At 49.3% G+C, this 57,671-nt stretch carries 42 protein-coding genes and 2 pseudogenes (2 of these 44 cut by a window edge); 35 read left to right on the forward strand and 9 right to left on the reverse strand.

The window, feature by feature from the left end; translation table 11 throughout:
- Window positions 1–3,343 carry the 3' portion of a PAS domain S-box protein gene (locus ACH50O_RS23080; RefSeq protein WP_446812270.1) on the forward strand. 857 nt of this gene lie to the left of the window's left edge, so only the last 3,343 of its 4,200 coding nucleotides appear in the window; its start codon lies beyond the left edge, outside the window; its stop codon occupies window positions 3,341–3,343.
- Window positions 3,344–3,714: 371 nt separating this feature from the next.
- On the forward strand, window positions 3,715–4,626 hold the full coding sequence (locus ACH50O_RS23085) for a diguanylate cyclase domain-containing protein (protein WP_446812271.1): 912 nt from the start codon (window positions 3,715–3,717) through the stop codon (window positions 4,624–4,626).
- 36 nt (window positions 4,627–4,662) lie between these two features.
- Here the strand turns inward: ACH50O_RS23085 and ACH50O_RS23090 are convergent, their stop codons facing one another.
- From ACH50O_RS23090 to ACH50O_RS23100, 3 genes are all read right to left on the reverse strand, one after another.
- Window positions 4,663–6,294: a response regulator gene (locus tag ACH50O_RS23090; RefSeq protein WP_446812272.1), complete on the reverse strand. Its 1,632-nt coding sequence runs from the start codon at window positions 6,292–6,294 to the stop codon at window positions 4,663–4,665.
- A 22-nt stretch (window positions 6,295–6,316) separates the two neighbouring features.
- On the reverse strand, window positions 6,317–10,924 hold the full coding sequence (locus ACH50O_RS23095) for a PAS domain S-box protein (RefSeq protein ID WP_446812273.1): 4,608 nt from the start codon (window positions 10,922–10,924) through the stop codon (window positions 6,317–6,319).
- 351 nt (window positions 10,925–11,275) lie between these two features.
- Window positions 11,276–12,502 carry an IS256 family transposase gene (locus tag ACH50O_RS23100; RefSeq protein WP_446809007.1) on the reverse strand — a complete coding sequence of 409 codons (1,227 nt, stop codon included), beginning with the start codon at window positions 12,500–12,502 and terminating at the stop codon, window positions 11,276–11,278.
- 251 nt (window positions 12,503–12,753) lie between these two features.
- Here ACH50O_RS23100 and tnpA point away from each other — a divergent pair, with 251 nt between their 5' ends.
- Entirely contained in the window at window positions 12,754–13,020 is a 267-nt protein-coding gene (gene tnpA / locus ACH50O_RS23105; RefSeq protein ID WP_446812274.1) for an IS66 family insertion sequence element accessory protein TnpA, read from the forward strand.
- A gap of 80 nt (window positions 13,021–13,100) precedes the next feature.
- Window positions 13,101–13,205 carry an IS3 family transposase gene (locus tag ACH50O_RS23110; RefSeq protein ID WP_446812275.1) on the forward strand — a complete coding sequence of 35 codons (105 nt, stop codon included), beginning with the start codon at window positions 13,101–13,103 and terminating at the stop codon, window positions 13,203–13,205.
- Window positions 13,206–13,243: 38 nt separating this feature from the next.
- On the opposite strand, the gene ACH50O_RS23115 is transcribed toward ACH50O_RS23110, so the two are convergent.
- Window positions 13,244–14,326 carry a methyl-accepting chemotaxis protein gene (locus tag ACH50O_RS23115; RefSeq protein ID WP_446812276.1) on the reverse strand — a complete coding sequence of 361 codons (1,083 nt, stop codon included), beginning with the start codon at window positions 14,324–14,326 and terminating at the stop codon, window positions 13,244–13,246.
- 469 nt (window positions 14,327–14,795) lie between these two features.
- Window positions 14,796–15,503 carry a site-specific integrase gene (locus ACH50O_RS23120; RefSeq protein ID WP_446812277.1) on the reverse strand — a complete coding sequence of 236 codons (708 nt, stop codon included), beginning with the start codon at window positions 15,501–15,503 and terminating at the stop codon, window positions 14,796–14,798.
- Between the two features lie 701 nt (window positions 15,504–16,204).
- On the opposite strand from ACH50O_RS23120, the gene ACH50O_RS23125 reads away from it, so the two are divergent.
- The 14 genes and pseudogenes from ACH50O_RS23125 (at window position 16,205) to ACH50O_RS23190 (ending at window position 28,315) form a co-directional block, all read left to right on the forward strand.
- Window positions 16,205–16,786, forward strand: coding sequence for a hypothetical protein (locus ACH50O_RS23125; protein WP_256611976.1), 582 nt, complete (start codon window positions 16,205–16,207; stop codon window positions 16,784–16,786).
- Window positions 16,783–17,694, forward strand: coding sequence for a Kiwa anti-phage protein KwaB-like domain-containing protein (locus tag ACH50O_RS23130; protein ID WP_446812278.1), 912 nt, complete (start codon window positions 16,783–16,785; stop codon window positions 17,692–17,694). The genes ACH50O_RS23125 and ACH50O_RS23130 overlap by 4 nt, the downstream gene beginning before the upstream one ends.
- Before the next feature lie 98 nt (window positions 17,695–17,792).
- Complete coding sequence (locus ACH50O_RS23135; RefSeq protein WP_256611974.1) at window positions 17,793–18,065, forward strand: hypothetical protein; 273 nt, start codon at window positions 17,793–17,795, stop codon at window positions 18,063–18,065.
- Window positions 18,066–18,071: 6 nt separating this feature from the next.
- Window positions 18,072–18,353 (forward strand): hypothetical protein, encoded by a 282-nt coding sequence (locus tag ACH50O_RS23140; protein WP_256611973.1) that lies wholly within the window; start codon window positions 18,072–18,074, stop codon window positions 18,351–18,353.
- Between the two features lie 42 nt (window positions 18,354–18,395).
- Window positions 18,396–19,025: a hypothetical protein gene (locus tag ACH50O_RS23145; RefSeq protein ID WP_256611972.1), complete on the forward strand. Its 630-nt coding sequence runs from the start codon at window positions 18,396–18,398 to the stop codon at window positions 19,023–19,025.
- Between the two features lie 148 nt (window positions 19,026–19,173).
- On the forward strand, window positions 19,174–19,770 hold the full coding sequence (locus ACH50O_RS23150; protein ID WP_446812279.1) for a hypothetical protein: 597 nt from the start codon (window positions 19,174–19,176) through the stop codon (window positions 19,768–19,770).
- On the forward strand, window positions 19,767–20,894 hold the full coding sequence (locus ACH50O_RS23155) for an XRE family transcriptional regulator (protein WP_256611970.1): 1,128 nt from the start codon (window positions 19,767–19,769) through the stop codon (window positions 20,892–20,894). The genes ACH50O_RS23150 and ACH50O_RS23155 overlap by 4 nt, the downstream gene beginning before the upstream one ends.
- Window positions 20,895–21,442: 548 nt before the next feature.
- Window positions 21,443–21,682 (forward strand): hypothetical protein, encoded by a 240-nt coding sequence (locus ACH50O_RS23160; RefSeq protein WP_446812280.1) that lies wholly within the window; start codon window positions 21,443–21,445, stop codon window positions 21,680–21,682.
- A gap of 19 nt (window positions 21,683–21,701) precedes the next feature.
- Window positions 21,702–22,595 (forward strand): DNA-processing protein DprA, encoded by an 894-nt coding sequence (locus ACH50O_RS23165; RefSeq protein ID WP_446812283.1) that lies wholly within the window; start codon window positions 21,702–21,704, stop codon window positions 22,593–22,595.
- Complete coding sequence (locus ACH50O_RS23170) at window positions 22,558–23,229, forward strand: hypothetical protein (RefSeq protein WP_446812281.1); 672 nt, start codon at window positions 22,558–22,560, stop codon at window positions 23,227–23,229. Before ACH50O_RS23165 ends, ACH50O_RS23170 begins: the two co-directional genes overlap by 38 nt.
- A gap of 63 nt (window positions 23,230–23,292) precedes the next feature.
- A pseudogene (locus ACH50O_RS23175) lies at window positions 23,293–23,754 on the forward strand (DNA cytosine methyltransferase); the annotation flags it as partial.
- 122 nt (window positions 23,755–23,876) lie between these two features.
- On the forward strand, window positions 23,877–26,852 hold the full coding sequence (locus ACH50O_RS23180; protein WP_446812282.1) for a Tn3 family transposase: 2,976 nt from the start codon (window positions 23,877–23,879) through the stop codon (window positions 26,850–26,852).
- Window positions 26,853–27,007: 155 nt separating this feature from the next.
- On the forward strand, window positions 27,008–27,577 hold the full coding sequence (locus ACH50O_RS23185) for a recombinase family protein (RefSeq protein ID WP_446812183.1): 570 nt from the start codon (window positions 27,008–27,010) through the stop codon (window positions 27,575–27,577).
- A 24-nt stretch (window positions 27,578–27,601) separates the two neighbouring features.
- Window positions 27,602–28,315, forward strand: a complete 714-nt coding sequence (locus tag ACH50O_RS23190) for a hypothetical protein (RefSeq protein ID WP_446812184.1) — start codon at window positions 27,602–27,604, stop codon at window positions 28,313–28,315.
- A gap of 412 nt (window positions 28,316–28,727) precedes the next feature.
- Here ACH50O_RS23190 and ACH50O_RS23195 read toward each other — a convergent pair whose 3' ends face one another.
- The 3 genes and pseudogenes from ACH50O_RS23195 to ACH50O_RS23205 all read right to left on the reverse strand — a co-directional run.
- Window positions 28,728–30,245: a hypothetical protein gene (locus tag ACH50O_RS23195; RefSeq protein WP_446812185.1), complete on the reverse strand. Its 1,518-nt coding sequence runs from the start codon at window positions 30,243–30,245 to the stop codon at window positions 28,728–28,730.
- A 1-nt stretch (window position 30,246) separates the two neighbouring features.
- Entirely contained in the window at window positions 30,247–30,702 is a 456-nt protein-coding gene (locus ACH50O_RS23200) for a hypothetical protein (protein ID WP_446812186.1), read from the reverse strand.
- A 563-nt stretch (window positions 30,703–31,265) separates the two neighbouring features.
- Window positions 31,266–31,589: pseudogene (locus ACH50O_RS23205) on the reverse strand (zincin-like metallopeptidase domain-containing protein); the annotation flags it as partial.
- A gap of 212 nt (window positions 31,590–31,801) precedes the next feature.
- On the opposite strand from ACH50O_RS23205, the gene ACH50O_RS23210 reads away from it, so the two are divergent.
- From ACH50O_RS23210 to ACH50O_RS23250, 9 genes are all read left to right on the forward strand, one after another.
- The gene (locus tag ACH50O_RS23210) at window positions 31,802–32,629 is read left to right on the forward strand and encodes a competence protein CoiA family protein (RefSeq protein ID WP_446812187.1); all 828 of its coding nucleotides are present in this window, start codon (window positions 31,802–31,804) and stop codon (window positions 32,627–32,629) included.
- A 1,039-nt stretch (window positions 32,630–33,668) separates the two neighbouring features.
- Window positions 33,669–35,069: a putative Ig domain-containing protein gene (locus ACH50O_RS23215; RefSeq protein WP_446812188.1), complete on the forward strand. Its 1,401-nt coding sequence runs from the start codon at window positions 33,669–33,671 to the stop codon at window positions 35,067–35,069.
- 28 nt (window positions 35,070–35,097) lie between these two features.
- Entirely contained in the window at window positions 35,098–36,888 is a 1,791-nt protein-coding gene (locus ACH50O_RS23220; protein WP_446812189.1) for a transglutaminase domain-containing protein, read from the forward strand.
- Window positions 36,849–42,458, forward strand: a complete 5,610-nt coding sequence (locus ACH50O_RS23225; RefSeq protein WP_446812190.1) for an RHS repeat-associated core domain-containing protein — start codon at window positions 36,849–36,851, stop codon at window positions 42,456–42,458. The genes ACH50O_RS23220 and ACH50O_RS23225 overlap by 40 nt, the downstream gene beginning before the upstream one ends.
- Complete coding sequence (locus ACH50O_RS23230; protein ID WP_446812191.1) at window positions 42,448–42,861, forward strand: SMI1/KNR4 family protein; 414 nt, start codon at window positions 42,448–42,450, stop codon at window positions 42,859–42,861. The genes ACH50O_RS23225 and ACH50O_RS23230 overlap by 11 nt, the downstream gene beginning before the upstream one ends.
- A gap of 347 nt (window positions 42,862–43,208) precedes the next feature.
- Window positions 43,209–45,275 (forward strand): RHS repeat-associated core domain-containing protein, encoded by a 2,067-nt coding sequence (locus tag ACH50O_RS23235; RefSeq protein ID WP_446812192.1) that lies wholly within the window; start codon window positions 43,209–43,211, stop codon window positions 45,273–45,275.
- Window positions 45,272–45,616, forward strand: coding sequence for a DUF6572 domain-containing protein (locus ACH50O_RS23240; protein ID WP_446812193.1), 345 nt, complete (start codon window positions 45,272–45,274; stop codon window positions 45,614–45,616). The genes ACH50O_RS23235 and ACH50O_RS23240 overlap by 4 nt, the downstream gene beginning before the upstream one ends.
- 195 nt (window positions 45,617–45,811) lie before the next feature.
- Complete coding sequence (gene xrtM / locus ACH50O_RS23245) at window positions 45,812–46,342, forward strand: exosortase family protein XrtM (RefSeq protein ID WP_446812194.1); 531 nt, start codon at window positions 45,812–45,814, stop codon at window positions 46,340–46,342.
- Window positions 46,343–46,450: 108 nt separating this feature from the next.
- A complete protein-coding gene (locus ACH50O_RS23250) occupies window positions 46,451–46,939 on the forward strand; it encodes a hypothetical protein (protein WP_446812195.1) in 489 nt (162 codons plus the stop codon).
- Between the two features lie 194 nt (window positions 46,940–47,133).
- Here ACH50O_RS23250 and ACH50O_RS23255 read toward each other — a convergent pair whose 3' ends face one another.
- Window positions 47,134–48,069 (reverse strand): WYL domain-containing protein, encoded by a 936-nt coding sequence (locus tag ACH50O_RS23255; RefSeq protein WP_446812196.1) that lies wholly within the window; start codon window positions 48,067–48,069, stop codon window positions 47,134–47,136.
- A 198-nt stretch (window positions 48,070–48,267) separates the two neighbouring features.
- Between ACH50O_RS23255 and ACH50O_RS23260 the strand changes: the two genes are divergently transcribed.
- The 8 genes from ACH50O_RS23260 to recB form a co-directional block, all read left to right on the forward strand.
- A complete protein-coding gene (locus tag ACH50O_RS23260) occupies window positions 48,268–48,945 on the forward strand; it encodes a multiubiquitin domain-containing protein (protein ID WP_446812197.1) in 678 nt (225 codons plus the stop codon).
- A gap of 53 nt (window positions 48,946–48,998) precedes the next feature.
- Window positions 48,999–49,328, forward strand: coding sequence for an E2/UBC family protein (locus tag ACH50O_RS23265; RefSeq protein WP_367650902.1), 330 nt, complete (start codon window positions 48,999–49,001; stop codon window positions 49,326–49,328).
- Entirely contained in the window at window positions 49,325–50,641 is a 1,317-nt protein-coding gene (locus tag ACH50O_RS23270) for a HesA/MoeB/ThiF family protein (RefSeq protein ID WP_446812198.1), read from the forward strand. Before ACH50O_RS23265 ends, ACH50O_RS23270 begins: the two co-directional genes overlap by 4 nt.
- Window positions 50,642–50,650: 9 nt before the next feature.
- Window positions 50,651–52,165, forward strand: a complete 1,515-nt coding sequence (locus tag ACH50O_RS23275; RefSeq protein ID WP_446812199.1) for a hypothetical protein — start codon at window positions 50,651–50,653, stop codon at window positions 52,163–52,165.
- A complete protein-coding gene (locus ACH50O_RS23280; RefSeq protein WP_446812200.1) occupies window positions 52,162–52,686 on the forward strand; it encodes a DUF6527 family protein in 525 nt (174 codons plus the stop codon). Before ACH50O_RS23275 ends, ACH50O_RS23280 begins: the two co-directional genes overlap by 4 nt.
- Window positions 52,687–52,901: 215 nt before the next feature.
- A complete protein-coding gene (locus ACH50O_RS23285) occupies window positions 52,902–53,465 on the forward strand; it encodes a YkgJ family cysteine cluster protein (RefSeq protein WP_446812201.1) in 564 nt (187 codons plus the stop codon).
- 212 nt (window positions 53,466–53,677) lie between these two features.
- Window positions 53,678–57,238, forward strand: coding sequence for an exodeoxyribonuclease V subunit gamma (gene recC, locus ACH50O_RS23290; protein ID WP_446812202.1), 3,561 nt, complete (start codon window positions 53,678–53,680; stop codon window positions 57,236–57,238).
- Window positions 57,235–57,671: the start of an exodeoxyribonuclease V subunit beta gene (gene recB / locus ACH50O_RS23295; RefSeq protein WP_446812203.1), read on the forward strand. Its footprint extends 3,277 nt past the window's final position; only the first 437 of its 3,714 coding nucleotides appear in the window; its start codon is at window positions 57,235–57,237; the stop codon falls past the right edge of the window. The genes recC and recB overlap by 4 nt, the downstream gene beginning before the upstream one ends.

Raw genomic sequence — 57,671 nt, forward strand, 5'->3', positions numbered from 1 at the left:
CTCCGACGGACACAGAGAACTATTGAAAACCACCAAGATTCCGATGCGTGACGAAAAGGGCGAACTTATCGGCATTTTGGGGATTGGCAACGATGTCACCCAGCAAAATAAAGCTGAGCGCGCGCTGGAAAACGGCGAAAAGCAACTGCGCTTTGTGCTTGATGGTGCGGAACTCGGTTTCTGGGATTGGAACATCGCGTCTGATACGGTGTCGCGCAACGAGCGATGGGCCACCATGTTAGGCTATAGTCATGAGGACATCCAACAGACGACCCAGCAATGGACGGATTTTATCCATCCCGATGACCGTAACCGTGCTTGGGATTCTATAAATGCAGTTCTGGAGGGGCGTGCAAATGTCCATCGCCTTGAGTATCGGATGCTGCGTAAGGACGGCAGCATCATCTGGATTCTCGACCAAGCCAGCGTGATGCAGCGCGATGCAGCAGGCAAACCGCTTCGCATGTGTGGCACGCATTCCGATATTACCCCACGCAAGCAGAGTGAAGAAGTGCTCCGGAAGAGCGAAGTAAGGTTCCGTTCTCTGTATAACAACATGACCGAGGGGGTTGCGCTTCATCAAATTGTGCGCGATGAGTCAGGGCAACCGATTGACTATATCATCCTAGATGTTAATCCGGCATTTGAAGCACATACCGAATTGCGTATAAAAGACGTGCTCGGTAAAACTGCCACGCAAGTCTATGGCAGTGCACCCTATCTCGATCAATACGCGAAAGTCGCAACCTCAGGGCAGCCCTTGCAATTCGAGACTTATTTCTCACCTCTCGATAAGACTTTCTCTATTTCTACAGTCTCTACCATTCCGGATCAGTTTGCCACCATCTTCCGAAATATCAGCGAACGCGTCCGACTCGAAAAGGCTCTACGACAAGCCTCGGAACGGTTTCAGGCCATCATCGAGGCGTCACCTATCCCGATGGCGCTTAACGATGACGCATTGAATATCACCTATTTGAATGGCGCATTCATCCGCACGTTTGGCTATACGTTGAGCGACATTCCCTCTACAGCCGACTGGTGGCCTAAGGCCTATCCCGATCCCACTTATCGGGCACAGGTTCAACGGGACTGGCAAGAGCATATCGATGTCGTCTTGCAGCAGGGTGGTAAATTTGAGCCGCTGGAAGTGAAAGTTGTAACCAATTTGGGTGATACCCGTATTGCTTTGGTATCTGCCACTGCGTTACCGGAGGGACTCGATGCAATCCATCTGGTGACGCTAATCGATATTACTGACGTCAAACAATCTGAGAACGCTCTAAGAGTAAGCGAAGAGCGTTTTCGTAAACTCCACGAAAGCCTGAGTGATGCGTATGCTCAAGTAGACATGTCAGGCACGATTACAGATTGGAATCATGCCTTTCAGGAGATGCTCGGCTATTCGAACGAGGAAATGCTTTCTTTGACCTACCAGAAAATTACGCCTGATAAGTGGCATGTCTTTGAATCCAGGATTATTGAGGAACAAGTTATTATCAGTGGCGGATCGGAGGTCTATGAAAAAGAATACATCCGCAACGACGGAACGATCATTCCCGTGGAACTAAAGACTTACCTGCTTAAGGGAGCGAATGGCAATCCCGAGGCAATGTGGGCAATCATTCGGGATATTACAGATCGTAAAAAGATAGAAGAGAATCTTCGCATCGCTGCAGTTACTTTCCAGAGTCATGAGGGCATCATAATCACAGACGCCAATGCGCATATTATTCGCGTCAATAGAGCCTTCGAAGAAATCACGGGCTACGCCGAGGAAGAGGTCATTGGCCAAAATCCACGCATACTAAAGTCTGGTCAACAGGATACCGCCTTCTACCGAGGCCTGTGGGCAGATCTGTCCAAGAACAGTCGATGGTCTGGCGAGATATGGGACAGCCGCAAAAATGGTGAGATCTACCCCATATTTGTAACAATCTCGGCAATAAGGGACGATAATGGCAACATGTTGAATTATGTCAGCGTGTTTACCGACATTAGCCTTCGCAAACAGACTGAAGCGGAAATCCATCAACTCGCCTTCTTCGACCCCCTGACCTGCCTCCCCAATCGCCGTCTATTCCTGGACCGCTTGCGGCAGGCATTGGCGTCCAGCCAACGTAGCGAACGTCACGGGGCATTGCTGATGCTTGATTTAGATCACTTCAAGAAGATCAACGACAGCTTGGGACATGCCGTCGGCGATCAACTGTTGACTGAAGTGGGGCTGCGTCTGAGAGGTGTGGTACGGGAAGGCGATACTGTGGCCCGCTTGGGCGGCGACGAGTTTATTGTCGTTCTTGAGGGATTAGACAACCTGCCGGCGGAGGCTGCCAGCCAAGCCGAGCATTTAGCGAAAAAGATCTTAGCAACGCTGGCACGGCCATATCGACTGGGTCTGCGGGAATACCATAGCTCGGCGAGCATCGGTATCAGCCTATACCTCGGTCATGCCGAGACAGAGAATAATTTGGTCAAACATGCTGATGTGGCGTTATACGAGGCCAAGGCGGCCGGTCGTAACACCATTCGCTTTTATGATCCAAAAACCCAGGTGATATTGGATAATCGCAATGCACTTGAGGCAGATTTACGCCTTGCTCTTGGCAATCAGGAACTTGAGCTCCACTACCAGATGCAAGTTAACAGTCAACGGCACTGTTTGGGTGCGGAAGTGCTGCTGCGTTGGCAGCATCCCACCAGGGGATTTGTGTATCCAGATCAATTCATAGCGCTGGCTGAGGAAACAGGCTTGATTGTCCCCATTGGCTTATGGGTGTTGGAGAGTGCTTGCGCGCAATTGGTTGCTTGGCAGGGGGATCCTCTGACCCGTGACCTGACTTTGGCGGTGAACGTCAGCGTGCGTCAGTTTAGTCAACCTGACTTCGTCGTCCAGGTCCAACAAGTATTACAGGAAAGTGGGGTCAATCCAGCCCGAGTCAAGTTGGAATTGACCGAAAGCATCGTGCTCGATAATGTCGAAGACGCGATCGAAAAAATGCAGCTTTTGCAAGCGTTGGGCGTAGCGTTTTCACTCGATGACTTTGGCACCGGGCAATCGTCGTTATCCTACCTGAGGCGATTGCCACTAGCGCAGATCAAGATCGATAAATCCTTTGTGCGCGACATCGTCACGGACCCAAACGATGCTGCCATCGTCAACACCATTATTGCCATGAGCCAAACCCTGGGCCTGCAGGTCATTGCGGAAGGCGTGGAGACGGAGGCGCAGCTAGACTTCCTGAACAGTCACGGCTGTAATGCGTTCCAGGGTTACCTGTTTGGCAAGCCGATAGCGGTTGACCAGCTTGAGATTGTCTTAATGAATTGGTCCGCGCAATAAGATCAATAAAGGGTTATTTGCATCGTTACAGTGTCCAGAATGCTGTGCGAATTCGTGCATGAAATGTTGTTTAAGAAGCCGGCTCCAAAGGGAATGGCTCTATGCGTTAACGCACTTAGTGATAAATGAGCGCTGCATTGGCAGATTTGCTCGTAGGGTGCGGAAATTTTCATTATTAGTGGTGCATATTACACTCCAAACCAGCCACCCGTTCCAACCCAAAGTCGGCCATCGATTCTAATAAGACTGCGATAGTAAAGAGCTAGGTTATTAAGTCGATATACAAAAATGTACTATGTTTTAAACATCCTCAACCCAAGGGAAACTAGAGACCATTCAAAATGATGCCTATTAACACTCCATAAATCGCCATGCCCAGTACGACACTCTCAAAACCACGAGTTCTTATCATTGATGATATTCCCAACAATGTTGAAGTCTTGGGAGATGCACTAGCGACAGACAATCTGGTTCAATTTGCGACATCAGGGTTGGAAGGCTTGGCGTTGGCGGAATCCTATCTTCCCGATCTCATATTTTTAGACGTGATGATGCCGGGAATGGACGGGTTTGAGGTTTGCAGACGACTAAAATCCAACAATGTCACTCGCCACATCCCGGTTATTTTCGTGACCGCCAAGGATTCGGACGATGATGAGGGAGTTGGGCTAACACTAGGGGCCGTTGATTACATCAAAAAGCCTTTTAACCCAGCGCTGGTCCGGATGCGGGCGAAGAATCATATCGAATTTAAGCGTCGCGCGGACTTGCTCGAGTCCTTCGCGATGATAGATGCGCTAACACATCTATCAAACCGCCGCCGTTTTGACGAACAACTCAAACTCGAATGGAAGCGCAGCCAACGCGAGCGCATACCGCTTTCCGTGCTTATCATGGATATCGACTACTTTAAGCAATTCAATGATCACTATGGGCATGGCGGCGGCGATACCTGCTTGCAAAAAGTGGCTCGCGCGATGAGAAGTGCGTTAAACCGTCCTGCTGATTTACTTGCGCGATACGGCGGTGAAGAATTTATTGCAATCCTGCCCCAAACTGATCAATTGGGCGCCATAGCGACGGGTGAAAGGATGCGCGTTTCCGTTGAATTGTTAAAAATTCCGCATCAACATTCTCTGGTCGCCCCCATAGTGACGATCTCTGTGGGAGTTGCCACACACACGCCAAAAGGAGAAATGACGGATGCCTCGGCATTGTTGCAAGCGGCCGACCAGCAGCTCTATCAGGCAAAATCCAATGGTCGAAATTGTGTGGCGTCGTAATAATTAAATCCGGACCACGACTCAAACAGTTATTGATTACACTAGCCACTTGGCCAGCTCTGCGTGGAATGGATCGGGTAAAACGGGTTTGGCTAAAAACGCATTCATGCCGGCTTCAAAGCAGCGCGCTCGGTCTTCATCAAACGCATTGGCCGATATCGCCAGGATGGGGGTTAGCGCTTTCTCCGGAAGCTGTCGGATGGCTCTGGTAGCATCTAAACCGTTCATGATCGGCATCTGGACATCCATCAAGATCAGAGCATATGGATGTCTTTGGGCTTTGGAAACGGCTTCGGCACCATCACCGGCTGTATCAAATGGCAGTTCGGCATCATCCAGGTACATGCCAAAAATACTTCGATTGATGGAATCATCGTCCACCAACAAAACACGGGGCTTGGGCATTAAGCTCCGCAGCATTTGCACTGCCGGTAGACTCAGGAAATGATCGACGGGTGGTGTGCCTAACTTCAGCGTTAACGCTACCCAAAACGTACTGCCTTTACCCTCTTCGGAAGCCACACCCATTGTGCCACCGATCATTTCAATCAACTTGCGATTGATCGACAGTCCAAGCCCGACGCCGCCATATTGCCGGGTAAGACCGGTATCGGCTTGCTCGAAGGGGGTGAATATCTGCTCCAATTTAGCCGGCTCGATCCCAATACCTGTGTCCTGAACCAAAATTCGAATATCAACCGCCTGTTCAGACCGACTGACGAGCTTGGCCTCTATGGTGACTGACCCTTCGCGGGTAAATTTAATCGCATTGGCGATCAAATTGCGCAATACCTGTTCCAGTTTGAGCGGATCACCGATCAGATGTCGCGGAATGTTGGGATCAATCCGGCTCGAATACCTGAGATTTTTTGCCATCGCTTGATCTTCAGTACTATCATTGACATGCCGAAAAATATCCGCCAGATCAAAATCATCGCTTACCTTAGTCATTCCCCCTGATTCGATTTGCGTAAACTCCAGAATCTCGTTGATCGTATCGGACAGAAGATTGGCGGCCTTGCGAATGCTTGAAAGTTGGTTAACGGCGGCAGGATCTGTGATTTTTTGCAGTAATAAATGACTAAAACCAATGATGGCCGACATCGGGGTACGCAGCTCGTGACTCATCGCATTCAGAAACAGCGTTTTAGCTTTGCTGGCAGCTTCCGCTTGTTTAGCACGCTCTTCGAGTGCGCTATTCAGAGATTGAACTTGCTGGGTACGCTCCTGAACTCTGCTTTCAAGTAGCGTATTGAGTTGTTGAACATCGCGTTCGCGTTGGCGTAAGCTTAAGTGGGTATGAACACGGGCTCGGACTATTTCCGGAATGATAGGTTTGGAAATAAAATCCACCGCACCCACGCTCAACGCTTTCAGTTCATTCTCGATATCGTTATGGGAGGTAACAAAAATAACCGGGATTCTGGCGTTTTCCGGATTGCGGCTTAATTCGGCAAATACCGCATAGCCGTCCATCTCCGGCATCATCACGTCCAACAAGATTAAATCCGGCGCTTTTCTCTTAATTAGATCCAGCCCCTCCGGTCCCGAAGTCGCGAACTGAATGGCATACTCGGCGGATAATATTTCGCCGACCGCTTCGACGTTGTCGAGGATGTCGTCAATAATAAGAATGAGTGGTCGGGATTTAGCGGCAAATTCGCTCATGTGTCATCCTAATGGCTAAGGTTTAGTCCAGCTGGCGCTTAAACGCGTCCAATGCCGATAGCGCATCTTTAAAACGCATTTTTCTAACGAGATCGCTGACCGCAAAGAATGCGGTGGCTAGCGATGTGTTGTCTAACAGCGTATCTATCCGCTCCGCCACTTTCTTGGCGTCCAACATGTTTTCGCTGAGAAATCGCTCCAACGCCAGCAATAAAGGCTGAATTGCCGCCTGGTCTATTTTGACGAGCTTCGGTTGAACAATTGTAGATTCGGAATTCATATCCAACAGTGGCGCTGATTGATGCGCCCTGGGTTTTATCCACTTCAGCAAGCTCTTGGTCAACAGCTCAATATTAAAGGGCTTGGGCACATGGTCATTCATACCCGCTTCCAGGCAGGCTTGTTTGGCATCCGCCATCACCGATGCGGAGATAGCGATGATCGGTAGCTGCTGACCCTCCGGCAGTGCGCGAATCTGCCGAGTTGCTTCATAGCCGTCCATGATGGGCATCTGTACATCCATCAACACCGCATCAAAGGTTTTTCTGCTCACCCAATGGACCGCTTCCAGGCCATTTACCGCCAATGTCACGTTAAGTTGAATTTTTTCCAAAAACATCTGCGCAACCAGCTGATTGGTAGGGCTGTCTTCCACCAACAGAATTTCCGCCCCCCGGATGGTGCCGATCAGTGAGCTTGATTCCAACGTTCGGCTATCGGCCAAGCTATTGGCTTCGACTGTAGCAGCAAGCTGAGGACTAGCGGATTCGAAGCGGGCAGTAAAGGTGAAGGTGCTACCTTGGCCTTCGATACTACTGACGCCAATTTCTCCACCCATCAGTTCCACCAGGCGCCTGGAAATAGACAAGCCCAGACCAGTCCCGCCAAAACGGCGACTAATCGTCGTATCGGCCTGAGTAAACGGCGTAAATAATTGTGCCAGCTGTTCGTGTCGAATACCAATGCCGGTATCGCTAATGCTAAAGCGCAGGATTGCGACATTTGGACTTGCGTCGGGCAAGGGCAATGATTCCACCTTGAGGCTAATGCTGCCTTGTTCGGTGAACTTGATGGCATTGCCGAGCAAATTGTTCAGCACTTGCTCCAAGCGCATGCTGTCACCAATCAAGACTGATGGCAGGTCGGTCGCTAATTCGGCCGTAAACGTGAGGCTTTTTTCCTCCAGCCTGAGCGAGAACAAGAGTGTCGTGTTGTGGATGACGTCCTCTAGTCGAAATGGCGCTTTTTCAAAATGTAAATGGCCCGCTTCGATTTTGGAATAATCCAGAATGTCATTGATTAAACTTAGAAGAGATTTGCTGGCGGCTTGCACCTTACCGAGATAATCGCGTTGCTGCCGCGTCAGTTCGGTATCCAGCACTAACGAAGACAAGCCGATAATGGCATTCATTGGCGTACGGATTTCGTGACTCATATTGGCCAAGAAACTGCTTTTGGCCTGATTGGCTGCTTCCGCGGCTTGCCGGGCTTCGTGCAGGATGTCCTGTTGTTTGATCTCCTCGGAAATATCACGATTGATACCAATTAATCTAGTCTGCTTACCGTCGAAGTCGTATTCAAAGATGGAATCAGGCTTGATATAGCGAATCCGGCCATCAGGTAATACGATTCGAAATACACTTGCAAAGCTGGTTTCGTTAGAAACGGCTACTTTAAGCGCCGCTTCGGTTTCGAGTAAATCATCGGGATGTATGCGAGACCGCCATAGTTCATAACAGATAGCGCTACCGTCGTTGTCTATTCCGTAAAGCTCGTGCATACGATCATCCCACTCAATTTGACCGCTGCTGATATTCCAGGTCCAGACTCCTATCCCTGAGGCTTTGGTAGCCAACTGGAGATATTGCATCGCCTCACGGATTTGCAGCTCCGCTTGCTTGAGCGAGGTAATGTCCTGGACAATACCGATACCGCCAATCAAATTATTCGACGCATCGAAAGTCAATTCGGCCATCCCCTTGATCCACTTTAGTTGACCTTGGACTTCAATACGAAAAACCACTTCGAAAGGAACTCCCTGACAGGCCGCGTGCCACGCGCTTTCCACCACGGCTCGATCGTCGGGGTGGATGGGGGTAAACCAGTCGGCGTAAGCCACTAAACCTTCACCCTTAAAATTAAAAATCCTGCGAGTTTCATCGGAGACCGCAAAATAGTCTGTTGATCCAGCCAATTTCCAGCTGCCGACTTTAGCGACCTTTTGTGCTCGTGCGAGATTTTCCTGGCTTTCTCGAAGCGCCTGTTCGGCCTGCTTACGTTGGGAGATATCGTTTAACACGGCAATGACATACGGTACGCCCTCCAGCATGATCGGACCCAGGCCAATCTCAACCGGAATTTCGACGCCATCGTTTGCCAGCACCGAGACTTCCCGGTTCACGGACATCTGCCGATGTTGCGGGCTTTGGGCATAATCGGCGCGATGCTGCGCATGATTATGACGCTTAACCGAAGGAATCAAATCATCGACTGAGCAACCCAGCAAGGCTTCCGGTGCGCAACGAATCAATTCGCCGGCTTTCTTGTTGGCTTCTTGAATAATACCTTGTTTATCAACCAGTAGCACCGCGATCGGATGACTGGCCAAAATTTGTTTGGCTCGACTTTCACTCATCCGCAGCGCTTCAGTGCGCTCCGCCACCTTCCGTTCCAAACCGGCGTTCAATTCACGCATCGCGGTTTCCAGCGCATGCCGTTCCGAGATGTCGATGACCACACTATGGGTGCACATGAATTTGCCTTCCGCATCGCGCTGAATACGGCAGGCAACGATTACATCGATCAACTGGCCATCTCGTCGATACAGTTGAATTTCGCCATCGATGTTATGGATGGTTTTAAATTGATCATCCGTCGGGGTAAATCCTTCTCGCAATGCTTTGTGCCAGTAGTCGACAAAGTCCAAACCGAGCATTTGTTCCGGCGAGTCGAAGCCCAGTAAATCCGCCATTTTTTGGTTGCAATCTAGCCAACGTCCGTCGATATCCAGGGATTGGTAAGCAACGGGCAAATGTTCAAACAGCTTGCGAAAGCGTTGCTCGCTGTCGCGAAGCAAACTATCGGTTTGCTTGCGCTGGGTAACATCAACACATAGGCCGGCAAACCGTAGTGGCTCGCCGCCTGCGTTGTAACTGGCGTTGCCATAGGTGTCGATCCAGCGAATCGATGCGTCGGGCAGCACAATGCGATACGTCGTGACTAAGGGGTGGTGATCCCGGATGGCTAGGGTAATTTTATCTTCAACCTCTTCCCTATCATCGGGATGCAATACCGAATGCCACGTGTCAAAGCTGGCCGAGGCGGTTTCCGGAGATAAGCCGAACAGTATAAAAAGCGCGTCCGACCATTCCAGTTCGCCACTTTTTATATCCCAACTCCAGGCACCGGCAGTAGCGGATCGCTCGGCTAAGTGGAGAAGGTCCAGGGTTTGTTGCAGGCGTTTTTCTTGCTGTTTACGCTCGGTAATGTCCAATACCATGGCCGAGAAAGTGACTGGAAGCCCTGACTCATCGCGGATTGCCGAAACGGTATTCAAAGCCCAAGAAATTTCGCCATCGGCACGCACATAGCGTTTTTCGATGACAAAGCTTTTGCCGCTGGCCGCCATATGCGCAAACTGGTCCGCGTTATGCTCCCTATCGTCCGGATGCGTAATCGACAACACTTCCCTGCCGAGTAATTGCTCCCGCGTATGGCCGGTAATTGTGCAGTAGCGATCATTGACGAACGTGAGCCTACCGGCAAGATCTGCTTCGGCGATACCGACAATATCCTGATCAACCAAGGCAGCGTAGCGCTGTTCGCTATGAAATTTGGCGGCGATGGCTTGCGCTTCGGCGAGCTGTTTTTCTGTTTCCAGACGTTGGGTGATGTCTTTGATCAAGCACAAATGTCTTGGGCTTTCCCCATTGCTTACTTTGACAGGGGCAATCGTCATGCTGATCCAGACAATTGACTGATCGGGACGGATATAGCGTTTGTTCATCTGAAATCCGTCAATTTCTCCGGCGTTCAGGCGTGTCATATTGTCCAGGTCCGCTTGAATATCGTCTGGATGCGTGATTTGCATCCAATCAATGTCCGTGAGTTGTTCCAACGGCCTGCCGACGATGTCCGCATAGGTTTGGTTGACTTCATACAGATGTCCGGTATGAGAATCGATCAAGGCAGTTCCCAATGGAGACTGTTGAAACATAGCTTTGAAACGGGCTTCGGCAACATGCGTTTTTGCTAAAGCATGTTGCAAATTGCGCTGGGTTTCCAACAATGTGCTGGTGTTACGTTCTAATTGGTGGTGAACCAATGCCATCAAACAGCCGACGATGCAAAACACCGCAACGGCTGCAATATGTATCGATTTACTGAAAGCGAAACTATGTGTAGGTTCGATGAAAAACCAGTTTATCAACAACGCCGAAATGAGAGTCGCCAGCACGCCGCCAACTAAGCCGCCCAATCTGCCGCTAAAAAAAACCGCCGGATAGAATAATAAAAAAACGAATGGCTGGATGACATCCCAGAATAGGATCTGCAGAAAGCAGGCCGCAAACGGCAACAGAATCGAGAGGAATAGTTTTAGCCGCCTTGAGACATTTGGCAATGTGATCATAAGAATACTTCCTGACAGAAGACAGAGACCCGCTACAAACTATCAGTTAGCAACGCCTGGTTGGATGAGTTTAATCGATAGGCTGATTTTTTCAGCGATTCATGTTGGAGAACAGCATTCGCCGAGTGACCGAAATTGGCTAGTCGGCACCAGTGGTGGGTTTCAATTGGAATGCCTGGCCATATTTAAATTGGAATACGCAGACGTAATTGGCTATTTTTGCCGAACCCTCGAAAAGGTAAAAAATTAGCAATATCTAATAGGCTGGCATACAGGCGTATAACCACTGCGATGGCAGGCCAATACCTGACCTTCTGAGGGTGTCCTGAATTTTGTGTAAACGGGATTTAATTACCGATTGGGCATCCGGTCTTCAAACTGAATGCTAAACCGATTCAACGCGGCTTTCCAGTCATGCAATGGCATGGTCCATTTTTTACTGATATTCATCAGGGCCAAATAGAACAATTTCGACAAGGCTTCATCACTGGGAAATGAACCGCGATTCTTGGTGATTTTCCGCAAACTCATGTTGACCGACTCAATGGCATTGGTGGTGTAAATGATGCGGCGTATCTCCGGCGGATAGTCGAAAAAGGGGATGATCCGATCCCAATGACGTCGCCAAATTTGGGCAATGGGAGGGTAGGCCTCGTTCCACTGCACCTCGAACTCAGCCAGCTTCTGCTCCGCCTTGGCGACGGTGGCTGACTGGTAAATCTGCTTGAGATCGGCGGCGATCTGTTTGCGCATTTTCCAGCCGACATAGTTGAGGCTGTTGCGGACCAAATGCACGATGCACAGTTGAACGGCTGTGTGTGGATAGACGGTTTCAATCGCTTCGGGAAAGCCTTTCAAGCCATCGACACAGGCGATGAAGATGTCTTGGACGCCGCGATTTTTCAGGTCTGTCACCACCTGTAACCAGAACTTGGCACCTTCGGTTTGGGCAATCCATAAGCCCAGCACTTCCTTTTCCCCGCTTAGGTTAATTCCAATCGCCAGATAAACGGCCTTGACCCGCACCGCACCGGTATCGCGCACTTTGACGTGGATGCAATCGAGATAAACGATGGGGTAAACCGGGTCGAGCGGTCGCGTTTGCCAGGCTTTCACTTCCTCAATCACGGCGTCCGTCACTGAGGAAATCAAGCTAGACGACACTTCAGTGCCATACAGCTCTTCCAGATGGCTCTGGATTTCCCTGACCGTCAGCCCTCGGGCATAAAGCGAAATAATCTTGTCGTCAAAGCCCGTCCAACGGGATTGGTGTTTGCCAATGATTTGCGGCTCGAACTGACCATGACGATCACGTGGAATCTCAATCGGCAATGCGCCAAAATCACCTTTCAGCGTTTTACGGCTTTTGCCGTTGCGCGTATTCCCCGTAGCATTACTGACAGACTCATGCTTGCCATGCCCCAGATGTTCGGTCATTTCAGCTTCTAAAGCCCGCTCCACCAGCGCCTTGGTGAGTTGTTTCAGCAGGCCATTTTCGCCCAGCAGGTCTTCCGGTTTTTGATAGCCGGACAATAAGGTATCGATTAGGTCGGTTGGGATCGATTTGGGTAAGGTCATAGTTACTCCTCAAAGTAAGGGCAGTTTCCTGCCTAATGACCGTTTACACAAAAATTCTTACACCCTTGACCTTCTTGCTAGGTGGCGACAAACCGCGACGAATAAGCCTTATACGGTGAAGCCACAACAGCACAACACCAAGCCCCACGAAATTGAGCGCGCTCTGGCAAACGACCGTAAGCAACCATCCGTTCCACATTTAAAAAATATACGTCCTGCGGCATCCTGTGATTTTTTGACCAGGAGAAGTAATGGCGATCACATCGAAATGGCGTCATCATATTGAAGCGTGGCAATGCAGTGGTCTATCGCAAGCCGAGTATTGCGCTGAGCAGCAGATTAACGTCCGCACGTTCACGGCGCGGCTGAGCGACTATCGAAAATTATCGGCGACAGCATCGTCTTCACTGATAAAGGCTGCCGCTTCCGGATGGAGTCAGGGGCCTTTCGCACGGCCTTCGAACATGACGTCGCCGTCGGGCGGCACATTCCGCCCAGCAGCAGCCAGGTGGAAGTGACGGAACGCTTTTTCCGCAGTTTGAAGCATGAACAGCTCAACTAGGAGAAATTCAAAACCCAAGCGGCGGGAAAATTAAGCGTGATCGACTATTTGGCTTTTTACAATGGCCGCCGATCACACTCAACATTGGGCTATCAGTCCCCGATCGAATTTGAGCGGGAATTTACGAAAGACGCTGCCTAAACAGGTGTCCGTTTTTTGTTGACCATTACAGTTTGACGTTAATGGGGCTGGTGTGAATGGCATAAAAGATCGGCATTGGCTTCGGCGCTGTGCGCCATTTTTTCTAAATTGGCCAACACTTGAAGACTAGCATCTTCCATTCTTCCTACATCATTAAGCATGGCGTGAGTTTCGTTATTTGCATAAGCCTTTAACGCACTGACGGCCGACTGATGAACAATCTTATGGGGTTGCTCTATATCCCGATAGCCCGGTAGTTGAGAGAAGCAGGCCTGGCCTTCGCCGTTGTAATACCACTTACCCAGCCGACATTGGGTATGTTCAGCAAAATCATGAACCGTTTTCTGTGACAAGTGAAACAGCACTTTGTAAACTTCAAATTTGAAAATGAGATGGTCAATTTTTGCTAACTCACAAAAGCTTCGCAGTGCTGATGCTGCCACCACTTTTTCCATGTTAGATGAAAACTCTAATAACTCGCGCATGGTTTTGGTCGCACGTTGCCCATCCTCGCTGTAGTTTAGAGCTTGCTCAGCGAGATTGGTCATTTTATTACGAGTATTGCTGCTACTATCGCGAATCGATTCGGCCAGATCGGCAATTTTTTGGGTTGCGTCTGCCGTTCTTTTCGCCAATGTTCTCACTTCATCGGCGACTACGGCAAAGCCTCGACCTAAGTCGCCAGCACGCGCCGATTCAATGGACGCATTTAAAGCCAATAGATTAGTTTGATCGGCGATGTCATTAATAAGTTTGACGACACCGATAATTTCTCGAGAGCTTTGATCTAACGATCCAGCTTGATGCGCAGCTTGATTAGAAGTATCAGCCAAGTGGCCCAGATTCTTCGAAATCCGTTCGATGGCATTGCTGCTGGTCAGAGAGATGCCTTGCGCCTCAACAGCAGAATCCTTTTCTTCGCGTAGGCGATTGGCTAGCGACTGTAAACTGCTTTGGGTATTGACCAGAGATTGGCCGAAATTTTGTAAGTGGCCGATCGTTCCCTGTAAATGCTGCTGCTGAATTTCCAGTAAAGCGTTGGCAATTCCAGCATCAGCTAGTGCTTGCCGTAAACTGGCGCTTTCGTGCTCTTGTTGTTGAATCCGAAGATTGGCGTTCAAGAGTTCTTGCCTCGCCTCTTCCAATTGTTGCTTGTACTTGAATATCGAAAACATCTTTTGCCTTTTTTAGCTGTTATGGTAAGTATTTTACAGCAGAGCTATTACTTTCTGAGGCTACCCGAAGATTAATTAGATGAAGGCTAGACTTTTACACTTTAGTGCACCCAACAATATTGACATCCGCATAACGGATAATAATTATGTCACCCTGGTCTGAGTGGAATCGGAACTGGTTGCTGGAATACGCAAAATAGGGGGACGGTAAGGATTCCTTCGTAAATGAGTAACAGGAAGGACAAGAAAAGCAAAATCAAAGCATTGAACCTTGTTTTGATTTTCGCAATGAGTTTTCTTGTGCTATTTCCCGATCAAACGAGTGATTTTTTGACCGCAAGATAAACGCTCGTTTTTCTTGCGGTTGGCATTGCCAAGCCATTAATACCAAGGGTTACAGGGCGACTTTACGCATTTACGAAGAAATCCTTACGGTCGGCCAATAACGCGGAAGCGTCGACAGCCGCCACTCGGCAAGCTTGGGGATCGCAGCATCCAAACCAGTAGGACAGCGCCCGGTCGCAATCAGAAAGCGGAGAAACGCACGCGTGGCCTTTACCCGAATTTTTGCTGTTGCAAGACTACTGCGCTCTGCATACGTCAGGATGAAATTGCGTAACTGATCGGCATTAAACTGCTCAGGGACTTTACCCAAGTGAGTCAGCAAGTCGATCAAATGAGGTCGGTAGTTGGTCAGCGTCGATGGACGAACCCCTCGTTGAATCAGCATCCAGTGTTCAAAAGCATTTAGAAGTTCTGGCTGAGTGGCGACCGGTGGAGCTTCGGATGGCGCCACTAGCCGTTTTGCTTGAAGAAACTCAAGAAATATCTGTGCACCCAGCCAGACTATTGAAAACTGCCCGCCCGAGAGGTAGAGCCGGCTGTGATCTAAAAGGTAGTGGCGGAAGTCATTCAACGCTCTGGGGGATAATAACTGCAAGCTAATGCCATTTGTGTCTGCCCAGGTACCGAGTTGAGACGCCCCTTGAAGCCGATTGCGTATGGTTTCCTGTCGATAACCACGCTCCGCTAGCCAATCGGTGAACTCATCAAGATATGGTCCAGCAGGCCCTGCAAAGTAAGCTGTACAAGTTTTTTGACGTTTGAAATAGGTGGTAAGCATAGCGCCCTCCTTCGAATGGTGTTACAAAGGACGGCAGTAAGAATATGCAGAGACAAACAGAAAAAACGCTGCGACAAGTGACTGTTTTTACTGCGGTTACTGCCGTCTGAGGGCATCATACTCCGCATATTCCTTGACTCTGCATATCCTCGAATATGCCGTGCACAGCATATTCGAGGGGATGGGCAAAAATAGCCCATTAACATTTCGGAATTGGCTCGGGAATTCAAAACCACTCGGCAAACCATTATGCGTATCCGGGAAGCGGCTTTGAAATCACCGCAATCTGAAAATACGGTCCACTCGCCTGGGGAGTAAGTAATGAATCATGTGTATTTGGAACGGCATGATGACAAAGACAACCTGCATCGTTTTTATCAGATATTTGTGGCACCCGGTCTATTTGACGATTAGTCGCTGATCAATGAGTGGGGCGGGGTGGTTCTCCGGGTACGGTGAAGAAGAAATGGTTCGATACCTGTTATAACCTGCAATCATCCAAATCGACTCAGCAATATTGGTCGCGCGTTCTGACAAAGCAGCTTAAACTACACGCTTGACTGATTCACCTTCACAGGAGTCTCTAGATGTCTCTGCCCATGTATCGCTTGCTTAATAGCACATTTCGAATGTCTAGATTCTCCGCTTTTATAATCGGAGCTACTAGTTAACTTTGAACAGATGCCAGACAAGGAAATCCATTGCAATTTCGATTAATCCCTGCATTTCTTGTCTTTCTGGGCTCTTACTTTCCGCTGGCCATCATTCTTGGTTTGCAGGACATAAAGCAAGAGTTTTGGGAAAAAGAGCTTTGCCATAGCTGGCGTAACTGCGTTCTTCCCTCTAGCAATCACCCTTATTTGTCGTTATCGACTATTGCAGTAACACTGCTATGCCTTGCTCTTACGATCATGATATTGCGCCGTTTACGGTACAAGTATCCGCTTACCGTCATTGAATCCAAGCCTATTCCAAGTGAGCTTATAAGCTATAGCTTTCCTTACATTGTTTCCTTCATGGGTGTCGATTATGGATCGGCAGGAAAGATTGCAGGATTGGCGGTTTTTTTGATTTGGCTTTTTCTGATTACTTATCGGGCGGGCCAAATCATAATGAATCCTATCCTTTTGGTCATGGGGTGGAATTTATATGAAGCCAAAGTTTCGATTAATCATCACGAAAGGATAATAAAGCTGTTAAGCACGGAGTCTCCGACTCCAGGCACATATTTTTGTCAAGAGGTTCAGGGGAGTTACATAAGTATGGGGAAAAGAAAGGAATGACTGATTTTTTAGATTGGAAGCAGTTCGATTACGACAACTCGACCGTTCAGCTTTGGGTTTTTAAGAAAAGCTCGACAGCAGTGAAGTTTCGGGCTTGGCACGTAAGAACCGACGAGCAGGTTGAAGACCTTTTTCGTAGCGCGATTAAATCGGCAACTTCGAGAATTTCTGAAACCGTGACTTACACCCACTTATCGCAAAATAACGAAAACAGTTGCTTGACGCATGCACTAGAAGAAAGCGATGGATTAATCGCGTTACTGCAAGTTGTAGATGTTCCCGAAGCCGAAAACACCGACGCGGCACTTAAGCAACTGAAAGGAGCAGTTGGCTATTTGGTCAAATTCCAGAATGGTGATGATACAGTTTACGCCATTAGAAAAACTGCTCCGACATGGCGACCCCGTGTTCGCAACACGATGATTAACGCCATTTTTGTAAACGGCGAGCTGTCTATTGTACCCGAGGAAACTTTTACTTTCGATTCGTATTTTGACTTTTACTGTTTAAACGAGACGATTTTTGTAGCCTCAAAAAAAGCATATGAAAGCACCGTTTCAGATAAGGCTGTGTACAAAAAGAGCTTTGACGATCTAACTGTGGATCCACAATTTCTTTCACTGTTCAGCGACATTGAGCCCCTGAAACAATTTGTGGGTCAAAATGCGATACAACTCAGGAGAATGACGGTTATCCAACAAAAGGCACTGTATACTCGTCCAGATTTCCCTGAAAGCCTAAGGAGAGTAAACACAGGACGCAATTGGGGCATCAATTTCGATGGAAATGGAAAAATTGTTGTTTGCAATCAAACGGCAAGGGTTCTTATGCAAGTGCTGTTAGATCACCGTTTGTTAAGCGAAGTAACCGAAACCATTTATGATGTTCCTGATGCGGAAATTGTGTAGCCAGCATAGATGCATTAGGATCATAGAATGCGCTATCGCGTACCTTTTATGGTACTTGTAATATCAGAATTTAATTATCAGCAAAAAGAGAAAGAAAAATGCCACTTATAAATAAATCTGAACTCAATTACAGATATAGCTGGACTGCTATTCCTGGTGACAACCCTAAAGTTACTGGTGAACCTGACAGTACACGATTTAGCCGTAATGAGGGATACGAAGTACTTTATTTAATTAATAAACTTGCCGAAATATGGGACTTTAAAAAATTGGCTTCTGCACACAAAATCGAAAAAATGATTAAAAACGAACTTCCTTCTGATATTCAAACACAAAAAGGTGTTAAAGATTGGATCAAGGCAAATTGGTAAACAAGAATGGAACTGTGCATCACTGAAATTGTTGATGATGGATATTCTATCGATAAAGAGGTGGTATGGCTGAAATGCCGAACCTCTTCAAATAATATGGTCGCATTCTGGGGCGAGCTAGGCGGACCGAATCGAAACATAGGGTCGTTAAGGCATCAACAACTGCCAGTTTATTTGGAAATCTCGGCTCCGGAGGACTGTATTCCTACGCCATGGGAGAAGTCTGAATTTAATCTATCCCTGAGTGTCCCATCAAATGTCGGGATTTATATCGACCCCGAGCGCTAAACGCCCAGCCCGCGTGAGATGTCTGAATTTTAATTACATTTCATGAACCACTGGCTGGATGCATCGCAACGTAACCTCGTTCCGCTGAGTAAGTCTACGTCGTTTACTGAGGCGTTACGGGAGTGGCTCTTTACCGGAAACGTGTTTGACTACGATGACGAAGACATCGAGTGCGAGCTTTGCGAGCATCCCGATCTTTCACACCACTTCGAGATTCGTAATACTTTGAACGACAATCGTCTGCTTGTCGGTTCGAGCTGCATTCTCAAGTTTTCGGAAATCAATATTCACGACGCTCTTGGGCAAGAAGTTACGGACCCTGACGAACGTAAGTTCTATTTGGAGGATGCGCTTCGAAAAAAGTTGACGGAAATCATGCTTGAACCGCTGCGAGAGCTTTGGCTCAAGGATAAGGAGTACCGCGGGAATATTGAGTCGAAGGCAAGGTACCTGAAGGCCGGAAGCGGTATTTCGCCGCGAGAACTCCTGTTTCTCTTTCGGCGCATGGAGTTCTATAACATTCCTTACACAGCCAAGCGGTATAAAGTCTCCTTGCGTTCTTATTCTGAGCAAAGAGAGCTTCATCAAATGTCGCAGGAGGATCTGCATAAGATCAAACCAGCGTTATCGGCTACCCAAGTAAAGAAGTATGCGCATATCTTAGGGGCGTAGAACGCGTTGAGCGAAAGCGATAAGCATTAAACGAGAAAGATGCGATTCGTACCACATCTTATCCTTCGAAACACACCTAGTTGACAAAATCGCGATTTTGCACAATCATTAGGTTGACAAAATTGGAAATTTGCACAAAAGGTGCCCGATGAAACTTCCTATACACTATAAACCCGACTTAACCAACGAACGCCTTAATATCATTGCCGGCATTCTGTTAGAGGAATACAACAAAACGCTGGACGATCTTAATTCCGACTATGATGGTCCTTATACCTGGGGCTGCACTGCATTTGGCCGTCAGAGGAAGAGACTTATCGATTTAGTTATATCGCAGAAATATACTTGGTTGGAGCTTTCAAACAGCGCAAACGATCTGGTTTTTAAGATCGGCTCTGTTCCGTGCCGCTTTAGCACTGATAATCCTAATAATCCCAAAAAGAACGCAACGCTGATTCCTAACCGTTATCAACAATCGATGATTGATGAAACGGCAAACGACGAGCCGTGCCGGTTCTGTTTTATTTTAGACAAAGGTTATAACGACGACCAGGAACCCAGAGTGGTCTTTTTGGGTTTCGATGCGGCCGATGTCATTAAATGTGAATGGAAATCTGATATTGTCACTACGTTGCATAGCGTTGCTCCGGTTGTTACGCCGAATGCGGTTGAAATCGGTAAGCCTGCCGTTACGCCTAAACGTCCATCGACCGATGGCGATGTCGATCAGGCCGGGGAGAAATGAGCGCGGAGTTTTTGTCTCAAAACCTTCGGCTGGCTAGGCTATTCAATGAACTTTCGTTACAGGAATTGGCTGATGCGGTCGGTAAATCCCGACAATATTTGAGTCGGTTAGAGTCCGGAATTGAACAGCCGACTGAAGGTCTGGCACTGGGCTTAGCGGAAGCTTTGGATGTATTGCCGGGCTTTTTTACGGCGTTGGATGCAATGCCGATTGCCGACGAACAGTGCCATTTTCGTAAGCAACTGACAACGAAGGTGGCTTTACGGCAGGTTGCCCGTGCAAAAGGCGAGATGTTTAAGCGGCTGGTATCTGTCTTGGACCGGAATCTGGATTTTCCGACCTACGGCTTTCTGCATGAGGAGCCTGCTACTCCGGAAGACATCGAGAAAGTTGCCGATGCGTGCCGTGCCAAGTGGGGATTAGGGCTAGGGCCCATTGCTAATATGATCAGGGTGGCTGAGAATGCCGGCGCAGTGTTGATGCATATGGACGGGTTGTCCAACGAAATCGATGCGATTTCTTTTGCAACGCGAAGGCCGGTGATTACGCTGAATGCGGAAGGCAAATCGGCTTGCAGAATCCGGTTCGGCATCGCTCACGAGATTGGGCATTTAACGATGCATGTCGGTGTTCAAACCGGCGACCGTTTGACAGAAAGCCAAGCTAACCGGTTTGCGAGTGCTTTTTTAATGCCAAGAGCTTACTTCATTAAAGAATGTCAGCAGGCGTTTAGGGGCAGTCGTTTTAGCTGGTCTGCGATGTCCGATATCAAGCTAAAGTGGAAGGTTTCCAAAGCTGCCATTTTGTACCGAGGTCGGCAATTGGGTGTGTTTTCCGAAGATCAATACAGGTCTGGTGTTATTTATTTACGCCGGCACAGTCAGGCAATTAAGGAAGATGAAGATGATGCAATTGTTCCGGAGGTACCTGAGATTGTTTACGATGGTTTACTAGTGCTTGAACAGCAATGTGGTATGCCGCGTAGCGCCATTGCACGGGAAATGTTCATAAAACCGAAATTGCTTGATCAATTGTTAGGCGTACAGGAAACGGTGAGTGCGGAGAACGTTGTTAATCTTTTTGGCCAAATAGCTGGCAAAGCTAAACAACATTGTGAATCGTAAGTATCAAAATGTTAATTTTCTCGGCATCAATCGTGAGGCAGAAAATCTACATGCGGTAGCCAAGTAGGGTATGCAATTCGTAGCCTACTTTATTTAAATAACAATCATTCTGCAAAACGGCATAAAAAATTTACCATTAAAATCGGCCATGTTTGCCAGTGTTAGCATTGCGTATGAATAGCTGGCACGCATTATTCTGTATTGTGGCTGGCAAAACACAGGCTCACAGTGGAAAAGTTGTAAGCTGTTTTGCAAGCTCGGCATCAGACTCAGCTTTTTGTTCATTGGCGCATGACCCTTCAAGCTACGACCGAACGATAGGAGCGGTATGAGTCGAGAGATTCACATGTCGTTGCGTGAGAGCGTGTGATTCCCACGCTCTACTCGATCACCTAGGCGACCCTTAACCGAAGGCTTGCTTTGCTATAGCCTTTCAGAACAGAGAAATATCAAAGGACTCTGTTGATGGATTCCCGTAATTCCGCTATTCTATATTTCAGGATTTTTATAAATTGATGCGCCGCCATATCGAATACCAGGAGACGACCTTGTTGAATAAAGTTTCAACTGACGAAAGCTCGGATACACCGGAAAACAGTCCAACTCAGGCATTGGTGGATTCTGAAAATACAGACGGACGCCAACCGCTTGTACCACTCAGTTTCAAAGTAACGAAAGAATTCAAAAAAAGATACCAGCAGGCAGCATTGAATGCTGATATGAAACTGATAGAGCTTTTATCGGAAATGTTGGATGACTGGGAAAAAAAGGGGAAAACAACACAATGAAGCAGTCATGATTTCAGGGATGGCTCTGAACTTCACAGATTTTGGAGCAGGCGCAATTTCACCACTCAGGGAAATGGGCGCTTATGAAGCGCTGTGGGATGAGAAAGGCGCAACCTTCAAAACTATTTCTGAGAAATTCTCAGCAGCTCCCGGCGCTGTGCCTTCAGATTTTGTCCCAGCACCCAAGGCCATTGAATATGCTGATTTTGTCATGAAGCGTTTTCAGAATGCCATGATCAAGAGCTTTGGGATTCGCGTTCATGGTGCTGGAGAATACCCTGAAAAACTTCGTGATGCCGTCTATCCGATTGAATTGTTGTATTACCAGGGCTGGTGGGATTTAGTACAATCCCGCAGCGTTGCAGTTGTTGGTACCCGCAAACCAACAAAAGAAGGCTTGGCAAGAACCCGTAAGCTGGTCCGCCATCTGGTAGAAGACGAATTCACAATCGTGTCCGGCCTGGCAATGGGCATTGATACCGAGGCTCACACCACAGCTATAAATGCTAACGGCCGCACTATAGCCGTGATCGGAACGCCACTGACACACAATTACCCGAAAGAGAATGCTGATCTGCAACGTCTTATTGCTGAGAAGTTTCTCCTCATCAGCCAGGTACCTTTGCGGCGCTATGAAAATCAGGATTATCGCTCTAACAGGACATTTTTCCCGGAACGAAACATCACGATGTCGGCGCTGACAGAAGCTACCATCATTGTCGAAGCGGGAGAAACATCCGGAACCTTGATTCAGGCGCGGGCCGCGTTGAAACAAGGCAGAAAACTATTCATTCTCGATAGCTGTTTTCAGAACAAGACGCTGACATGGCCGCAAAAATACGCTGAACAAGGTGCTATTCGGGTAAAGGATTACAATGACATCAAACAGCACCTTTCCACAAAGACTGACTGAAATCGATGATCTGACGCGGCCGGATCACTATTACCTTACTGCTGACGACACCTGTTATTTTCTTGGTGAATATACGGCAAGGGAAGGGTATGCGTTCAGCGCCACTAACAGCCTGATCATCAATTTCAAAAAATCGGTTGATAAACGCGGTACAACCCAATGGCGATATAAAGACCTCGCTATCCAACAGAGCGCGATAGCATTAAGGAATTCCATCAATCCCGAAGCCTTGAACAACGTAACACTGGTTCCAATCCCACCTTCCAAGGCAAAAGATTATCCTCTCTATGATGATCGTCTGCTTCGGATGCTGAAATTGATCAGACCCTTGCCGCCCCTCGATATCCGCGAATTGATTGTTCAAAACACAAGCACGCTGGCCGCGCATGACAGTGATAGCAGACCCAGGCCAGAAGACCTTGAAAATCTTTACGAGATTGATCAGTCCCTTGTCACCCCGCAACCACAGCTCATTGCTGTATTCGATGACGTACTGACAACTGGCTCTCATTTCAAAGCAGCTCAATCTCTGATACAGAAAACATTCCCTGGAGTTCGTATTATCGGGGTCTTTATAGCGAGGAGGGCGCCGGGAACTATGGACTTCAACGATATTTTTGGAAATATAGAATAATCCTGAATCAGCAATGAATTGTATAAAAATTATGGTTTTGTCACACAACACGGATTCGAGAAAATGACATCTGTGAATATCCGGGCGATCCGGCAGAAAATCACCCGCATTAATACAGGCGGTAAGCCGCGTGTACTTGATCTCTTTTCTGGTTGTGGAGGCCTTTCTGTAGGATTCAATGCAGCAGGATTTGTAATTGCTGCCGCCATTGAAAACGATCCTTATGCTGCTGCATCACATGGCCTCAATTTTCACGGAAAAGATGCAGCGCATTCTATGGCGCGGGACATAACCAGTACCAGCCCTGACGAATTAGTGCGTGAGCTTGATCTTGGATGCAAAAGCTCGGATGCCTTTGATGTCCTTATTGGTGGGCCTCCGTGCCAGGCATTTGCACGTGTTGGTCGTTCCAAATTGCGTGAGATTGACGAACATCCGGAAGCCTTCAAACATGATCCACGCGCGCGACTTTATATCGATTATCTGCGTTACGTTGAAGCCTGTGCGCCATTGGCAGTACTGGTAGGGGTAGTGTGCACATAGCTGCAAAAAGCGCCACGTAATTTCGCACCACATGTCTCCTCACGCTAAAATGGCTCACGGAAAGCATGCCATCCTAAATTCTCGGCGTGTAACAAGGAGAATTTGTGAAGTGGCACTGGAACGAAGACGAACTGGAGATACAGTGGTCATTATCGGTCGAGGAATCGGCATTACTGCCAGGCCGCACCGATAGCGGCAGACTTGGATTTGCAATTCTATTGAAATTCTTTCAGTTTCAAGGTTTCTTTCCCGACAGTCAAAAAGGCATACCGCACGAGATTGCTGTCTACCTTGCGCATGCAACCAATTCGGCGGTGGCAGATCTGGATGTTTACGAATGGGACGGGCGCACCGGCCAGCGGCATCGCAAGAAGATCCTGGGCTTTCTGGGACTACGTCGCCCATCAGGTGAGGATTTGCAGAAACTGCGCACATGGCTGACCGCTGAGGTCTTGGCGCTGGATGTTCCATTCGAGCGATTGCAGGAATTGGCTGTTGAGTGGTTCGCCCGACAATCGCTGGCACCGCTTGATCCCACGCCATTGGAACGGTTACTTCGATCAGCCATTCATGCTTTTGAGACTGAACTAATCCAATCCATCGCCAACCTGCTAAGTGCCAAAAGCAAGACATCGATAGACAAACTATTGACGGTCGAAGAGCCAAACGTCAATGATGAAAATACTTCCATCGTCAAAGACGACGATCTTGGTTTGTCGCACCTCAAATGCGATGCTGGCCGAATAGGCCTGGATAGCGTTTTGCAGGAGCTCGCCAAACTGGCCAGAATTCGCAAGCTTGCATTACCGAGTCAAGCATTGGCTGGGCTTCCCATCAAATGGTTACAAAAATACCGTCGCCGAGTTGGCACCGAGTCAAGTTGGGAATTACGCCGACATCCACCGGAGATACGCTACGCCTTGGTAGCGGCGTACTGCTGGCAACGAGAGCACGAGATCATCGACGCATTGATCGATTTGCTAATTCTGGTCATTCATAAGATCGGTACTCGCGCCGAAAATAAGGTCGAGCAAGAATTGCTCAACGATTTACGCCGAGTGCGTGGCAAAACCAATGTCTTGTTCAAATTGGCGGAAGCGGCGATCGATGAACCCGATGGCATCGTCAAGGATGTATTGTATCCGGTGGTGGGATTGGAAACATTGAAAGACTTAGTCAAAGAATTTAAGGCCAGCGGCCCTGCCTATACCAAGGTGGTACATACGGTCATTCGTTCCTCATACAGCAATCACTACCGCCGGATGTTGCCGCAGATACTTGATGCGCTGGAATTCCGTTCCAACAACACCGCGCACCGGCCGGTGATTGAAGCCTTGGGTCTGCTCAAAACCTACCGCGACAGTACGCAACAATATTTCTCCGCCAACGATGTGGTGCCGATTGAGGGCATCGTCAAAGGCAAATGGCGCGACATTGTTGTGGAAAAAGACAAGAATGACAACGAGCGCGTCAATCGCATCAACTATGAAATTTGTGTACTGCAAGCATTGCGCGAGCGGCTACGCAGCAAGGAAATCTGGGTCGTGGGTGCCGACCGCTTCCGTAATCCGGATGAGGATTTGCCCACCGACTTTGAAACCAATCGCACTGCCTACTATGAAGCACTCAAGCAACCACAGGACACCCAGTTATTCATCGACGGGTTAAAGAAAACGATGACGGACGCCCTCTGCATGTTGAACAAGGGAATGCCAAAAAATCCACGCGTCAAAATTCTTGATCGTGGCAAGAACCGTATTTGCATTACTCCGCTCGATGCGCAACCCGACCCGGAAAACCTCAAGCACCTGAAAGCCGAAATATTTGAGCGCTGGTCATCCACCAGCTTGTTGGACATCCTCAAGGAAGCTGATCTGCGGGTTGGCTTCACCGATTTGTTCCAGAGCAGCCGGCAACGCGAAACGTTAGATCGTGATACCTTGCAACGGCGTTTGCTACTGAGTCTCTACGCACTAGGCACGAACGCCGGACTCAAACGAATCGCAGCGGCGGGACATGGGACGACTTATCAGGAATTGCGCTACGTGCGGCACCGTTTCATCCAAAAAAGTACATTGCGGGCAGCGATTTCCCAAGTCGCCAATGCGACTTTCGCTGTGCGTCTTCCGGAAATATGGGGCGAAGGCACGACCACCTGCGCGTCGGACTCCAAGAAGTTCGGCTCCTGGGATCAGAATTTGATGACCGAGTGGCATATTCGCTACGGTGGTCGTGGCGTGATGATTTACTGGCATGTCGAGAGCAAATCAGTCTGTATCTACTCGCAACTGAAACGATGCTCCTCCTCCGAAGTGTCGGCTATGATCGAAGGTGTATTGCGTCACGACACTGATATGGATGTGCAGAAAAGCTACACGGACAGCCACGGGCAGAGCGAAGTCGGCTTCGCTTTTTGTCATCTGCTCGGCTTCGATTTGTTGCCACGTCTGAAAGCCATCGCTTCACAAAAATTGTACTTGCCGGAAACAGACAGTGCCGGCAATTATTCCAATCTCACTGACATTTTGACGCGTCCAATTAAATGGGATTTGATCCGCCAACATTATGATGAAATGATCAAATACGCAACCGCGTTGCGCCTGGGTACAGCAGAAGCCGAAGCCATTCTTCGCCGCTTTACGCGTGGCAACCCGCAACATCCGACTTACCAAGCATTCGCGGAACTTGGCAAGGTGTTGAAAACCATTTTCTTGTGCCGGTATATTGATTCGGAAGGCCTGCGCCGCGAGATTCACGAGGGGTTGAACGTCGTAGAAAACTGGAATAGCGCCAATGGATTTATCTTCTACGGCAAGAGCGGTGAAGTCGCCAGCAACCGGCTGGAAGATCAAGAATTATCGGTGTTGTCGCTGCATTTGTTGCAATTATGCTTAGTGTACGTCAATACCTTGATGATTCAGCGCGTGCTATCGGAAAAGCCCTGGTGTAACAGGATGAAAACTGCGGACTTGAGAGCATTGTCGCCGTTGATTTATAGTCATGTGAATCCGTATGGGCGATTTGATTTGGACATGAGTAAACGGCTCCCAATCGAAGCTGATTTTGCGTTGGTGGCATAGGGCTAATCACTGAAGGCGGTTTTGTTGAGCAGATACCTCATTGCGCAAAGGAACGTTTGCGCAATGCAGGGAACATGGCCATCGTGCGGGGCTTCCCATGTTGCACAAACCTGTTGCATAATGAAACATTAATGCAATAGGTTTATGCAACGATTATGCTCATCGGATATGCCCGCGTCTCGACGGACGACCAAGAAACCGCTATTCAGGAATCCGCCCTTAAACAAGCTGGATGCGAAAAGATATTTCCTGAAATTGCATCCGGTGGTCGATGGGATCGTCCGCAACTGGCTCGTGCGCTCGATCATCTTCGTGTCGGCGACGTTCTGGTAGTCTGGAAACTTGATCGGCTGTCGCGCTCGTTGAAGGATTTGCTGACGATTATGGAGCGGATCGACCAACTCGGCGCCGGCTTTTGCAGTCTGACCGAAGCGATCGACACCACGACACCGGCCGGACGTATGATGATGCAGATGGTAGGATCATTTGCGGAATTTGAGCGCGCCATGATTCGCGAACGTACCAAGGCAGGAATGGAATCGGCACGCAAACAAGGCCGCGTCGGAGGAAGACGGCCCAAGCTTGAGATTCGTCAACAGCAAGAAATTGTCGTAATGGTGATGACCGGACAGAAGACCGCTGCCGAGGCTGCTCGGTTATTCAAGGTTCATCCGGCAACCGTTTCTCGTTTGCTGGCCTTGCAATCTGGAAGTGCAAAAAATTAATTGCTTCGCCATAACACGTTAAAAATGAAACAGTACACGACCACCTCCTGCTTTTCGACCTTTATGCTTCCCTATATCTTGTTCGTTCGGGATTTTGAGGAGCGCAAGAAAACGGTTATGACTTGTTGCCTTGGCTGGAATATTAGCCTATTCCCGGATATCGCGCAGCGCGAACAACAAATCGACATGGTTTGGAAGATGGTCGAAGCCGACAACCAAGAGTTGCCGCCTCCCGGTTTAGAACAGGGATTCAAGCAGGATTTGCGTATGTTGGTCACACAGAAGCGCGATCTCTTTCCTTGGCTAATGAAAAATATCCCAAAAGCTGAACTAAATCGGAATGAGACTTGGGATGTTCTGAGTATTGACGCAGGCAAAGGTGTCGAGGAAATCCAGCTTGTCACACACCCAGATCCGATGGGACTGCCCTACATCATTGAGGTGCTACGCGGCATTCACCGTGATACAGAGGCGCAGGCGGATTTGATACAGCAAGCCCGTCGGACGCCTGGCGCAATCAAAGACATGGTGACGACTGAAATAGTAACCGCCTATTGTGTGCAGCGCGCCGACCTTATTGGATATCGGCGTATGTTGACGGTGTGGCTAGATGTTCAGCCGGCTCCAAGCGTAAAGCGCGTGATCGGTCATTGGCTGGGTGTGCTTAATGAAATCGAAATGCATACAAAAACACTGTTGGGCATCCTCACCGAGATAGTGAGTATTGAAGAGTCCTGACGTGGTTGCTAACCATAATTCTGGACAGCCAGTAATGGATTGCAATTACGTGGCGCTTTTTGCAGCTATGTGCACACTACCCCATCAACGGTGATCTAAAACAACATGTGGATTGGTTTAAGGTACTGAGCCCAATCCATTTGCAAAATGCGCAACTCCCCGCAACCATTCCAAGCAATCCCAAACGCATTACCAAACCGGTTAGCTGGTAAACGTCACGGCCCGCCGGCGACGATACAGCGGCCTGATAACATCGGTCGGGAATCAAATTAATTGAGAATGGCGGAAAATTGAGTATTCCAACGAAATCAGCCAATGGTCCAGATAGATTTTTGCAGGATTGAATGCTCGGGATTGGCCGAGCCTGTCCTGAAGAGTGTTCTATATTTTCGTGTGCTGGGAGTAACTATATTTATTTTGTAGGAAAGACCGTCGGAGTAATTAGCTGGAATCCAGGAGGCGACACTAATTCAAGGTTTACGTTTTTTAATTGCTCTACGAATGTGTTGTAGGCCTGAGAATTTTGAGCCTTAGCTGCACGAAAAAAAGCAGCTAATCTTACGGAAGTGGTAAGAGTGTCATAAATATATGAATTTATACCGCCTTCCTGTGCCACTTTCTTCGAAAGCGCATCACTCAAGGACTTCATATGAACTAGCGGAATTGCAGCGAGTTTCTCTTCTACATCCTGGGAAAACTTTTTGAAAGAACCTTCAATGCGCGCCCACTCAGCAGGTTGCTCTTGTTGCAGTTTTTCAAGGTAATTTTCCAGTTGATCCACAGTCAGCGAGATTGTCTGATCATCATTTTTGTTGAGGGCAGTGTGCAGTGTGTTTTTGAGCGTATTTTCAGTCGAGCCAGGAACAGGGTTAGTTCCATCAAGTTTTGTAAGGATAGTCTTAGCGAAACGCCTATTCAATTTCACCGTAGCATTCTGCAGGAGATCGAAAGGGTCCTTGTTCTGCATGTTAGTCCGCAAAAGTTTTTCCACTTCAGCTTCTTTATCCTCCTGTAATCTAACAAGTGCAAACGTAACATATGCTGGGAAAGGTAGATCTAAAGCAGCAAGCTTTTCAAGCGCCGTTTCTTCTGCCATGTCATCCTTTTTCCAACAGTGCCAAGACGGATAGCCATTCAGGATCATAGCTTGTGGTGTAGCGGCATAGGTAAGGTCTGAGTCAATGTCACCTGTTATATAAGACTGGAATTTTTCGGGTTGCTCATCAAGCCATTTTTGCACATTATCGAAATGCCTAGAATTTATCTTAATAGCATCAAGTGTTGGCTTTCGCTCCCCCGCTCCTAAAATATATTGGCCTTTTTCCTTAAATAAGTCAGTCGCTTCGTTCACGAAGACGAGCATGTCGGCCTGTAGCAGCCTCAGGCCAAGGAGCGTGTTCTCTAGCGCGGGATGATAGTTCGCAATCATTGCCCTTTGGGTTCTTTTGAGTTCCTCTTCGCGTTCCGAATCAGCCAAAGATCCAAATAGAGTGACGGCCGCTTCCTCTCCTGAGCGCACATACCGCGCAAGAGGAACAAATTGCCAGTCATAGGCTGGTGCGGAAACTTTATTGATTTTGCCCTGATGGTCGCGTAACTCAACTTTTAACCGCATGCCGTCATTCACAGAAGGGTCATAGGAAAGGCCGATAATTTCAGAACCATCAGCGCTTTTTGCAACCTTGGTAAATGCGACTCCTCCAACTTTTAACGCGAAACCACGAAACGCAGAAGGACTAGCTGAGAAATTGATAGATAGTCGTTGAGCTGGTTCGTATATTAGACTTGTCGAACCAAGTTTGAGTGTCGATGCGGCTGGGCATGCCGGTCCAGGGCAGTCATGTATCGGAGCGGATATTAAATTTTGCGCATTTGCACTACTAAGGAAAAGTAAAACACCCGCCAATATTATTATGTTGTGACGGCGCATGTTAGATATGCTTTCTTAGTAGAACGGACAAGTAATTGAGCCATCCCTCCCACTCAGAATAGTCAGGAAGTTCATCTAGGCGTTTGATACTTTGCTCTTGATCCCATGCCCGAAACTGTTTCGCAATATCAATAACATCCTTATCAAAATAAAGTGACAAAGTTGCTAACTGTGACGAGAGTTGATGTTTTGCGGCATCTCTTTCAGAGATATAACGTTCAAGCCTTTTTTGCTCATTCTCTGTTAGCTCTCTATCCTTTGCGAGTTTTGCGATAGAAATCAGCTTCTTCCAATTCTCAATGTAAACAGAAAAGTTAGAAATGGTTTGATCTGCTCTCTCTAATCTTTTGTCCTTGTAGTATTTGTCTCGCTCAATGCTCTTTAAAAACCAAGCAGTGAAAAATGATATGATTCCAGCTAAAAGAGTTGGCGCCCATTTACTTATCACACTTTCCATTGATTTTGACTCTATAAATTGTCTGGCAGTGTTGAGTTAATATTGTAAATAGTGTTTGTAATTAAGCCCAATGCGTCTATTTGTTATGATACATAATTGTACTTTGGGCAAAATCATCTTTAGTCGACCAATTCGAAAATAGTTAGCAATTATTGCCGTGTATCGGCTAACGCAGGAACATGGCTCCGAATTATTGCGAGCAGCAAAAATCAGTCAAACCTTTAAATTTATCGAACGATAGCGATCATTCCAAGCTTCGTTACCCAACTTGTTCGCTGCTTCTCATAAGTTTGCGGCTATTGAATCAAATTAGACGATAGACCGCAATGGGGCGGTTTTGATCGTTCAAGGAGAATCAGGACTTGAGCGGGCGTAACCGGTTTCATTTGCAGTTAATTCGAGCTGAAATCGGCGATAAATGCGAGTCCTTACAGATACAGACTAGTGGCTGGCACGCAATCTCAAATATCAGCGCCCTGCATTCGCAGGGCTTCTTAATTCGGGGCTGGGTGGGCGGGAATAAAACCCAAGGCCTGTGAAGGCCTTGGGGCAGGGTGGCCGCGCTAAGCGGCCTCTTTGCTGCTTTCAGCTTGTCCATGGCGACCGGTCAGAAAATCGACCGCGCGTTGCGCATGAGCGGCGGCGGAAAAAATAAAACGCTTGTCGTCCTGTAGGGCTTTAAGCCATGTGGCGATATAAGCGGCGTGGTCGTCGCGGATTTCCGGGGTGATGCCCAGTTCGGCACACAAGAACGCCGCCCCAAGCTCAGCAACCAACTCTTCCTTGGCATAGCCTTCATCTCCCCACTGTTTGCGCCCAAGGTCGCGGTCGAGGCGGGACGGGTGCCGCGTCCAGTGAGTCATCTCATGCGCAAGGGTGGCGTAATAGGGGTTCTAAGCCCAAAACCGCGTAATTTTCCCATTTCTTGTTAAATCAGTAAGTTAGTCAGAAGCAAACCTATTATTTACGCCAAGGACACATCAATTTGTTTACCCAGGACTTTTGCCGCCGCTTCCAATTGATCGAGGCGCGAGGCTTGGCCTAAGTCGAATATCCTTGATATCATGGCGTCAAGACATAGCTTTAATGACAGACAATAATGGCCGATTTCACAAAGATGCCATTTGGATTGCGCGAATCAGACAAGCACCTAGTCGAGGTGTATGAAGTAGAAAACGGTTTAAGATGCGGCTGTATCTGCCCATCCTGCAAAACCCCATTGGAATCCAGACAAGGTCAAGATAGGGTTTGGCATTTTGCACATGCCAGCAGGAAGGTTTATGGAAGAATTAAAAATGAATGCGACTATTCATTTTATTTGTCGGTCCGCTTGATGGCGCGGCAGCTCATTGATTCGCAAATCACGCTTGGCTTGCCGGAATATAGAGGCGCAGTTTGTCATCCAGAAGACCGCTCGTTGAGGCAAGGTTTTGTTGTTACTCCAGAGCAGAATATTACCGTTGAAAACATTATCGTGGAATCAACGTTTGAAAACGTAGCGGTTGATGTTATCGGTACGGTCAAGTCTTATGATTTTGTCATGTACTTCACGCATCCTGAACGCGCGACTCCAAACCAGCTGTTTGATCCAATCAATAAAAACTGCGGAATCGTAGAGATAAAATTAGATTCTTTATCCGCTGATTTTGCAAATGCTAAGCAGCTAGGCAAGTCATACCACGAAATTTTGTCGAGCTTTTTATCGACTAATCGACTGGCAAAAAAATGGATTTTTCACCCAAGGTATAAACAGTACGAAGAAGCTGCGAAGATCGAAGTGGGAAAGCATAAGCCATATAAGGCATATACTGAAAATTTATTCCTGGATTCTCCAGTCACCAAAAATACAAGCAGTGCAAAAACGGAGTTTAGTTTGGCCGAATTAAAGGCATGGGGAGAGAGGATGAGATTGAAACAGAAGCGATGATAATCAGTCGCTCGACACCTGTAGATTTTGGCGCATTTCGTATTTGCCGGCACAGATCTCAATCACCAACCTGCGAACTTTTTGTAAAAGCGGTCCACAATGCCAGTTGTCCTGCGGCAATGCTGATTAATTAACACCTATTGCTGATGCTCTGTTCGAATACAAGCACGCAATCGATCTCAATCTCTGCGAATTAAGCCGGGCATGCCAGCGGTAACGTCAAAACTGCTGCGGTTTGCAAGGCAGTTGATTTGTTATGGTGCAATTATTGCTCAACACAACATGACCGGCCTGGATAAGTATGTTTTTAAGGCTTAATACACTCGTCACATTTGTGCTGTAAATTTTTTCTGTACGGCCGTGATTTGACATGTTAGTGGTTATTTCAGAATTCTTTGCCAAGTCGATGTGCTGTAAGCCGCCTACCTATGCAGGAGCTTATACGATAACGATGAGAATGGCTTGCTGATTTAGCTTGGGTCGTCTGCAAGTAATGGTTTACGCGCTAATAAGCAAACGTGGTTAGGTTCTCAGCTTTGGTGGAGGTGCATGCCTGCTGTCAGGTGATCGGATTAGGTAGAATTCGGATGTCACAGTGCTGCTGTAATACAGTGAACTCAAAGCTACTTATTTTGCGCATTATTTCGCAACATGAAATACTCTATTCCTAAATTCCGATATTTACGAATAGATATAACGAAATTAAACTGGGCTCAGTCGCTACTTTCAAAAGTCTGAGAATAGATTTCCAGTAACGGTAGGCAATCACACGTTACAAAAAATAAAAGGGATGTATTTCGTAGGTTGTTTACCCTGTACTTATTAGCACTTAATATTTTCGCTAACGCCGGGCCGGTAGGTCATAAGCCGCCCACCTACGCAGAAGCTTATCTGATAAGGAAGAGGATGGCTTGCTGATTTAGCTTGGGTAGTCTGCAAATAATGGTTTACGCGTTGATAAGGTAAACGTGGTTAGGTTGTTAGATTTGATGGCGGTGCATGCCTGCTGTCAGGTGATCGAATTAGGGAGAATTTGGATATGAAGCGTTTGATGTTGGGTCTCTGGTGTCTAGGTTATTTTGTAGCGATGTCTGCGATAGCCGCACCCATCGACGATGCCAGACTGAAAGCCGTCGCCTGGCTGATCACTCACCAGAGCGGCGACGGCAGTTGGCCGAGCACAACGGGATTGGAGATGGCGGAGACTGCGGCGGCTGTCGAAGCCTTGACCAATGCGGGTGTGACCAAGAGCGATACTTACACGAAAGGCGTGGCCTGGTTGCAAAACCATCAAGCCTACAGCACAGATACGCTGGCCCGTCAAATCATTGCTCTCGCGCGGTCGGGGCGGGATACTTCAACTTTGGTATCACGCTTGATCGCATGGCGTAACGACGAAGCGTCGCCCCAGAGCAGTTGGGGGGCTTACGACCACTACAGCACCAGTTACCCCGACACGGCTATGGCATTGGAAGCCATCAAAGTCAGCGCTGCTAGTTATGCCCAGGAAGCCAACACTTTGTGCAAAATTACCAGTCAACGCAACAGCGACGGCGGTTGGCCATACTTCGTTTCACCCAGCGTCATTCAACCAAGTCGGATTCTTTCGACGGCGTATAGCCTGATCGTGCTAAGCCGTTACCAAGGCGCACAACTAACTTGTAACGGCACGAACACCGACATCTCGTCGGTGCTGGCCACTGGTGCCACCTGGCTGAAGACTCAACAGAAAACACCCGGCGGTGGTTTTGGCGAAGGTAGCGCCGGGACGGTTTTAGAAACCGCATTGGCCTATCGAGCGCTGGTAACCATACTCGGCGCCACCGACCCCGCTGCCGTGAATGCGCAAAATTTTCTCATTGCTCAACAGCAAGCGGATGGCGGTTGGGGCGGCGGGGACGCGTTATTGACTACCTTGACCTTAGCGGCGCTCCCTGCCACCACGTTGGCCGATACCGATAGCGATGGTTTGCCGGACGGTGTCGAGACACAGGCGCTGCTCGGCACCGATCCTAACCTGGCAGATAGCTATAAGCTGGCGAAGGGTAACGGCCAAAGCATCTCAGGCGTCACGACCGCTCAAAGCATTGCCCAGGCGACTATTAACCAACCCTTCACGGCAACCTTAACCGCGAACGGCGGCACCCCGCCTTATACTTGGACGCTAACCTCGGGCAAATTGCCGGACGGGTTGAGTCTGGCCCCGGCAACAGGCGTCATTAGCGGCACCCCCACGGCTATCGGTACTTTCAATTTTGTTTATCAAGCGTCTGCACCCGGCGCCCTGGTCGCAACTGCCGGTCAGATCGAGGTGATTGCCGCTGCTGTTGGCGGTACCCAAGTGCCCAGTGTCCCCGAGCGTGGTTTGCTCCTGATGGGATTGCTACTGCTCTTCACCATCAGACAGCTTCAAAAACCCAAAGCCCTCGACCTCCGCTAAATCTTCAGGCTCAGCCAAGGAATTTTCCATGTCACTCGTTTCCGGCTTCCGTTCACTCCTGGTTTTCGCGTTGCTATGCCAGGGTCTATTAGTGACGTCCTCCCTATGGGCCGCCCCGAAAGATCCCGCCGCTTTGCCGGACGCCGTGGTGCAATCGCTGCTCAAGGTGCACCAACAACCGGGCAACGCCTTAGCGCAGCAACTGCGCGAGCATCTGGACGAGGCCGCCGACCTGATAGACGAAGCGGATAACGAGGACCAATTGCAACAGGCCGGCCAAGCCAATCGGCTGCCTTCCAAACAGGAACTATTGGAAGGCAAACGATCCGAAATTGCGGACTTAAGGCAAGACGTGGACGCTGAGCTGGATCGGATGCGCGCAAAGCTGGCCGGCCTAAAACAGCCCGATAAAGTGGCTGCCTTCGACCGTTATGCCAAACAGGTCGCGCAACGTTTTGATCGTATCGATCATGCCTTGTCCGGATTTTCCGCTGCGCATGAAGACGGCACTCGCCGCCGTGCCTTAGGCAATGCCAAAGCCGAGTTACGGGCATTGCATCGCCGTGGGCAAGCTGCCGATGCTGCGCCCGAAGCGATGCCGATGCCGACTATCCGGCTAGGTGCCGAGGTGAAACCCACGCCCGCAGAGGCCAGTAAAAAATTACCCCGTTATCTGAGCGTTGGGCCATTCAAGCCCGATATGCCGGCCTACGCCTTCCTGCTGGATATGTTGGGTAAACCGGCCGAAGCGGCGGTGCCGACGACGCCTACTGAAGCGGCAGCCTGCGGTTATTCGCAGCCGGACCTCGCCGCCACTGAAGACGTGGTCATTTCCCAGGAAATCCGAGACCTTGCCGCGAAACTGAATTACTCGCCGGTCAAACTATACCAATATGTGTATAACAACATTCGCTTCGAGCCTTACTTCGGCTCGATGAAAGGCTCGCTCGGCACCTTGTACAGTAGTGCTGGCGGCGCAACTGACCAAGCATCTTTGCTGATTGCGCTATTACGCGCATCCAACATTCCGGCCCGCTATGTGCTGGGCGACGTCAAATTGATCGATTCCGCCAATCCCGGTGCTAATGGCCGTGGCCCGCGCTGGGTAGGCGCCAAAACGTACCAAGCTGCCGGTGCAATTTTGTCGGGCAACCTCAACCCTAATGCCGGTTATTATACCAACGCCAACGGCATATTTCTGCGCCATGTCTGGGTCGAAGCCTGCTTACCTTACGGCAATTACCGGGGCGCTTCAGCTGACAATACCGGCTACCGCTGGATTCCACTAGACCCCAGTTTCAAGGACAAAACCTATCAACCGGGAATTGCCGGTATCCAATCCAATGTCGCTTTCGACTATAGCGCCACGGGTTATCTGTCCGGCCGCACCAATACTTTGCCGCATGAACGTTACACGTCTCAGGTCGAAACCTACATCAAGGGCCTAAACGCGGACAATACGCTGCTGGATGTACCTTATCTGGGCGAACAAACGGCCAGAGCCTACGACATTTTACCGGTGACGCTGCCTTATGATGTCGTCCAATACGTCAATTGGTCCGGCACCAGCTCATCAGAAGCCGCCAGCCTGCCGGCCGACCATCGCTATCAGTTCACTATCAAAGTACGAGACGGTAGCGGCAGCGTGTTATTAACCGACCAACAATTATCGTTACCCGCCGTTGCCCAGCAACGTGTCACGCTGTCCTATGTACCGGCGGATTCAGCTTCGCAGACCCTCTGGAACAACTGGAACGGGGACTTGGCCAGTCCCCCAGCTTGGTCAATCTCCATCCGGTCATCAAGGTCGATGGCGTGATCCAAGCGACCGGCACCGGGTCTATCACCTTGGGTACGCAGCATCGCTTGATCATGAAGGTGACCTTGGGCGACACCACGCTCTCTCAAGCCTCTTGCCGTAACGATGATCCGGCCAGCAGTACGCCGGACCCCGATTTGCATTGTTTCAACAAGACCGTCTACACCAATTTGAAAGCCGGCGCCCATCACGCACTGATGGCCTATGCCCGGCAAGGTTCGGATCGTCTGCTGGCGGAACGGGCCGACCGTTTGATTCAGTCGGTGCAAGCCGCGCCGACCGCACCGACGCCGGCCAACGCCGCCAATTACGATGAAACGGAAGGCGAACTGCTGCATATCGCCTTAATGAAGTACCTGCGCTACGTCACCGATGCCGGACAACGGCTGGGCGAACTCAATGGTGTCAGTAGTGAAAGCGGCACCCATCTCGGCTTGACCGCCGCCGGGCTCAAGGTCGATTACCTGTTCGATCTGCCGTTTGCCGTGCATCCGAGTGGGCCCTACATCGACGTGTTGGGTAATCTTGCGCATCTGGTCAAGCTCGATACCTCAGCGACTGACGGTACGACTCTCCTTAACGAAACCTGGCCGACATTCAAGCTGTTTGCCTACAGCGCTTCGGCCTACGAGCACTACATCTGGCAAGAACTGATCCGTACCGATGCGGTGTCCACGGTACGCGGCTTGCAATTTGCGACTGAAAACACGATTCCGCTACGTACCTTCACGCCGATGAGCGATGCCAGTTTTGAAAGTAGCTGGGCCGCGTGGATGGACAACGTCAGTATGGGGACATATAAGGCGGCAATCAAAAAAGAGGTGGTGACTAAACAATCGACTGTTACCGTACCGAGAAGCACGATTGCCTACACCGACGGCCAAACCCATAGCTGGAACGGCGCCGTCTACATGGTGGAAAATCAAACCAATGGCTACTTTTCTGCGATGATCGCCGGCGGTCTTGGCGGCGGCTACCCTTTAGTCAATCCGAGTCCTGTCAGCACATCCTACCCGCGCGATAGCTATCTACCCAGCAACTTCTTCAGCAGCTTCCCGATCAACTCCACCACGCTGTCCAACGGTTTAAATGCCCTGCAAAGCTGGGGCGGCGACCCGGTCAACCTGGCCACCGGCAATTTGTATCACAGCGAGCGCGATATTACGGTGCCGGGCCGGGGCTTGCCGCTGGTGTTCGAGCGCAACTACAACAGCCGCAATCCCAAGGACGGCCCGTTGGGCTTCGGTTGGACCCACAGCTTTAATCACAAACTGAATTTTTACGGCGTCGAGGGCGGCTTTGTCAAAGTCGGCTGGCTGGACGGCAGCGGCGCGGAACGTTTCTTTCGCTTGTCCGGCAGCAGCGTCCCGGCGGGCAGTAGCTTTCTGGCCGCCCCCGGCGTGTATGCCACGCTGAAGCGCGAAACCGACGGCAGTTGGAGTGTTACCGAAAAGAACGGCCTGCGCTACGGCTTCGAGACCAACGCCGGCACGACGGCCGGCACCCTGGCCAAACTGCTGAGCATCAAGGACCGCAACCTCAATACCTTGACCCTGAGTTATAACGCCGACCAGACGCTGAAAGACGTGACCGACGGGCCGGGCCGCAAGCTGGCCTTTAGCTACACCACGGGCCGCATCACGCAATTGGATGTGAAAGCCATCGGCGGCACGATATTGGCTACCCACCAATACGGATACACCGACGGCAACGGCAACCTGACCAGCTACAAAAGCCCGTTAGCGGTCGCCAACCAACATGCGCCGGTCACTTACACCTACTACAACAGCGCCGACGGCCAAAACCTGAATCATGCCCTGAAGACCACCGCCGCGCCACAAGGCGAAGGCATGAAATTTTCGTACTACCTCGATGGCCGGGTGTTCCGTCACCAACGGCATAATAACGGTACGTTGTTACCGGAAACCACCACCTTCCGTTACCAGGATTTTCGTCGCGAAACCGTCACCGTCAACGAACGCGGCTTCGAGCGCCGGCATACCTTTGATGCCAACGGCAACCCGTTGCGCATCGTCGACGAAACCGGCGCCGCTCACGATTACAGTTACGATCCAGTCAACCCCTTCAATCGCCTGACCGAATCCGACCCGGCCGGTTTGCAGGTGCAATACCAGTACGACGGCGCCGGCAACGTCATCAAAACCACCCAGCCGTCCGGCGCCACCACCGAATACTATAACTTCACCGCCTTCAATGCCCCGCAGCGCATCAAGGATGCCAAGGGCAACTGGACCCTGCTCAAATACGACGCCCAGGGTAACCTGACCGACAGCGTTCGCTTAAAAGCCGGCATCGTCCCGACCGCCGGCACCACCCCGGCGTTGGCGAACATTGCCGCCTGGACGAAACGTAACTACGATACCGCCACCGGCCAGCCCACCCAAACCAAAACCTTACGCGACTTCACCGGCGCCACGCTGGGCAGCTTCGCCAGCGGCACGGGACCGACCGTCACCACCAGCTATGATGCCAACACCCTCTATCCGATCCAGATCGCGCGATCGGGCGACAAGACCGGCGACGGCGTCATCAATGCATCGGACCCGACCGATACCGCCACGCTGCAATTCGACAACCTGGGCCGGCAGACGCTAGGCATCGACGCCGACTGGCAGACGGTCAGCAGCAGTTACGACGCCGATAGCCTGCCGCTGACCGGCACCGATGCCGCCGGCCATCTACGCAACTACTTTTACGACGGCGACGGCCGCTTAACGGCTAACGAACTGGAGCTGACCCAAAATAATCAAACCCGGCTCTGGGATAGCGCCTACCGCGGCTATAACGACGCCGGCCGGCTGGAAGCCAGCCTGGACGCCGGCGGCCATATCAGCCAGTACCAATACGACGCGGCCGGTAACCTAACGTTGCTGACCGACCCTGACAACTACACCCTGGGTTTTGATTACGACGCCGTCAACCGCTGGATCAAGGCCTACGACAAGGCCGGGCATCACGTCGACCGCAAACTGGATGCCGCCGGCCGCGTCAAAACCGTCACCGACCCCAACGGCAACACCTCGATTTACAGCTATTGGAACGCCAGCCAAGACGGCCGCCTGAAAAGCGTGACCCAACCCAAGGTCGGCAGCTACACCCTGGGCCAAATCCGCCAGTTCGATTACGATGTCCTGGGGCAAGTCGTCAAAACCACCGATACCCCCGCCGCCGGTGCCAGCGAATCCGCTCGCGACACCCTCAACACCTATAACGTCCTGGGCCAATTAGTCCGGATTGCCGGCCCCGCCCATGCGGATCAAAACCCCAGCAGCGCCACCTTCAACCAAACCATTCGGCCGCTGACCCGTTATGTCTACGACAATCTAGGCCGTCTGACCGAGATCAAAGCCGGCCAAACCACGGCCGACGGCGGCAGCGGCATCGACGCCAACACCGGCGCCAGTGCCGGCGATACGGTCGCCACCCAAGCCAGCTTTCAATACGACGACTTCGGCCGCAAGCTTAACGAAACCGACGCCCTGGGCCAGGTCACCACCTACAGCTACGACCTAAACAACAATGTCAAAACGGTACAGACTCCGGGTGCCAACGGCCACACCCTGACTTACGCCTGGGACTACGGCCACCAGTTGCTCAGCGTCACTGCCGAAGACGGTAAAAAAATCGACTACGACCGCAACCCGCTGGGGCAAACCACCCACAGCGAAAGCTGGGGCGCCAATCCCGGCAGCCAACTCGAGGTCGCCTATGACTACGCGTACGATGCGGCGCATCGCCTAACAGATGTCACCGACAGCCGAGGCCAAAAAACCCTCAGCTACGCCTGGAGTCCCGGCGGCCTGCTGGACAGCCAACAAGACAACGACGGCCGCCGTACCGATTACCTGTACGATCCGGTCGGCCGGCTGATCAGCCTGTGGTCGCCCAACTACGACCACTACACCTTCGACTACGACGACGGCGGCCGATTGCTCGAAGTCCGCTACCCGTCGGGGTTAAGCCAAACCCAGGTTTGGAACGCCGATAACAGCTTAGGTCAAATCGCTCATAAGAACGCCGCGACTGTCATCCAACAAAGCCAATACAGCTACGACGGCCTGGGCAGAAGAAAGACCAACCAGGAAACTCTCAGCGGCCAGGCCACCCTGAGTTACACCTACAGCTACGACGCACTGGACCGGCTGACGCAAGTCCAAAACGGCACTGCCAGCCAAACCCAAAGCTTCAGCCACGACGTTTACGGCAACCGGGTGCAAAAGCAAATCGGTGCGCCGGTGACCAACACGATTGCCTACAAACTGGATACGGCCAATCAACTCACCGAAGTCCGCCAAACCAATCTGAGCGGCACCCTGCTGGAAGCCTACCTGTACGATCAAAACGGCCAGCAAACCCAAAAATGCAGCGGCGGCACGGTCACCCGGCCCAACGACCAAAGCTGCACCGCCACCACCCAAAGCCAATACCAATACGACAGCTTCAATCGACTCAATCAAGTCCAAGTCAACGCAGTCACCACCGGCAGCTTCAAATACGACGACCAAGGCCGACGTACCCAGAAAACCGAAGGCGCTACCGTCATCAATTACCATTACGACGGTGGCTCAATCTACGCCGAATACCCCGGCAGCGGCTGGACCACAGCGAACGCCGTTTACGTTCAGGCCGGCACAGACCACCCGCTGGCAAGGCTGACCGGCAACGTCAACCTGCCTAGCGCCACGGCGGCTTACTATCACCAGGATGGCATCGGCTCCATTCTCGCCACCACCAACGCCGCCAAAGCCGTCACCGCCACCCAACGCTTTGACGCTTATGGCAGCAAAATCGCAAGCTCAGGCACATTACCGCAGTACGGCTACACCGGCCGGGAACCGGACGCCAGTGGGCTGACTTACTACCGGGCCCGGTACTACGATCCGAACCAAACACGGTTTACCCAGCGCGACCCGCTGGGCTATGTCGATGGGCTCAACCGCTACAGCTATGTGCATAACAATCCGATTAACTTTAATGATCCGAATGGGTTGCTGGCGCAATCCGTCAGAACTTGGGTGCAAACGGATGGCATTAGCTATGTTAACAGCGGGCTGAATGCGGTCACACCGGCCTCAAATGCTTTTCAGCAAACAGCTGCCAATTACCAAGCCGGCAACTATACGAATGCCGCGATTTGGGGCATTCAAGGCGGATTGGAGATTGCGGCAGCGGCTGTTACCGGGGGCGAGTCTCAAGCTGCAAAAAACCTGCTGACAAAAAGTGTTTCAGAAATTAAACCAGGATCATTTTCCATTGTGGACTGGACCGGCTATCCTGCCGCTGTACCTAAACCAACTAATCCTGTAAATCTTATTTCCGGAGCTGAGTATGAAGCGAATCGTGCTGCTGCGAATGCAGCTAATCGGTCAATACATAAAGCTGATCCGTCAATTAGTCCGCAACAAGTTCACGAAATTCAGCCTGTGAAATTTGGTGGCAGCCCTACTGACCCGGAGAATAAAGTAACCGTTGATCCTTCGCTTCATTATCAACTGAATACATGGTGGAAAGACTTACAACGATACATAGAGAACGTTAATGGAAAATAGTACATTTAATGAGAGTCTTCTAACTGAATCATTTACTCTCAACGGACCGGCATCTAATGATGAGATTTCTAAGATTCCACACGTTGAAATGTTGCCATCTGATTATATTGATTTTCTAAAGCTCGGTAATGGCGGTCATGGCTCTATAGGTGAAGAGCACTTAATAGTTTTTCGTGCAGATGAAATATCGCAAATCAATCAAGCTGCCGCTGTTGAAAGATTTGCACCAGGACTTTTAATATTTGCATCAAATGGCGGAGGACAATCTTATGCTTTTGATTTGCGAGATAAAGACATAAAAATTGTTAAATTTTACGATTTTGATCTCGGTGATGAAGAGCCTTTTTTTTGTGCAATTTCTTTTAATGGATTATTAATGTACTTAATTGAACAAACCACGTAAAGGCCGCAAAAGGCCGTAAGCCCGTAGCGGGCGGTAAGGCACGAACCGCACGTTTTGAAGCAAAAAACGCATCGCAAGCTCTTTAACAATTTAAACAACCAATGTCGGTGATGGAATGCCGGCGGCCATATCAGCCAGTACCAATACGACGTGGCCGGTAAGACGCCAACACAGTCGCCACCCAAGCCAGCTTTCAATACGACGACTTCGGCCGCAAGCTTAACGAAACCGACGCTCTGGGCCAGGTCACCACCTACAGCTACGACCTAAACAACAATGTCAAAACGGTACAGACTCCGGGTGCCAACGGCCACACCCTGACTTACGCCTGGGACTACGGCCACCAGTTGCTCAGCGTCACTGCTGAAGACGGTAAAAAAATCGACTACGACCGCAACCCACTGGGGCAAACCACCCGCGCCGAAACCTGGAGCCCGACGCCCAATAGCCAAATCGAGGTCGCCTACGACTACCAATACGACGCCGCCCACCGCCTGACCGACGTCACCGACAGCCGAGGCCAAAAAACCCTCAGCTACGCCTGGAGTCCCGGCGGCCTGCTGGACAGCCAACAAGACAACGACGGCCGCCGTACCGATTACCTGTACGATCCGGTCGGCCGGCTGATTAGCCTGTGGTCGCCCAACTACGACCACTACACCTTCGACTACGATGACGGCGGCCGATTGCTCGAAGTCCGCTACCCGTCGGGGTTAAGCCAAACCCAGGTTTGGAACGCCGATAACAGCTTAGGTCAAATCGCTCATAAGAACGCCGCGACTGTCATCCAACAAAGCCAATACAGCTACGACGGCCTGGGCAGAAGAAAGACCAACCAGGAAACCCTCAGCGGCCAGGCCACCCTGAGTTACACCTACAGCTACGACGCACTGGACCGGCTGACGCAAGTCCAAAACGGCACTGCCAGCCAAACCCAAAGCTTCAGCCACGACGTTTACGGCAACCGGGTGCAAAAGCAAATCGGTGCGCCGGTGACCAACACGATTGCCTACAAACTGGATGCGGCCAATCAACTGACCGAAGTCCGCCAAACCAATCTGAGCGGCACCCTGCTGGAAGCCTACCTGTACGATCAAAACGGCCAACAAACCCAAAAATGCAGCAGCGGCACGGTCACCCGGCCCAACGACCAAAGCTGCACCGCTACCACCCAAAGCCAATACCAATACGACAGCTTCAATCGACTCAATCAAGTCCAAGTCAACGCGGTCACCACCGGCAGCTTCAAATACGACGACCAAGGCCGACGTACCCAGAAAACCGAAGGCGCTACCGTCACCAACTATCTGTACGACGGACAGAATGTCTACGCCGAATACCCCGGCAGCGGCTGGACCACGCCTAACGCAATCTACGTCCAAGCCGGCACCGACCATCCACTGGCCAGGCTGACCGGCAACGTCAACCTGCCGACGGCGACGGCCCAGTACTACCACCAGGATGGCCTGGGTAGTATCCTCGCCACCACCAACGCCGCGAAAGCCGTCACCGCCACGCAAAGGTTTGATGCCTACGGCAGCAAGATCCAAAGCACCGGTACCGTTCCACAATATGGCTACACCGGCAGAGAACCGGACGCCAGTGGGCTGACTTACTATCGGGCCCGGTATTACGATCCGAATCAAACTAGGTTTACCCAACGCGACCCCTTGGGCTACGTCGATGGGCTTAACCGCTACAGCTACGTCCACAACAATCCGATTAATTTTAATGATCCGAATGGGTTGTTGGCCAGACAGGTGTTGACCTGGGGTGATACGCAAGCAACAAGTTACGTCAACGCTCGTAACGACCTGTATACGAATATCGGTAACAACATTGCGTATTCCTATAACAACGGAGTCAGTCAGTTACCATCATCAATAAGTGGACCGATTCAAGACTTTGTCAGTGGTGCACAAGGACAGATTAACTCGAATTCTTCAATTTCTAATTTCCTAGGCAATCAAGCACGGACTGGGTTTTATAATGTCCTAGATTCCGTGGCTCCCAAAATACCGGGAACGGATGTGCGATTCGCTTTTGGGCTTGGAACAAAGGATGTTTTACTGCAAAATAAAGCGGCAGGTGCTGCTTGGGAAGCAGAAGTACTGAGTAATGTGCTTCCCCAAACTCAGTCAAATATCCAGCCACAAATTACTATAAAGTCAAACGGACCTTCTGGTCTAAACGTTCGCCTTGATGCTCTAGGTACAAATGTCGAAACCGGGACTACAGTTTTATCGGATATGAAAGCATCATCCACTGCGCCTCTGACGCCAAATCAAGCAGTGGTTTATCCTGAGTTAGAGATTTACGGCGGTACAGTCGTAGGAAATGGCAAAGCTCCTTATGTTGGGGGAACTCAAATTCCTCCTTCAATTGTTGATATTATACGGAAGGGGTCTCAATGAGTTTAGATAATATAGAAGTGGTTGACGCTATAGGCACTGAAAATGAAAGTGATACAGTTGTATTAAGTATTATTGACTCATGGGATTGGGATGATGTGAATCTGCATTTGGCAGCTATTCAGAACAAACTAAACGCGTATTTTGGTTTTATTGAATCAGAACAAATATACGAAACCTACCCCAGCGCAATTGGAAAAAGTGTAAGGATAGATATTTTATCTAGGTATCCTGTTCCAAAAGAAGGGTTAAAATTATTTCAAGACGCATCAAATGTCGCGTCAAGGCTAAACATAAGGGTTAACCATATTTTCTCAAAAAATATCGGTTCTATAGTCCATTAATCAAAAAACCATCGTAGTTCCGTAGGTTGTATCCGAACCATATCTCGCGACTGGGCGACAAGACCGGCGACGGCCGCTTGAAAAGTCAAGCGGCTTGTGCTGAGCCGGAATACCCAGACTTCGTTATGGGACTCGAGCTTTCGCCGTTACGACAACGCGATAACGTGCGCCCAGGATGCAAGGATTTTTTTGTAGGTGACTAACGACACGAATTTTGCCGGTAAAAGTCGTGAATGGCTTACTTTCACGTTATTCGTAGGCTGCTACGCGCTGCTCGACTACGCCTATTTCAAGATTCCGGTCGATCTGTTCGTCAACGTGATTTACTACCATGGTGTAGTAGCTATTTGCGCCGATTTGATCAACTTTTTCGCCCCGCTGGAACAGGTTTTGGCCAAGCACAATCATCTGCTTTCCGCCAAGGCCGATCTGGAAATTGTACGCGGCTGCGACGGCGCCGGGGTGTTGTTTTTGGTGATTTCCGCCGTTCTGGTGTTTCCGTCCGGATTGAAGCGGAAACTGTTCGGTCTGCTGTTGGGTACCGGTTTGATCTATGGCCTTAATCTATTGCGTATTTGCGCGCTGTATTTCATCATCGCTTATCATCCGGATTGGTTTCAGCTGATTCATACCTATGTGGCACCGACGTTGATGGTCGTTCTAGGATGTTTCTATTTTGCCTGGTGGGCGTTCGGTTCGACAGATCAACATCATGAGCCGGCGTGAGTTGTTTTCTCTAACCCTAAAAGGCTTGTTGGCCTGGCTGGTGTTGTCCGGTGTGGTTTTGTATCTTGGGGAATGGCTGGCGAAGGGGCTATTCCCTTGCTTAAGGCCATGATGATCACGTTGGCGCCCGACCTGGCGCCCGGCTTAAAGCTGGTGAAATCGGCGCAATCTCAACTGGATTACTCGATTGAGTTGTCGGCCTGGGTTCTGCGGCCGATTTATCTGAACTCGAGTCATTACATACAGTCTGGTGGCGAATTGACGTCATCGGCCCATTTGCTGCATAGCTTTGTACCTTTTGTTATCGAGGGTTCGATTCTACTGGTTTGGCCAGTGCAAAGCTGGCGACAACGATTATTGTTGATAGCATTGGGTTTGCTGACGGCGGCATTGGTGGTCATGGCCACTTTACCGGCGCTGTTGGTAGGCAAATTGGAAGTCTCCTTTCAAGACATTGCCGAGGCGGGTCAAAATCCACGGCTGGTACCGTGGTTTGTAGACTGGATGGTATTTTGCGAATTGGGCGGCCGCTGGCTGCTGGGGATTGCGGCCGCTTGGTTGTGTATACAATTACAGCGTGGGTTGCTGCGGACTTGAAACGGCTGTATTACCTCCCACACTATCCGTTTTTGTCTCTTTTTAACACATCTTCAAGCCGCGTTTCAGCGCCGACTGCACTTCGCGCCAAGACCTTGATCTGCTCAATTTGAGCAACACTCTTTCCAATTTGCTACTTCGGTAAGCTGCGCTGGTCCGGCACCTTTATATTGCTGCTTTAGAGACGGCTTTGTCTACTGATTATCAACGAGCTTGTTTGTGTAATCAGTACGAAATTGAACGCCTATTGTCTCCAAAGCCGCTTCATATTCAGTTTGATTTGCTACAACGATAGGTATTTCTCTCGGGTCTCCTAGCGAATTTGTTGAACGTTGCGGCAATAGATCGTACCTAAGGCGCTTATCGAAATAATACAGTAGTGCATATCGAACCGGCAAAACAACATAGCCATCTTGCATTGCATAATCCTGCTCAATTGCCCTTTTTTGAGAAGTCGAGAGTCGCGGATTAGGTGCAAGTTTAACCTCGAAATAGGTGAGCCATTTGTCATCGCTTTCTACACCAGGCCCAGGAGCTCCATCCGCTCTTGTATTGCTGCAACGGGAAAGGAGAAAATCCTTAAATCTATTGTCCCGATGGCAATACGCTCTCATATGCCAACGAAATCCGTCTGAGGCAAAGGCATGCGGTGTAACACGGCGCCACGCAGTCTCAGTTGTCGTTGGATTTAACGATTGATATTCAATTTCAATGGATCTTTTTGACCTGATAGCTTTAAGAATTCCGAAAAGGATAGTTGGTTCGACTTTACGGGTTGGAATTGGAATAACTTCAGCCGCTGGGGTGGTATTTAGCCAAGTATCTTCTAATTCCACCGATTGGGTGGATAGTGCAGTCAGTTGCTTGAGATAAAGATCCGCGTCCGGCTCGATGAGTTTAAATTCGAATTGATCCGTCGCAACATATCGTTTGGAACTTAAGTCATATCGGAGATTTTGAGGGGCAAGTTTTTGATAAGTGGTTAAGTCACTAGACGCCTGCGGCGCCGATACCCCGAAATGCTCCATTATATGAGATCGATTAATTGTACCTTCCCAATAAGATACAAACTCAATAAATTCAAGGCGTCGCTCCACCCCCCACCGCTTTTTTTGTGTTGATTGCTTCATTGGCATCTCATTATCAGTAAAAAAACTTTACGCATAAGCTTTCTTTATTGTATATTAAAACTGTACTGATGTGATGCATAAGTGTTCAACCACTTGTGTGCCACGGCAAGGTTAACAATCGCATCAATGATCACGGTCGTTTGATCATTGATGTGAAATCCCCCAATTATCGTCAGATTTCTCACTAGAGGACCGAAAATGACAACAGAACATAGCTATCCCTACAAAATTAACGGTCAACCGGCTAACACCCTTGATAAAACTCCTACTGCAGGTCAGGTGTTAGCCGATGCCGGCTTTGAACCAGCGGAAGATTTTGTACTGATCATGCGCACTGCACATGGTACCCGCGTGGTCTCGTCGGATGAAATTCTTGAATTGACGGGATCAATCAAAGAATTTTTTGCCTTCGAAACGGGCACTGTATTTGAATTAACAGTCAATGGGCATTCAATCTGGTGGGGAAGCCCAAAAATTGAGATCGCGACAATACGCTCACTTGCAAATGTGAAGGAGCATGAAGACCTTATCTGGGAGCGTGTTGATGAAGAAGACCAGACGCTTGCGTTGCAAGGTTATTTTGATCTCAATGAAAGCGGTATCGAACACCTCAAAACACACAAGCGTCATAAGCCAGAAGTCGAGTATCACTATTTCGTAGACGGTGTCGAATATCGCACTGATCAACCAGAGCTAACTGGCGCTCAAATTATGGCGAAAATTCCCGACTGGGATGCAGCTAATTCTTTGGTATTGGAAGGGGAAGGAACTGAGCCAGATGAGGTAATTCGCCCATCCACAATAGTTGAGTTTAAAGGGCGCGAAACACCTGCACATTTCGCTATTGTCCCACCTGCAACATTTGGAATGCTATGAAATCTGTTCAGGACCAGTTTACGTCACTGATCGAGGTTTTTCCTGACTCCAAAATGACCGGTGAGAACGGATGTCATCTCGTAGTTATTCCTTCCGTAACGTTACCACAAGGGTGGTCAGCCCCAGAGACTCATATTCGTTTCGTTGTTCCTAATGGTTACCCATATGCCTCTCCAGACTGTTTCTGGGCAGATCACTCATTGCGACTGGAAAATGGACAAATGCCACAAAATGCACAGATCGGCCAAGTCGTACCCGGGCAACCTGACGCGCAGACATTATGGTTTTCCTGGCATGTGGCTAATGGGGCATGGAATGCAGCAACCTGCGACTTGTTAACGTATGTGAAAATTATTAGAAGCCGATTCGTGGAGCTGAAATGACTGAGATTGTTGTTGGGGTACCGACAATTACCGCCTTAATAAACTCACTTCAAGCGGACACTGAGAGAGGGGCAGCATTATATTTGTGTTATGACGCGGTTAGTAATCGATATCTGGTACACGACATAGAAATTGCAAATGAAGCAGATGTACTTTCTGCGTCAGAAATCAAAATTACCTTTGCGCCGCAGTTTCTAACTCGCATAACTAGGCGTGCTCGCGAACAAAAACAACATTTGGCGCTGCTGCATACGCATCCCAACGGGGCTCCAGAGTTTTCTTTAATAGATGATGCAACCGAAGTTGGGCTTGTCGAATTTGTAAAAAAGCGTATTCCCGATGGAAACGCATTCTCAATGATACTCTGCGAAGGAAAACTAAAAGCTCGGTGGTTTGGAACTCAAGAATCAATTTCTGTGCGGCAAATTGGCCCAATAATCACTTTTCCAGCCACCCGGAATTCAGAGGACGAAAATAAGGAACGCTATGACCGACAAGTTCGAGCATTTGGCGAGCATGGTCAAAGGATATTGCGCAATTTATCGGTTGTAATCGTGGGTTTGGGAGGAACTGGATCGGTCGCCGTGCAACAATTAGCGCATCTTGGTGTTGGGACGTTTATTCTCATTGACCCTGACACTGTAGAAGAAACAAATTTGAATCGTGTGGTTGGTACGCAGCCTGAATCCGTTGGAAAATCGAAGATTGATGTTGCGTCCATCCTAATTCGCACGATTAACCCATCAGCTCAAGTTCACATTTACGCGGATTCCGTCATTACCGAAAACGCAAGGCGATTAATGTGCTCGGCGGACTGCATTTTTATGTGTACTGATTCTCATGTGAGCAGAGCCTTTTTATCGGAATTTGCTTTCCAATATCTCATTCCCGCGTTCGATATCGGCGTATCAATTACCTTGAGAGATAATCACGTTTACGCTGTAACAGGACGCACCCAAATGCTAGCTCCCGGTTTACCGTGTCTTCTATGCAGTAATGTACTCGATGCGCGAGTCATCCGTGAAGAATTAATGACTCCAGAACAACGTGAATCTGATCCATACTTTAATGGCGGAAGCGGTGTTAATCAACCTGCAGTTATTTCACTTAATAGCACGATGGTATCTTTGGCGGTGACAATGTTTCTAGCTGCATTCACAGGAACTCCCGTGCGCGCCAGATGGCAATCTTATGATGCATTAACGGGCAATGTGCGTGTGTTTGCAACTAAACCTGATCCTGATTGCCCTATCTGCGGGGCGCATGGAGTTATAGCAGCTGGAGATTCACGGCGACTGAGTTTTTTAATGTAAGAGATGCATATGAATATTCTTTGGTACGGCGCTTCTCCATTACCTGGTCTTCGTCATAAGTTAGAAATACGTGGACTCAAACTACTCGAAAATCCAGATAAGGGAGAAATTCCTGATCAAGTACTTGGCTCAAGTCTTGTCGCGGTATTCGATCACAGTGGAGCGGATAAAAGCAATATACATTTAGATACTTATACGCGACTGCTTCCACAATTCATCAATCACGGACTTCATATTCTTATACTATCTAGTCGCGATAGAAAACATGCCATTGAGGAAGATTTAAAGCAATTGTATCCAGATTTTTTCTGGAATGAAGAAATAGTATTCCTGACAGATCTAAAAGGGATAAATTTCGACAGCATTATTTCATTTCAGCGCCCTCAGCAGCGGGTAAATATTAGAATTGTTAAACTTGATAAGTCTGAAGAACTAAAACAGGATGAACGATTATTAGTCTGTCGCGCATTCCAGAAAGCTGAGGAAGTGCACATTCGTGAACTTAAATCTGGTTTCACAGATTCTCGCGTATTTTTGGCGTACGAAAAAAGGAAAGAGAGTTCTATAGCACATTGGACACAATCTCGATTGGTAAAGATTGGTGATCGGAAGAATATAGCCTATGAAATAAAAGCTATGAAAGAGGTTTCTCCATTTGTTCCTTTTGAATTGCGGCCAAATTTGGAAGTACATATCGAGGGGTTTTCTAGGTCTGTTTATGTTGCCGATTTTGTGGAAAAATCAGAATCAATGCTCGAAGCCGCAAGAGGCGGTCGTGCGGAAACAGCTATTTCTAATTTATTTAACCGTACACTTCAGCTTTGGCGTGATCGCGCTTGGCAGTGCATTCCACAATCTAAAGAGTCACTTGCATTGGCAGCGGAGCGATTAAAAATCATTTCTCCTGATGTGATTCAAAAAGAATATTTGGATTCAGTAACAACTGATGACGACGCCGGGTTTGATGTTAATGCATTGTGGTCTCGCCTAGTAGAAATATCATTCGAACATCGCGCGGCTACTATTCACGGTGACTTACATGGTGACAATGTTCGTGTACGAGGTGACGATGCAATTCTGATTGATCTTGGTGCCGTAAAAGGTACAGATGAAATTGGAAATGGCGCACCGGTTTGTTTTGACGTGGCGATGCTTGAAGTAGCGTTAATTTTTACCTGTACCGAAGAAGAAAATAGGAATGAACAATTTGAACAACCAAAATGGGAAACCGCTATTCGGCGGTTTTATGACCTAAAGGCTATTTTAAGTCCGCCAAAGCCAAATTCTGAACCTAAACATGACGAATATTTTTGGATGTTTGGTTGTTTACGGCGTGTGCGAGCCTTCGGTATTTATGAGCAAAGTGATAATCATGAATATGCAATAGCGCTAGTAATCGCTCTATGGCGTTTGTGCAAGTTTAAATCTCTGTCAAATGCCGATAGGGGGCGTAGAGTTGTTGCGCTGGATATAGGAGCTAAATTAATCAGGCAAATTGAAGCTGAAAGAAGAATATCGTCATGAAAAACAGAGCTAAAAGAATTCGAGATAGAGGAACTGTATCTCACCGCCGTGATGCCGATCCATTAATGGAACAGCCTGGCGATTTCGTTCTTGTAAATCGAGGTGTACTACGGTCGTTTGTTATGCGTTGCCCTGATGGCTGTGGCGAGACGCTCACGATCAATCTGGATTCGCGAACAGACAAAGCCTGGCGCTTTTATCGAAAACGCAACCAAATTTCGGTGTTTCCCTCGGTATGGCGTGACACTGGCTGCTGTAGTCATTTCATCATTTGGAATCACGTTATTGTCTGGTGTGACAAGTATTGGGATGATAGTGATGTCATCGTAGAAGATGAGATCGAATTACGAAGAAGGGTGCTGTCAGTTTGCACCAAAGACTGGCTGCACTATACGCAGATAGCAGGAAAACTGGACGAAGTACCTTGGGACATTAACTGGACATGCTCTCAGCTAGTTCGTCGTGCTAATGCCTTGGTGGAGGGCAATGATAAGTTGCGTGGTTTTTTCAGGGTACCCTAGATCTGGTTATGTGCTGAAAAAATGGTCGTCCTGATAAATGACTAATTTATTGATATGACTAGCAGTTTTTGATTCAGAATTAATGGCGGCTTTAAAATCGGAATAGGCAGCTGATTTAATTGGAATATACAGAATATTTTATAAATTCAACAAATATTCGCCACTATGTCCTATTTTTACACGCATGTTGGCTGTATGCGATTGAGAGATTTTTCATGAATAAAGAACTCGAATTAGAACAAGAAAATGCTCGCAAAAACTCTGAAATCGTTATTATCCGATTACCAAACAGACTGGCAAAGAGAGAAGGCTTGTTGCTAACGAAGTTTTTTAATCATCAAGGTAATCCGTTAACGAAGCTTAAGGATCTCTACAGCTTTATGGATGAATTATTTTCTTTTGTTCATCAATTCACTCCCTGCAAAAAGGGTTGCAGTTCATGTTGTTACTACGACGTATCTATTTCTGAACTTGAAATTCAATACATTGAGGGTGCTACGAAAATCAAGCGATCAAAAAATCCTAAGCAGTCTTCGTCTTTCCATGGTACACCCTGTCCATTTTTGAAAGCAGGTGTTTGCAGTATTTATGAGTATCGGCCGTTTTTTTGCCGCCAACATGTAGCCCTTACCCGAACATCAATATGGTGTCATCCTGATAAATGCGGCACTGGCGAGTTTACACTTTTAAAATTTTCCGAAATACTCAGAAGTTACAACTTCATCATTCGTGAAAATGATAATGCTTCGATTTTCGACATCCGTCAAATATTTCAATAGTTGAAGACCATGCAAAACCAGGCGGTGCACTATTTCGGTATTTTATTCAAAATAACTATTTATGGGTGTTTTACGACTGGTTACGCTGGCGAATGCTCCCGATCTATTAACTGCCGCCTCAGATTTATATGCCTCCTATTAATAGCTGAGCGATGATTAGAATCAATGGTCCCATTCCAAGTTGGACACTCTAAAACCATAAAGCAACCGACATGACCGAATCAAATCACATCAGCCCACTGGATAGCGGTATTGCCGTGATTCATTCCAATCAATTGGAAGAACTCCGTGATGTGGTGGAATATTGGCTACGCCAACACCCGCTAGCCCCCTTGGAAAACGAGATTTTCTTGGTGCAAAGCAATGGTATGGGGCAGTGGTTAAAACAAAATCTCGCCCAAAACGCCTTATTGGGCGTCGCGGCCGCGACTAAAATGCAATTGCCCTCGTTGTTCATCTGGAGTGCCTATCGTGCAGTACTGGGTGAGCAAATTCCCAAAGAGCAACTCCTGGCCAAAGCCCCGCTGATTTGGCGTTTGTATCGTTTGTTGCCCAAGCTGATCACACAATCCGGCTTTGAAACACTGGCCAGCTTTTTGGCGGATGACAATAACAGCCGAAAACGCTATCAACTGGCCGAACAACTCGCGGATTTGTTCGACCAATATCAGGTATACCGTTCGGACTGGATTTCGGATTGGGCCGAAGAGCATGATGTCTTGCGTAACGCCCATGGTGAAATCAAGCCTCTACCCGAACAACAACACTGGCAAGCCGCCTTGTGGCGCGCGGTGCTTCAGGATTTGGGCGAGAAGTCCATGCTGTTCGCCAGTCGAGCGTCAGTGCATGCCCAGTTTATGACGCATATTGATACCCTGGAGCAGCGTCCTGCGGGGATTCCTCGGCGGATTATTTTGTTTGGGTTATCGTCCCTGCCGCAACAATCGCTAGAAGTGTTGGCCAAGCTGGGTAAGTTTTGTCAGATTGTGTTGTTTGTCCATAACCCTTGCCAGCATTATTGGGCCGACATAATCGAAGACAAAGAACTCCTCAAAGCCGAGCGGCGGCGTCAGTCCTATAAAGCGGGGATGACGTCTTCATTGACCGCCGAAGAACTGCATCTGCATGCGCCGCCTTTATTGGCTGCCTGGGGTAAACAGGGACGTGACTACATCCGTTTGCTGGATCAGTTTGATGAAACCCAGCACTATGAACACTGGCATTGGCCACAGAACAAAATCGATCTATTCAAAGACTATGGGGAACTCGGTCAACGTAGCTTATTGCAGCATCTCCAGCAGTCCATTCTCGATCTGGAGCCTTTGCCTGCCGAGCCCATACTCCTGCCAACAGCGGATGATTCCATCGCCTTTCATATCGCCCACAGCCCGCAGCGTGAAGTCGAAATTCTGCACGATCAGTTGCTCGCCCGTTTTGCCGCTGCCAAACAACACCGGGAACCGCTTTACCCGCGCGATGTGATTGTGATGGTGCCGGACATCAATCAATATGCGCCGCATATCCGCGCGGTGTTTGGCCAGATTCAAGCGGATGATCCGCGCTATATTCCCTACAGTTTGGCCGACCAACAGCAACGCGGTCAAAACCCCATGCTGGTGGCCGTCGAGGCCTTACTGAATTTACCCGAATCGCGTTTTGCCGTCAGCGAATTTCTGGGCTTGCTGGAAGTGCCGGCACTGCGAGCCCGTTTTGCTATCGATGAAGCGGCAATTCCCAAATTACATCAATGGATAGAAGAAGCCGGCATTCGTTGGGGCTTGAATGCCGAACAACGCACCCATGCGGTGAGTATGCCGTCCCATCTGGAGGCCAATACCTGGCAGTTTGGTTTACGCCGAATGTTATTGGGTTATGCGGTGGGTACCGGCGAGGCCTTTGCACAGATCGAGCCTTATGCGGAAATTGGCGGGCTTGAGGCGCAATGGGTGGGCGACTTATCCTTTCTGCTGGAGTCGCTTGAGAAATACGCCTTGTTACTCAAGCGTGAACAAAATATCAAAGATTGGCAACGGACCTTGTTAGCACTGCTGGAGGACCTTTTTAGCGTCAGCAACGACCAGGAACGAAAAACCCTGGAAATCCTGACCAGTTCCTTAGCTAAGTGGGGCCAGTCCTGCGAGCAAGCGGGCTTAATGGAAACGGATACGATGCCGATTAATGTGGTGCGTGAGGCCTGGCTCTCCAGCGTGGATGAACCGTCCTTGCATCAACGCTTCCTCAGTGGCCGCGTCAACTTCTGTACCTTGATGCCGATGCGCGCCATTCCGTTCCGGCTGATTTGCCTGTTGGGCATGAATGATGGCGACTATCCGCGCAATCAACAAGCGCCCAGCTTTGATCTGATGAGTCACCGAGGCCAATATCGTCCCGGCGACCGTTCGCGCCGGCAGGACGATCAGTACCTGTTTCTGGAGGCCATATTGTCGGCAAGGCAGCAGCTGTATATCAGCTGGGTGGGACGCAGCATACGCGATAACAGTGAGCGACCGCCTTCCGTGTTGATCAGTCAATTACGCGAAGTATTAGCTCAGGGATGGCGGCTTGCGGATGAGGTTTCCTTACTGGCGTCCTTGACCGTCGAACATCCATTGCAACCGTTTAGCCTGGCCTATGTCTTGCAAAATCGAGATCCAAGGCTGTTTACCTATGCGCGGGAATGGTATGAGCCGGCAACGGATAGCCATTTATCCGAGCGATCCGTACCCAATCCGGAAGAAAAAGGGTTTACGCTTACCCTGGAGTCGCTTGCTCGTTTTTTGAAAGCCCCGGTCAAAGCCTTCTGCAATCATACCCTGAAGTTTGGCTTCGATGAGGAAACGGTCACCAGCGAAGATCATGAACCCTTTGGCTTTGACGCGTTGCAAGCCTATGTATTGAGTGAAGCCTTGCTGCAACGCTTAAACAGCGAACAGGCGAACGGCGCCGATCTCGATGACACCGCGGCGTTTTTTACCCAGCAACAATCCGCCATGGCCCAGCAGGGCTTGCTGCCTTTAGGCGGGTTTGCTCAGGCCACCTATGACGCCATCAGCGAACCGGTCAAATTGGCTTGGCAGCAGTACCAAGCAATACTGCCCGTCTGGTCCAGCGAACTCGAAGCTCATGCCACCCATTTGCCGCCCTTTACCCTGGCCGATGGGGTGACGGTACAGTTGACGGGTGATTTGAGCCAGTTACGGCGTAGCAGCGATCAGCAGGGGGATGGCTTGATTTATTTGACCGCTCAGCGATTGATCAATAAAGACAAGACCCTCAAATACCCCAATTTGTTATTACATTGGGTGCAACATCTGGCGGCGTGTGCCGATCATTTACCGGTACAGACGCTGGTGATTGCCGCCGATACGGTGATTGAAATCCCCGCCATTGATCAAGCCGAAGCTTATGCGCACCTGCAATCCCTGGTCGAAGTGTATCACCAAGGCATGCAAGCCCCGTTGCCGGTGGCCTGCAAAACCGCTTTTGCCTGGCTGGCCGCCGCTGCCAACAGTGATCAGGATAAAGCCCTGGAAAAAGCCATCAGCCGATACCAAGGGGATGATTGGACGCCAGGGGAGGTAGATTATGATGCCTATCTGACACGATTCTTTCCGGATTTTGCCAGTTTAAACCAAAGCCCTCAGGAAACCGCTCAAGAGTCGGGTCAAAACACCGATCAAGACAAGGCTTTTCAATATTGGGTGGAAACGCTGTATCAACCGGCCTTTAATCAAATCCAGCAAACCGAAATCGCACAGGGAGCGTCAGAATGAGTACGGCTATTGCGTTAAATCCGGTGACGTTTCCCTTGTCCGGGACCCGCTTGATTGAGGCCAGCGCCGGGACGGGTAAGACTTATACCATTGCGGCACTCTATGTGCGCTTGATACTGGGGCATCAACCCGACGACTCACTCCCAAGGCGTGAGTTATTGCCTCCGGAAATTCTGGTGGTCACGTTTACCGAAGCTTCGACTAAAGAATTGCGCGAACGGATTCGAGAACGTCTTAGCCAGGTTGCGCGTTTTTTCCGTGAGCAACCGGTGAAAAGCGATGCCTTTCTGGAAGCCATCCGCGCGGATTATGATCCGGCTCTCTGGTCAGCCTGTGCCCGGCGTCTGGAACTGGCCGCCAACTGGATGGACGAAGCGGCTGTCTACACCATCCATAGCTGGTGTAATCGCATGTTGCAACAACATGCGTTCGA

The sequence above is a fragment of the Methylomonas sp. 2BW1-5-20 genome, from assembly GCF_052474515.1.

What these genes read in the sequence shown, in the direction of transcription:
- ACH50O_RS23085 (WP_446812271.1), top strand. Translation starts at nt 3,715, where the DNA reads ATGCCCAGTACGACACTCTCAAAACCACGAGTTCTTATCATTGATGAT.
- ACH50O_RS23090 (WP_446812272.1), bottom strand. Translation starts at nt 6,294, where the DNA reads ATGAGCGAATTTGCCGCTAAATCCCGACCACTCATTCTTATTATTGAC.
- ACH50O_RS23095 (WP_446812273.1), bottom strand. Translation starts at nt 10,924, where the DNA reads ATGATCACATTGCCAAATGTCTCAAGGCGGCTAAAACTATTCCTCTCG.
- ACH50O_RS23100 (WP_446809007.1), bottom strand. Translation starts at nt 12,502, where the DNA reads ATGACCTTACCCAAATCGATCCCAACCGACCTAATCGATACCTTATTG.
- tnpA (WP_446812274.1), top strand. Translation starts at nt 12,754, where the DNA reads ATGGCGATCACATCGAAATGGCGTCATCATATTGAAGCGTGGCAATGC.
- ACH50O_RS23120 (WP_446812277.1), bottom strand. Translation starts at nt 15,503, where the DNA reads ATGCTTACCACCTATTTCAAACGTCAAAAAACTTGTACAGCTTACTTT.
- ACH50O_RS23130 (WP_446812278.1), top strand. Translation starts at nt 16,783, where the DNA reads ATGACTGATTTTTTAGATTGGAAGCAGTTCGATTACGACAACTCGACC.
- ACH50O_RS23135 (WP_256611974.1), top strand. Translation starts at nt 17,793, where the DNA reads ATGCCACTTATAAATAAATCTGAACTCAATTACAGATATAGCTGGACT.
- ACH50O_RS23140 (WP_256611973.1), top strand. Translation starts at nt 18,072, where the DNA reads ATGGAACTGTGCATCACTGAAATTGTTGATGATGGATATTCTATCGAT.
- ACH50O_RS23145 (WP_256611972.1), top strand. Translation starts at nt 18,396, where the DNA reads ATGAACCACTGGCTGGATGCATCGCAACGTAACCTCGTTCCGCTGAGT.
- ACH50O_RS23150 (WP_446812279.1), top strand. Translation starts at nt 19,174, where the DNA reads ATGAAACTTCCTATACACTATAAACCCGACTTAACCAACGAACGCCTT.
- ACH50O_RS23155 (WP_256611970.1), top strand. Translation starts at nt 19,767, where the DNA reads ATGAGCGCGGAGTTTTTGTCTCAAAACCTTCGGCTGGCTAGGCTATTC.
- ACH50O_RS23165 (WP_446812283.1), top strand. Translation starts at nt 21,702, where the DNA reads ATGGCTCTGAACTTCACAGATTTTGGAGCAGGCGCAATTTCACCACTC.
- ACH50O_RS23170 (WP_446812281.1), top strand. Translation starts at nt 22,558, where the DNA reads ATGACATCAAACAGCACCTTTCCACAAAGACTGACTGAAATCGATGAT.
- ACH50O_RS23185 (WP_446812183.1), top strand. Translation starts at nt 27,008, where the DNA reads ATGCTCATCGGATATGCCCGCGTCTCGACGGACGACCAAGAAACCGCT.
- ACH50O_RS23190 (WP_446812184.1), top strand. Translation starts at nt 27,602, where the DNA reads ATGAAACAGTACACGACCACCTCCTGCTTTTCGACCTTTATGCTTCCC.
- ACH50O_RS23195 (WP_446812185.1), bottom strand. Translation starts at nt 30,245, where the DNA reads ATGCGCCGTCACAACATAATAATATTGGCGGGTGTTTTACTTTTCCTT.
- ACH50O_RS23200 (WP_446812186.1), bottom strand. Translation starts at nt 30,702, where the DNA reads ATGGAAAGTGTGATAAGTAAATGGGCGCCAACTCTTTTAGCTGGAATC.
- ACH50O_RS23210 (WP_446812187.1), top strand. Translation starts at nt 31,802, where the DNA reads ATGGCCGATTTCACAAAGATGCCATTTGGATTGCGCGAATCAGACAAG.
- ACH50O_RS23215 (WP_446812188.1), top strand. Translation starts at nt 33,669, where the DNA reads ATGAAGCGTTTGATGTTGGGTCTCTGGTGTCTAGGTTATTTTGTAGCG.
- ACH50O_RS23220 (WP_446812189.1), top strand. Translation starts at nt 35,098, where the DNA reads ATGTCACTCGTTTCCGGCTTCCGTTCACTCCTGGTTTTCGCGTTGCTA.
- ACH50O_RS23230 (WP_446812191.1), top strand. Translation starts at nt 42,448, where the DNA reads ATGGAAAATAGTACATTTAATGAGAGTCTTCTAACTGAATCATTTACT.
- ACH50O_RS23240 (WP_446812193.1), top strand. Translation starts at nt 45,272, where the DNA reads ATGAGTTTAGATAATATAGAAGTGGTTGACGCTATAGGCACTGAAAAT.
- ACH50O_RS23250 (WP_446812195.1), top strand. Translation starts at nt 46,451, where the DNA reads ATGATGATCACGTTGGCGCCCGACCTGGCGCCCGGCTTAAAGCTGGTG.
- ACH50O_RS23255 (WP_446812196.1), bottom strand. Translation starts at nt 48,069, where the DNA reads ATGAAGCAATCAACACAAAAAAAGCGGTGGGGGGTGGAGCGACGCCTT.
- ACH50O_RS23260 (WP_446812197.1), top strand. Translation starts at nt 48,268, where the DNA reads ATGACAACAGAACATAGCTATCCCTACAAAATTAACGGTCAACCGGCT.
- ACH50O_RS23265 (WP_367650902.1), top strand. Translation starts at nt 48,999, where the DNA reads ATGACCGGTGAGAACGGATGTCATCTCGTAGTTATTCCTTCCGTAACG.
- ACH50O_RS23270 (WP_446812198.1), top strand. Translation starts at nt 49,325, where the DNA reads ATGACTGAGATTGTTGTTGGGGTACCGACAATTACCGCCTTAATAAAC.
- ACH50O_RS23275 (WP_446812199.1), top strand. Translation starts at nt 50,651, where the DNA reads ATGAATATTCTTTGGTACGGCGCTTCTCCATTACCTGGTCTTCGTCAT.
- ACH50O_RS23280 (WP_446812200.1), top strand. Translation starts at nt 52,162, where the DNA reads ATGAAAAACAGAGCTAAAAGAATTCGAGATAGAGGAACTGTATCTCAC.
- ACH50O_RS23285 (WP_446812201.1), top strand. Translation starts at nt 52,902, where the DNA reads ATGAATAAAGAACTCGAATTAGAACAAGAAAATGCTCGCAAAAACTCT.
- recC (WP_446812202.1), top strand. Translation starts at nt 53,678, where the DNA reads ATGACCGAATCAAATCACATCAGCCCACTGGATAGCGGTATTGCCGTG.